General features: G+C 68.0%; 50 protein-coding genes and 3 tRNA genes (2 of these 53 only partly in view). 30 read left to right on the top strand and 23 right to left on the bottom strand.

The window, feature by feature from the left end; genetic code table 11:
• From AC6CHY_RS11245 to AC6CHY_RS11225, 5 genes are all read left to right on the top strand, one after another.
• A protein-coding gene (locus AC6CHY_RS11245; protein WP_217390681.1) for a phosphomannomutase/phosphoglucomutase crosses the window boundary here: on the top strand, positions 1-136 show its final stretch. Its footprint begins 1286 nt before the window's first position; 136 of the gene's 1422 nt are visible here — the last part of the coding sequence; its start codon lies beyond the left edge, outside the window; it ends in the stop codon at positions 134-136.
• Positions 133-615, top strand: a complete 483-nt coding sequence (locus AC6CHY_RS11240) for a hypothetical protein (RefSeq protein ID WP_217390680.1) — start codon at positions 133-135, stop codon at positions 613-615. Before AC6CHY_RS11245 ends, AC6CHY_RS11240 begins: the two co-directional genes overlap by 4 nt.
• A gap of 157 nt (positions 616-772) precedes the next feature.
• Complete coding sequence (locus AC6CHY_RS11235) at positions 773-1219, top strand: RrF2 family transcriptional regulator (RefSeq protein ID WP_254456374.1); 447 nt, start codon at positions 773-775, stop codon at positions 1217-1219.
• Positions 1220-1384: 165 nt separating this feature from the next.
• Positions 1385-2566, top strand: a complete 1182-nt coding sequence (locus tag AC6CHY_RS11230; protein WP_217390678.1) for a globin domain-containing protein — start codon at positions 1385-1387, stop codon at positions 2564-2566.
• Positions 2567-2725: 159 nt separating this feature from the next.
• Positions 2726-2995, top strand: a complete 270-nt coding sequence (locus tag AC6CHY_RS11225) for a hypothetical protein (protein WP_217390677.1) — start codon at positions 2726-2728, stop codon at positions 2993-2995.
• A 91-nt stretch (positions 2996-3086) separates the two neighbouring features.
• Here the strand turns inward: AC6CHY_RS11225 and AC6CHY_RS11220 are convergent, their stop codons facing one another.
• From AC6CHY_RS11220 to AC6CHY_RS11210, 3 genes are all read right to left on the bottom strand, one after another.
• Positions 3087-4361: an alpha/beta fold hydrolase gene (locus AC6CHY_RS11220; RefSeq protein WP_217390676.1), complete on the bottom strand. Its 1275-nt coding sequence runs from the start codon at positions 4359-4361 to the stop codon at positions 3087-3089.
• Positions 4358-4885 (bottom strand): PadR family transcriptional regulator, encoded by a 528-nt coding sequence (locus tag AC6CHY_RS11215; RefSeq protein WP_217390675.1) that lies wholly within the window; start codon positions 4883-4885, stop codon positions 4358-4360. The genes AC6CHY_RS11220 and AC6CHY_RS11215 overlap by 4 nt, the downstream gene beginning before the upstream one ends.
• A gap of 224 nt (positions 4886-5109) precedes the next feature.
• Positions 5110-6939 (bottom strand): phosphoenolpyruvate carboxykinase (GTP), encoded by a 1830-nt coding sequence (locus AC6CHY_RS11210; protein ID WP_217390674.1) that lies wholly within the window; start codon positions 6937-6939, stop codon positions 5110-5112.
• A gap of 309 nt (positions 6940-7248) precedes the next feature.
• On the opposite strand from AC6CHY_RS11210, the gene AC6CHY_RS11205 reads away from it, so the two are divergent.
• Positions 7249-7325: transfer RNA gene (locus AC6CHY_RS11205), tRNA-Arg, on the top strand.
• 595 nt (positions 7326-7920) lie between these two features.
• Positions 7921-7994 (top strand) — tRNA-Arg (locus tag AC6CHY_RS11200).
• Between the two features lie 65 nt (positions 7995-8059).
• On the opposite strand, the gene AC6CHY_RS11195 is transcribed toward AC6CHY_RS11200, so the two are convergent.
• Together AC6CHY_RS11195 and AC6CHY_RS11190 are read right to left on the bottom strand one after the other, a co-directional pair.
• Positions 8060-8797 (bottom strand): esterase/lipase family protein, encoded by a 738-nt coding sequence (locus AC6CHY_RS11195; protein ID WP_217390673.1) that lies wholly within the window; start codon positions 8795-8797, stop codon positions 8060-8062.
• A 149-nt stretch (positions 8798-8946) separates the two neighbouring features.
• Positions 8947-9972 (bottom strand): lactonase family protein, encoded by a 1026-nt coding sequence (locus AC6CHY_RS11190; protein ID WP_217390672.1) that lies wholly within the window; start codon positions 9970-9972, stop codon positions 8947-8949.
• A 153-nt stretch (positions 9973-10125) separates the two neighbouring features.
• Between AC6CHY_RS11190 and AC6CHY_RS11185 the strand changes: the two genes are divergently transcribed.
• The 3 genes from AC6CHY_RS11185 to AC6CHY_RS11175 are packed head-to-tail and all read left to right on the top strand — an operon-like array spanning position 10126 to position 13852.
• Positions 10126-10932, top strand: coding sequence for an ABC transporter ATP-binding protein (locus tag AC6CHY_RS11185; protein WP_217390671.1), 807 nt, complete (start codon positions 10126-10128; stop codon positions 10930-10932).
• On the top strand, positions 10929-13247 hold the full coding sequence (locus tag AC6CHY_RS11180; RefSeq protein ID WP_217390670.1) for a YhgE/Pip family protein: 2319 nt from the start codon (positions 10929-10931) through the stop codon (positions 13245-13247). Before AC6CHY_RS11185 ends, AC6CHY_RS11180 begins: the two co-directional genes overlap by 4 nt.
• Positions 13244-13852 (top strand): TetR/AcrR family transcriptional regulator, encoded by a 609-nt coding sequence (locus AC6CHY_RS11175; protein ID WP_217390669.1) that lies wholly within the window; start codon positions 13244-13246, stop codon positions 13850-13852. Before AC6CHY_RS11180 ends, AC6CHY_RS11175 begins: the two co-directional genes overlap by 4 nt.
• Before the next feature lie 19 nt (positions 13853-13871).
• Here the strand turns inward: AC6CHY_RS11175 and AC6CHY_RS11170 are convergent, their stop codons facing one another.
• The 5 genes from AC6CHY_RS11170 to AC6CHY_RS11150 all read right to left on the bottom strand — a co-directional run bounded on the left by AC6CHY_RS11170 (position 13872) and on the right by AC6CHY_RS11150 (position 19287).
• Entirely contained in the window at positions 13872-15587 is a 1716-nt protein-coding gene (locus AC6CHY_RS11170) for an ABC transporter transmembrane domain-containing protein (RefSeq protein ID WP_498226732.1), read from the bottom strand.
• Positions 15584-16747, bottom strand: a complete 1164-nt coding sequence (locus AC6CHY_RS11165) for a DUF1611 domain-containing protein (protein WP_498226731.1) — start codon at positions 16745-16747, stop codon at positions 15584-15586. The genes AC6CHY_RS11170 and AC6CHY_RS11165 overlap by 4 nt, the downstream gene beginning before the upstream one ends.
• 183 nt (positions 16748-16930) lie before the next feature.
• Positions 16931-17878, bottom strand: a complete 948-nt coding sequence (locus AC6CHY_RS11160) for an EamA family transporter (protein WP_217390666.1) — start codon at positions 17876-17878, stop codon at positions 16931-16933.
• A gap of 3 nt (positions 17879-17881) precedes the next feature.
• Entirely contained in the window at positions 17882-18403 is a 522-nt protein-coding gene (locus AC6CHY_RS11155) for a SixA phosphatase family protein (RefSeq protein WP_407611725.1), read from the bottom strand.
• Between the two features lie 86 nt (positions 18404-18489).
• Positions 18490-19287 (bottom strand): winged helix-turn-helix domain-containing protein, encoded by a 798-nt coding sequence (locus tag AC6CHY_RS11150; RefSeq protein WP_217390664.1) that lies wholly within the window; start codon positions 19285-19287, stop codon positions 18490-18492.
• A 587-nt stretch (positions 19288-19874) separates the two neighbouring features.
• Between AC6CHY_RS11150 and AC6CHY_RS11145 the strand changes: the two genes are divergently transcribed.
• Positions 19875-20615: a response regulator transcription factor gene (locus tag AC6CHY_RS11145; protein WP_217390663.1), complete on the top strand. Its 741-nt coding sequence runs from the start codon at positions 19875-19877 to the stop codon at positions 20613-20615.
• On the top strand, positions 20612-22246 hold the full coding sequence (locus tag AC6CHY_RS11140) for a sensor histidine kinase (protein WP_217390662.1): 1635 nt from the start codon (positions 20612-20614) through the stop codon (positions 22244-22246). The genes AC6CHY_RS11145 and AC6CHY_RS11140 overlap by 4 nt, the downstream gene beginning before the upstream one ends.
• Before the next feature lie 94 nt (positions 22247-22340).
• On the opposite strand, the gene upp is transcribed toward AC6CHY_RS11140, so the two are convergent.
• Complete coding sequence (gene upp, locus AC6CHY_RS11135; protein WP_217390661.1) at positions 22341-22979, bottom strand: uracil phosphoribosyltransferase; 639 nt, start codon at positions 22977-22979, stop codon at positions 22341-22343.
• A 151-nt stretch (positions 22980-23130) separates the two neighbouring features.
• On the opposite strand from upp, the gene AC6CHY_RS11130 reads away from it, so the two are divergent.
• Positions 23131-24540: an FAD-binding oxidoreductase gene (locus tag AC6CHY_RS11130; protein ID WP_498226730.1), complete on the top strand. Its 1410-nt coding sequence runs from the start codon at positions 23131-23133 to the stop codon at positions 24538-24540.
• Between the two features lie 79 nt (positions 24541-24619).
• Positions 24620-25108, top strand: a complete 489-nt coding sequence (gene tadA / locus AC6CHY_RS11125; RefSeq protein ID WP_498226729.1) for a tRNA adenosine(34) deaminase TadA — start codon at positions 24620-24622, stop codon at positions 25106-25108.
• A gap of 11 nt (positions 25109-25119) precedes the next feature.
• Here the strand turns inward: tadA and AC6CHY_RS11120 are convergent, their stop codons facing one another.
• Positions 25120-26358, bottom strand: a complete 1239-nt coding sequence (locus tag AC6CHY_RS11120) for a DNA glycosylase AlkZ-like family protein (protein ID WP_498226728.1) — start codon at positions 26356-26358, stop codon at positions 25120-25122.
• Between the two features lie 70 nt (positions 26359-26428).
• Between AC6CHY_RS11120 and AC6CHY_RS11115 the strand changes: the two genes are divergently transcribed.
• Positions 26429-26519, top strand: a tRNA-Ser gene (locus AC6CHY_RS11115).
• Between the two features lie 278 nt (positions 26520-26797).
• On the opposite strand, the gene AC6CHY_RS11110 is transcribed toward AC6CHY_RS11115, so the two are convergent.
• Positions 26798-27559, bottom strand: coding sequence for an NUDIX hydrolase (locus AC6CHY_RS11110; RefSeq protein WP_418888851.1), 762 nt, complete (start codon positions 27557-27559; stop codon positions 26798-26800).
• Between the two features lie 83 nt (positions 27560-27642).
• On the opposite strand from AC6CHY_RS11110, the gene AC6CHY_RS11105 reads away from it, so the two are divergent.
• Both AC6CHY_RS11105 and AC6CHY_RS11100 read left to right on the top strand, forming a co-directional pair.
• A complete protein-coding gene (locus AC6CHY_RS11105; protein WP_498226727.1) occupies positions 27643-28662 on the top strand; it encodes an SPFH domain-containing protein in 1020 nt (339 codons plus the stop codon).
• An 8-nt stretch (positions 28663-28670) separates the two neighbouring features.
• A complete protein-coding gene (locus tag AC6CHY_RS11100) occupies positions 28671-29570 on the top strand; it encodes a diacylglycerol kinase catalytic domain-containing protein (protein WP_498226726.1) in 900 nt (299 codons plus the stop codon).
• 16 nt (positions 29571-29586) lie between these two features.
• Here AC6CHY_RS11100 and AC6CHY_RS11095 read toward each other — a convergent pair whose 3' ends face one another.
• Both AC6CHY_RS11095 and AC6CHY_RS11090 read right to left on the bottom strand, forming a co-directional pair.
• Entirely contained in the window at positions 29587-30360 is a 774-nt protein-coding gene (locus tag AC6CHY_RS11095) for an SDR family oxidoreductase (RefSeq protein WP_498226725.1), read from the bottom strand.
• A gap of 70 nt (positions 30361-30430) precedes the next feature.
• Positions 30431-31135 carry a phosphatase PAP2 family protein gene (locus AC6CHY_RS11090; protein ID WP_498226724.1) on the bottom strand — a complete coding sequence of 235 codons (705 nt, stop codon included), beginning with the start codon at positions 31133-31135 and terminating at the stop codon, positions 30431-30433.
• A gap of 90 nt (positions 31136-31225) precedes the next feature.
• On the opposite strand from AC6CHY_RS11090, the gene AC6CHY_RS11085 reads away from it, so the two are divergent.
• From AC6CHY_RS11085 to AC6CHY_RS11065, 5 genes are all read left to right on the top strand, one after another.
• Positions 31226-31684: a 23S rRNA (pseudouridine(1915)-N(3))-methyltransferase RlmH gene (locus tag AC6CHY_RS11085; RefSeq protein ID WP_217390654.1), complete on the top strand. Its 459-nt coding sequence runs from the start codon at positions 31226-31228 to the stop codon at positions 31682-31684.
• A gap of 61 nt (positions 31685-31745) precedes the next feature.
• Positions 31746-36641: an ATP-dependent helicase gene (locus tag AC6CHY_RS11080; RefSeq protein ID WP_498226723.1), complete on the top strand. Its 4896-nt coding sequence runs from the start codon at positions 31746-31748 to the stop codon at positions 36639-36641.
• Positions 36642-36752: 111 nt separating this feature from the next.
• Positions 36753-37586, top strand: a complete 834-nt coding sequence (locus AC6CHY_RS11075) for a DNA-formamidopyrimidine glycosylase family protein (protein ID WP_217390652.1) — start codon at positions 36753-36755, stop codon at positions 37584-37586.
• Positions 37587-37652: 66 nt separating this feature from the next.
• Positions 37653-38765 carry a pseudouridine synthase gene (locus AC6CHY_RS11070; protein WP_254456372.1) on the top strand — a complete coding sequence of 371 codons (1113 nt, stop codon included), beginning with the start codon at positions 37653-37655 and terminating at the stop codon, positions 38763-38765.
• A gap of 124 nt (positions 38766-38889) precedes the next feature.
• Complete coding sequence (locus AC6CHY_RS11065; protein ID WP_217390650.1) at positions 38890-40836, top strand: TspO-related membrane protein; 1947 nt, start codon at positions 38890-38892, stop codon at positions 40834-40836.
• 17 nt (positions 40837-40853) lie between these two features.
• Here the strand turns inward: AC6CHY_RS11065 and AC6CHY_RS11060 are convergent, their stop codons facing one another.
• Positions 40854-41159, bottom strand: coding sequence for a hypothetical protein (locus AC6CHY_RS11060; protein WP_217390649.1), 306 nt, complete (start codon positions 41157-41159; stop codon positions 40854-40856).
• A gap of 99 nt (positions 41160-41258) precedes the next feature.
• Between AC6CHY_RS11060 and AC6CHY_RS11055 the strand changes: the two genes are divergently transcribed.
• Positions 41259-42035, top strand: coding sequence for a DUF1684 domain-containing protein (locus tag AC6CHY_RS11055; RefSeq protein ID WP_217390648.1), 777 nt, complete (start codon positions 41259-41261; stop codon positions 42033-42035).
• Between the two features lie 21 nt (positions 42036-42056).
• Here AC6CHY_RS11055 and AC6CHY_RS11050 read toward each other — a convergent pair whose 3' ends face one another.
• Entirely contained in the window at positions 42057-42836 is a 780-nt protein-coding gene (locus AC6CHY_RS11050) for an SDR family NAD(P)-dependent oxidoreductase (protein ID WP_217390647.1), read from the bottom strand.
• A 120-nt stretch (positions 42837-42956) separates the two neighbouring features.
• Between AC6CHY_RS11050 and AC6CHY_RS11045 the strand changes: the two genes are divergently transcribed.
• Positions 42957-43703 (top strand): glutamine amidotransferase, encoded by a 747-nt coding sequence (locus AC6CHY_RS11045; protein ID WP_217390646.1) that lies wholly within the window; start codon positions 42957-42959, stop codon positions 43701-43703.
• Here the strand turns inward: AC6CHY_RS11045 and AC6CHY_RS11040 are convergent.
• Positions 43700-44272 (bottom strand): YdeI/OmpD-associated family protein, encoded by a 573-nt coding sequence (locus tag AC6CHY_RS11040; RefSeq protein WP_498226722.1) that lies wholly within the window; start codon positions 44270-44272, stop codon positions 43700-43702. The genes AC6CHY_RS11045 and AC6CHY_RS11040 overlap by 4 nt on opposite strands.
• Before the next feature lie 81 nt (positions 44273-44353).
• On the opposite strand from AC6CHY_RS11040, the gene AC6CHY_RS11035 reads away from it, so the two are divergent.
• Genes AC6CHY_RS11035 through AC6CHY_RS11025 form a run of 3 tightly spaced genes read left to right on the top strand, consistent with a single transcriptional unit; the run spans position 44354 to position 46361 of the window.
• On the top strand, positions 44354-44512 hold the full coding sequence (locus AC6CHY_RS11035; protein WP_217390644.1) for a ribbon-helix-helix domain-containing protein: 159 nt from the start codon (positions 44354-44356) through the stop codon (positions 44510-44512).
• Positions 44512-45222: a hypothetical protein gene (locus tag AC6CHY_RS11030; RefSeq protein WP_498226721.1), complete on the top strand. Its 711-nt coding sequence runs from the start codon at positions 44512-44514 to the stop codon at positions 45220-45222. The genes AC6CHY_RS11035 and AC6CHY_RS11030 overlap by 1 nt, the downstream gene beginning before the upstream one ends.
• A gap of 29 nt (positions 45223-45251) precedes the next feature.
• A complete protein-coding gene (locus AC6CHY_RS11025; RefSeq protein ID WP_217390642.1) occupies positions 45252-46361 on the top strand; it encodes an oxidoreductase in 1110 nt (369 codons plus the stop codon).
• A gap of 103 nt (positions 46362-46464) precedes the next feature.
• Here the strand turns inward: AC6CHY_RS11025 and AC6CHY_RS11020 are convergent, their stop codons facing one another.
• Together AC6CHY_RS11020 and AC6CHY_RS11015 are read right to left on the bottom strand one after the other, a co-directional pair.
• Positions 46465-47817: an MFS transporter gene (locus AC6CHY_RS11020; protein WP_217390641.1), complete on the bottom strand. Its 1353-nt coding sequence runs from the start codon at positions 47815-47817 to the stop codon at positions 46465-46467.
• A gap of 42 nt (positions 47818-47859) precedes the next feature.
• A complete protein-coding gene (locus tag AC6CHY_RS11015; RefSeq protein ID WP_217390640.1) occupies positions 47860-49095 on the bottom strand; it encodes a M20 metallopeptidase family protein in 1236 nt (411 codons plus the stop codon).
• A gap of 161 nt (positions 49096-49256) precedes the next feature.
• On the opposite strand from AC6CHY_RS11015, the gene AC6CHY_RS11010 reads away from it, so the two are divergent.
• Positions 49257-50243: an Lrp/AsnC family transcriptional regulator gene (locus AC6CHY_RS11010; protein WP_217390639.1), complete on the top strand. Its 987-nt coding sequence runs from the start codon at positions 49257-49259 to the stop codon at positions 50241-50243.
• 99 nt (positions 50244-50342) lie between these two features.
• Here the strand turns inward: AC6CHY_RS11010 and AC6CHY_RS11005 are convergent, their stop codons facing one another.
• Positions 50343-51827, bottom strand: a complete 1485-nt coding sequence (locus tag AC6CHY_RS11005; RefSeq protein ID WP_217390638.1) for an MDR family MFS transporter — start codon at positions 51825-51827, stop codon at positions 50343-50345.
• A 116-nt stretch (positions 51828-51943) separates the two neighbouring features.
• Here AC6CHY_RS11005 and AC6CHY_RS11000 point away from each other — a divergent pair, with 116 nt between their 5' ends.
• Positions 51944-52483: an NUDIX hydrolase family protein gene (locus AC6CHY_RS11000; protein WP_217390637.1), complete on the top strand. Its 540-nt coding sequence runs from the start codon at positions 51944-51946 to the stop codon at positions 52481-52483.
• Between the two features lie 19 nt (positions 52484-52502).
• On the opposite strand, the gene AC6CHY_RS10995 is transcribed toward AC6CHY_RS11000, so the two are convergent.
• Complete coding sequence (locus AC6CHY_RS10995) at positions 52503-53573, bottom strand: FUSC family protein (protein WP_217390636.1); 1071 nt, start codon at positions 53571-53573, stop codon at positions 52503-52505.
• A gap of 172 nt (positions 53574-53745) precedes the next feature.
• On the opposite strand from AC6CHY_RS10995, the gene tgt reads away from it, so the two are divergent.
• Positions 53746-55047 carry a tRNA guanosine(34) transglycosylase Tgt gene (tgt, locus tag AC6CHY_RS10990; RefSeq protein ID WP_217390635.1) on the top strand — a complete coding sequence of 434 codons (1302 nt, stop codon included), beginning with the start codon at positions 53746-53748 and terminating at the stop codon, positions 55045-55047.
• Positions 55048-55063: 16 nt separating this feature from the next.
• Here the strand turns inward: tgt and AC6CHY_RS10985 are convergent, their stop codons facing one another.
• On the bottom strand, positions 55064-55514 hold the 3' portion of the coding sequence (locus AC6CHY_RS10985; protein WP_217390634.1) for a DUF4126 domain-containing protein. It continues 140 nt past the right edge of the window; the window shows 451 of its 591 coding nt (coding positions 141-591); its start codon lies beyond the right edge, outside the window; it ends in the stop codon at positions 55064-55066.

Genomic DNA, 55514 nt, shown 5'->3' with positions numbered 1-55514 from the left:
CGACGGGTCATACTGGTTTAACCTCCGCCCTTCCAACACCGAACCCTTCCTGCGCTACAACGGGGAAGCAAAAGACACCGCGACCATGGAATCCATCCGCAACCAGGTCCTCTCGATCGTCAGGAGCAACGCATGAGCACCCCAGAAAACAAGATCACCGAACTCGACGACGCTGCCCAGGCAGAGCTGAACAAGGTCCTGGGCACCGCCCTGGGCGTGGCCCGCGAGCAGCTGGAGGAGCAGGGCGTTTTCCTTCCCTTCGCCATCGCCGTTGAGCCCGCCACGGAAGAAAACGCCGAGCCCGAGCTGCGCCTGCTGGCCGTCCAGCCCACCGAGGACCTGGACGATCCGGAAGCCGACATCGACGCCGAAATCATGATGAAGGACCTGGTCCAGCTGCTGGCCGACCAGCGCGACTCCTTCAACGCCGTCGCCTTCGTCTCGGATGTCACCCTGCTGGACGACGGCATGGATGCCGTCCACGTGCTGGCCGAACACCGCGACGGCGCCTCGATCGCCATTGTGCAGCCGTACACCGCGCCGGACCCGGAAACCGGGATCTGGGAGTTCTCCGAGCCCAGCGCCGAGGGCGGCCAGATCCAGGTCTGGGCCTAGCCCCGGATTGCTTCCGGCCTGTGGCCCGGAACCCGGCACATCGGGTTCCGGGCCACAGGTCTTTGGGCACGCAGCCAGGGAACCTTGGTGTTCGGCCGGCGTTTCCCCCTGTGCACCTCGGCACAGTCCGCGGCGCCGTTGCCCGTGACCTGCGAGAATGGAACACGTGAGACTCAGCGCCTTCGCAGACGTGTGCCTGCGCACCTTGATGTTTCTCGGCTCCCGTCGCGACCAACAGGTCACCACAAAGGACATCGCCGAGCAAATTGGCGTGCCCTACAACCACGTCGCGAAGGCCATTGTGGAGCTTCGCAACCGCGGCGCCCTTGACGTGGCGCGCGGACGCTACGGCGGTTCTCAAATCACCGACCAGGGTTTGCGGCTTCGCGTGGGCACCCTGATGCGCGACCTCGACGGCCGCGAGGATGTGGTCGACTGTGTCTCCGAGGCCGGGGCACCCTGCCCGTTGCTCGCCGCATGCAGGCTGCGCGGCGCCCTGCGACGGGCCCGCGAGGCGTTCTATGCGGAGCTTGACCTCTTGAGCGTGAAGGACCTGGCCCCGGCTTCCGGCAGCTCGCCGCTGCCCTTCCCGGTTCTTCCGTAACACCTGCGACCTGCCGGGGACCGCGACCGTACGTCTCTCAAGGACACCGGCATCCGCGAACCCGGTCGGCGGATTTGCAACCAACTTCTACGCCATGTAGAACTGAATTATCAATCTTGCATATTCCATGCAAGATAACGTTCCCCCTTCGTCAGGAGCCACCCGATGCTTTCCGAGAAGTCCCGTCCGGTCATCGAAGCCACGCTGCCAATCATTGGCGAGCGCATCTCACACATCACCCCGAAGTTCTACGGCCGGCTCTTTGCCGCCCACCCGGAACTGCTCGACGGGATCTTCTCCCGCGCCAACCAGAAGAACGGCGCGCAGCAGCAGGCGCTGGCCGGCTCCATCGCGGCCTTCGCCACCCACCTGGTCAACAACCCGGGCACCCTGCCCGAGGCCGTCCTCTCCCGTATTGCCCACAAGCACACCTCGCTGGGCATCATTGAAGAGCAGTACCCGATCGTGTACGAACACCTCTTCGCCGCCATTGCGGAAGACCTGGGGGACGCGGTGACCGCCGAGGTCGCCGAGGCCTGGACCGAGGTCTACTGGCTCATGGCCGATGCGCTGATCAAGATCGAGAAGGGCCTCTACGCCAAGCAGGCCAACGACAAGGTCTGGACCGACTGGAAGCTTGTGTCCAAGACGGCCGCGGGCACAGATTCCATCACCTTCCGCTTCATCCCGGCCGACGACACCCCGGTGACCGTGGCCAAGGCGGGCCAGTTCGTCTCGGTCCGCGTCCCGCTGCTGGACGGATTGCGCCAGTGCCGCCAGTACACGCTCAGCGACTCCGTAGCTTCCACCACCGAACGCGTCATCACGACCAAGTTCGACGGCGGCGGCGAGGTCTCCCCGTTCATGCATGGACACCTGAAGGTCGGGGACGTCGTGGAGCTTTCCAACCCCTACGGCGACCTGGTCATCGACGTGACCGGTGCCCCGATCGTCCTGGCAACAGCCGGAATCGGCTGCACCCCGAGCGCCTCCGCGCTGGCCACCTTGGCCGCCGCGGGCTCCGACCGCCAGGTCCTGGTGCTCCACGCCGAGGCAACCGAGGACGCCTGGGCACTGAAGGAACAGATGCGCGAATCGGTTGGGGCGCTGCCCAACGCCGAGCTGAAGCTGTGGCTCGAGGACATCAGCGCCAAGAACGAGGACACCAAGGCGACCGAGGGCTACATGTCGCTGGCCGGCCTGGACCTGCCGAAGGACGCCCGCCTGTACCTGTGCGGCCCGCTGCCCTTCATGCGCGCGGTCCGCTCACAGGCCATCGACGCCGGAATCCCTGCCACGAACATCCACTACGAGGTCTTCGGACCCGATCTCTGGCTTGCCGCTTAACCGGACCGGCAGGACCCGGGATCGCGAACGGCGCGAGGCTCTCCACCGCCCGGCGGTGGAGAGCCTCGCGCTTCTTTCTGTCGGACCCGTCGTCAGCTAGCCTTGGAAACAACATGGCATTCCGGCACGGGTCGCCCCGTGGTGGGCCTGGAGGCATTCATGAACGAGAAAAAGCGCCTGTATCTGGTTCTGGGATTCGGTTGCCTGCTCACCTCGGTGGTCGCCGTCGTCGTCACGGCCATTTCCCTGTTCGCCAGATTCCGGGAGTTCGAGGACCTGGGCCACGTGCTGGACGGGGAAACCTTCAGCAGGATCGTCGGGATGACGGCGGCGGACACGTACATCGTGGTTTCGGGTGCCGCCCTCTTTGCAGCCGGAGTCGTGTTCATCATCGCCGGTTCGCTGCGCCGCAACGCGCCGACCGCGTGACCTGGAAAACAACGCCGCAGGCGCCTCGCGCAACCCTGTCCGAAGACAGGGAACTGCCCGTTGCGGGTCTCGAAAGACCCCTTTCCGGGAGTTACTGCCCGGGCTCCTGCAGCCTCGGGTGTGGGGTGCCCTTTTCGACCCAGGCCCGCACGGTGGCGTTGAAGAGGATCGGATCCTCGATGTTCCACTGGTGGTGCATGCCAACGGCGGTGCGGAACTGGGCCTGCGGCAACGCCCTGGCCAGTGCAGGGAAGGACTTGGCCACCAGTTTGGGCTCCTTGCTCCCGGCAATCACCAGGGCCGGGCCCTTGTAGTTGCCAAGCTTGGCCGGGACGCCGCCGGGGTCCACCTCGTCCATGATGGCGCGCATGTTGTCCGCGCGCAGGTGCGTGCCGTGTTCGGTGAAGAGTTCCTTCTCGTCGGCGACCATGCCGTAGGCGCCGGCCTGGAAGCGCCAGTACCATTCGCTGCCGAACAGGCGCAGCTGCATCCGGCTCATGGTGCGCATCGAGGTCGAGACGCCTGCGGCCGGGACGCCGGAGATCATCAGGGACTCCACGAGCTCGGGGTGCCTGGCCAGGACGCGCAGCGCAATGACGCCGCCCAGGGAAAGGCCCACCAGGTGGGCGCCGCCATTGGAGACCTCGTCGGCAATGACCGCCGCCACGTCGTCGGCGGCGCTGTCGAGCCCAGCCCAGTCCTCCTGGGCGCGGGCCCCGAATCCGGGAAGGTGCGGGGTGAGCACCTCGTAGTCGCCAAAGGAGCGCACCTGGGGGTCCCACGTCCAGTTCGCGACATTTCCCCCGTGCAGGAACACGATCGTCTGGGCCGGTTTGCCGTCCTTGCGCGGGCGCGTGGGCGCGTGGAATTCCGGGTAGCCTCCCGGATCCCTTGGCGCCGCGGCCAGGGATGGGGCCGGCTTCGTCCCGGCGGCCGGTGCCACCGGGCCATTGGGCTCGGCACGGGTGTGCGGGACAGCTGGCTTGGGATGTCTCGGCGCCTTGGCCGGACGACCCTGTTTCTCCGCGGCAGCGGTTCGGGGTGCTTCGCCGGGAGACGTCGACGGCGTGGTTTCGGCGTCCTTTTCGGCGGGCGCCTTCGATGCCGCGGCACCCTCAGGGGCAATTCCGGCTCCCGCGTCGGGCTTCGATCCATCCTTCGCGGCAGGATTGGCCTTGGAATGCGGCTCGGGGCGTGGCTTGCGGTCACGGGGTCCGCGCTTCGGGGGCGCGGGCGCTACCCGCTGTTCTTCCCTGGGGGCCTTGCCCGGCTTGCCTGCCGGGGTCGCATCGTCCGTCAGGGAGCGGTCGACGAATTCCTCGTCGGCTCCGGCGTCGCCGTCGGAGGGGTGCTGGTGCTGGCTCATGGCAGGTGCTCCGTCACTGCATCCAGCCATTCAAGTTCGGCTGCCGCATGGCGGATTCCATTGTCCAGGGTTGCAGCCATCAGGAAGCTGCGACGGTCCGCTGCTGCTCTCATATCAATGTCCTCACGCTGGGAGAGGTAGTCGTCCAACACCTCTTGCGTTGCTTCGCGCCGGGCCTGGATCAGCTCCAGCACCGAGTCGCGGTCGAGTTCCGCGGCAAAGAACACCCGGGCCAGGAATGGTTCGCGCGGGGTGTGGGCGGTGACGTCGCCACCCAGCCATTCGACGAGCTCCCGCCGGCCCAGTTCGGTGATGTGGTGTTCCTGGCGGTCGGGATAGTTCCGCTGGGCGATCGTGGTGACGGTGGCGTGCCCGTCCTTCACCAGTTGGGCCAGTGTGCGGTAGATCTGCGCCTTGTCGGCATTCCAGAAATGATTGATGGACGAGTCGAAGTGCTTCTTCAGTTCATACCCGGTCATGGGCGCCAAACTCAAGAGCCCGAGGATCAAACGCGCAAGAATCATGCTTTCATCCTGACACATCCCCTAGGGGATTGTTCCAGCAGCCACGCACTTGTTGGCCGATGCCGTCGACCAAAGGCCTGCCCCACCACTGGCGATGAGGCAGCGACCCGACCTCGGAGTCGGCCAACGGCAAGGGCCCCGCGCTCACCAGTCCGGCCTTCCCGGAATCGGGAGGCCAGCGATGAAAGCGGGGCCCTGCACAACCGTTGTCGGCGAAGTGAGGCCTAGGCCTCCAAACGCACCTTCAGGCTGTCAAGCTCGTTGCGCAGCGAGGCCGGAAGGGCCTCGCCGAACTTGGCGTACCATTCCTCGATGCTGGCCAGCTCGGTGGCCCACTCGCCCTTGTCCACGGCCACTGCGGCCTCGACATCGGCCGGGGTCATGTCCAGTCCGGTCAGGTCGACCGACTCGCCGGTCGGCACGAAGCCGATCGGGGTCTCGACGGCGTCGGCCTTGCCCTCGATGCGGTCGATGGCCCACTTCAGCACGCGGGAGTTGTCCCCGAATCCGGGCCAGGCAAAGCCGCCCTCGGCGTTGCGGCGGAACCAGTTGACCAGGAAGATCTTGGGCAGGCGCTCCGGGTTGGCCTTGGACTCGATGGAGTCCCAGTGGTTCAGGTAGTCGCCGGCGTTGTAGCCGATGAACGGGAGCATGGCCATCGGGTCGCGGCGCACCACGCCCACGGCGCCGGCGGCTGCGGCCGTGGTTTCCGAGGACAGGGTCGAGCCCATGAAGATGCCGTTGGTCCAGCTGCGGGCCTGGGTCACCAGCGGGATGGTGGTCTTGCGGCGGCCGCCGAAGAGGATCGCGTGGATTTCGACGCCGTCCGGGCTGTAGTACTCCTGGGCCAGCATGTCGACCTGCGAGATCGGCGTGCAGAAACGGGAGTTCGGGTGTGCGGCGGGACGGCCGGAGTCCGGGGTCCAGTCGTTGCCCAGCCAGTCGGTCAGGTGCGCCGGTGCCTCGTCGGTCATGCCCTCCCACCACACGCCGCCCTCATCGGTCAGTGCAACGTTGGTGAAGATGGAGTTGCCCTTGGTGATGGCGCGCATGGCGTTGGGGTTGGTGGACCAGCCGGTGCCCGGCGCGACGCCGAACAGGCCGTATTCCGGGTTGACGCCGCGAAGCTCGCCTTCCTTGCCGATGCGCATCCAGTTGATGTCATCGCCCAGGGTCTCTGCCTTCCAGCCGTCAATGGTCGGATCCAGCAGGGCCAGGTTGGTCTTGCCGCAGGCGGACGGGAAGGCTGCGGCCACGTTGTAGCTCTTGCCTTCCGGGTTGGTGAGCTTGAGGATGAGCATGTGCTCGGCCAGCCAACCCTCGTCGCGGGCCATCACCGAGGCGATGCGCAGCGCGTAGCACTTCTTGCCCAGCAGGGCGTTTCCGCCGTAGCCCGAGCCGTAGGACCAGATGGAACGCTCCTCGGGGAAGTGGACGATCCACTTGTCCTCGTTGCACGGCCAGGCCACGTCCTCCTGGCCGGGGGCCAGCGGGGCGCCGACCGAGTGCAGGGCGGGAACGAAGAAGGCGTCCTCGGCTTCCATCTTGCGCAGCACGTCGTTGCCGATGCGGGCCATGATGCGCATGGAGGCAACCACGTAGGCGGAGTCGGTAAGCTCCACGCCGTACTGCGGCTGCTCGGCATCCAGCGGGCCCATGACGAACGGGATCACGTACATGGTGCGACCGCGCATGGCGCCGTCGAAAAGCCCCTTGAGCATGGACTTCATCTTGACCGGGCTTTCCCAGTTGTTGGTGAAGCCTGCGTCCTTCTCGTTTTCCGAGCAGATGAAGGTGCGTTCCTCGACGCGGGCAACGTCCTTGGGATCCGAGAAGGCAGCGAAGGAATTCGGGAACGAAGGATCGGTGAGCTTCTGCAGCGTGCCGCCGGCAACCAGTTCAGCGGTCAGGCGATCGTTCTCCTCCTGCGTGCCATCCACCCAATAGACATGGTCAGGCTTCGTCAGTTCCGCGATTTCCTGCACCCAAGCGGCAAGCTTTGAATGCGTTGTCGGTGCTGCATCGATGACCTTCTGGTCCGAGCTCTCGCTCATGTCCATTCCCTCCATTGGGCTGAATTTGCAATAAGTCGATGCTATGGGGCCGCCCAGCCCGGCCCCCTGTGACGCATCTCGCCCCAAAGTGCCGTTCCCGGTTTAGTTTCACCGAAAAGCCCGGCATTTCGGGCTTCACCCATTTCACCCCAAACGGTTAAGGTGACGAAGGTCACGTAGACCGGTATACTTCACGAAAGCCAACGGTGCGACTGTTCACGATACTGACCCCGGGATTTTGCGCGAACGGCATTCGTCTGTATAGTTATTCGAGGTCGAACCGCGAGGTTGGTACCAAAAACAGAATATGCGCCCATAGCTCAGCTGGATAGAGCGTCTGTCTACGGAACAGAAGGTCAGGGGTTCGAATCCCTTTGGGCGCACCAACTAGAGAAGCCACGAGAAATCGTGGCTTCTCTTCTTTTTACTCCGTAGACCCGTCTTCGAAGGCGGCCGCACCATGGGTGAACGACGGGCAGCCTCACATGCTCCGCGGCAGAAACCATCCGAATGGTGCCCTCTTCGGGATCCTCTTGCCGCCTGCCCGGTCCGTTTTTCCTCCTTGATCAACTCAGCGGCTCTACCCGGGGCATGCTGCGCAGCATCCACGAGGTACGGGCCGTCCCGGGAAGCCGTATCGAACCATTGCCCGATGATGCGACCCCTCTCGGCGAATGCTTTCGACCGGCACGGCGGCTCAGCGCCTGCCAAGACGTACGCTGCGCCGACCATTCCGATTCCAATACAACGCATTGCGCCGCGCAGCCCCCGGATCGGGGAAACGACCCGGCTCCGATCCGGGCGCGATCCTCGACGGGGGCTTCCGCTGCGGCCGGGCGGCAAGTCGCCACCGGACGGGCAGTCGCAGTGCCGCCGGACGCGTGAGTTCGCGCACGATTCCATGACGTGAATCGACCAGCAAGCCAAAGGTATGTATAGTTATTCGAGGTCAAGCCGTGAGGCAGGATCGATGCAGAATATGCGCCCATAGCTCAGCTGGATAGAGCGTCTGTCTACGGAACAGAAGGTCAGGGGTTCGAATCCCTTTGGGCGCACTCACATGAAAAGAGCCGCAATCGAAAGATTGCGGCTCTTTTCGTTTCGGCGGCGGGCCCTTCCCTCAGTGATCGGGCGCCAGGAAGAGCACGGCTTCGTCGACGGCAGCCAGCACGACAGGTTCGCGCAGCGTACGGAAATGCCCGGCAACCTGAAGCCTCACGTTCGTTGCCCCGGCGAGCGCACTGCCGGCGGGAATGTGCGGGTCGAACTCCGGATAAATGGAAACAATCCTGTCGTTGACGGCCTGCTGCGCCTGCAGGGACAAAAGGACGGCGTCCGTTGGTGAAAAGTGGCGCAGCGTGCGTGGGAACAGGTACTTGGCATAGACCGACCCCGCAAATGGCGTTGCGATGGCCACCAGACCCAGGATTCGCGCCTCCCCGCAGGGATCAGCCTCCGTCCCAGGCTCCGTCGACAGCAACACATCCAGCATTGCGAGCTTCCCGGTCAACCCGCCCTTGCTGTGGGCCAGCAACAGGCACTGGTTTACCCCGTCCTGCTGGCGAAGCTCACTCAGGCGCTGCCGCACGATCTGGGCGGACTCGGGCAGCGGGTGCCTGTTCAAACCCAATCCCGGGACCGTGTAGACGCGGTACCCGGCATTGTTGAGCCGTTGCGCCGCCGAGTCAAGAAAGAACCAGGTCTCATAGACCCCGGGCAGCAAGACTATGGCCGGAAGTGATGGATCGCCCTGTCGGTACGACTCGGGACTTCGACGGCGGATAAACGACAGGACCTGCCGCTTCCCGGCATATGCGTAGTCCAGCAACCACCACCACGGGTGCGACCACCGGTTCATGCCGCCCCTTCCATGGCCGAGGACCTCGGCTCTTCGTAGATCCAACCCTGGGGGCACGCTACGACGTCCTTGCGCCCGCAACACACAATACCCATACCCGGTGGCGGGCTTGTGGGCCAACCGGTGGGTACCGGCCCGATGGCTCCGGACTATCTCGGTATTTGCGCGACGATGCAGGTGGGGCTCTCCAACGCCAGCGAGCTCAAGTGCTTGCTCGGCAGCCCGTCCTCGGCATCCAGTCCGAGGGCCTCGATGGTGTTCGACAGCTGGTTGGCAACCAAGAGCGAGTTACCGACCTGCACGTGGTGCCTCGGCCAATCCCCGGCGCACGGCGCGGCCCCCAGAAAGACGGGCCTTCCGCCCTTCAGGCCCAGCACGGCCATGGCCCGGGCTCCCCGCACCCCGACGTAAAGCCTGTTGGTATGCCGGTCCAGGGAAATCTCCGCCGGGAAATGTTCGCCGGCCAGGATGCCGTCGCCCAGGGATTCGCGGGAGACCTCCCGCCACTCCCCCGCGGCATCGGCTGCCAACGCAACCACCTGGGCGCTGTGTTCGGTGACCACGTAGACGAGTCCGGACGGATGCTCCACCAGGTGGCGCGGGCCGTCCCCCTTGCGCAGCGTGATTTGCCGTTCCTGCCGCAACCCGCCTGCCACCAACTCCCAGATCCGCAGGGAATCGTGGCCCAGGTCGGTGGTGATGATCCTCCCGGAACGCAGCACAGTGCTTTGGTGCGAACGCGAGGCGCGCGGGTGGTGTCCGGGCACGGCAAAGGGGTCGACCGAGGCCGGGGCCAGGGCGGGGTCGCCCAGCGAGCCGTCCTGATGGATCGGATAGGACAGCACCCGCCCGTCGCCGTAGCAGCTGGCAATCAATGTCGTTCCCGCCCCGGCGACGGCCAGGTGGCACACCAGCGCACCGGCCTCCACCGGGCCACCCAGGGGCTCAAGCCTGTTCACGTCCACGATGCGATAGACGGCGACCTCCCCGCGATGCTCGAGCGCCGCATACAGCACCGGAAGTCCCGGGTGGGTGGCCAGCCACGACGGCGAGTCGGCGACGTGGGCCAACCCGAGGTCGGTGAGCACTCCGTTGCCGATCTCGATGGCCCGGATGCCCAAACTTGTCCCGCCACCGTCCGGCGAATAGCCGCCAACCCAAAACTTCTTGCCCATGTGCCCATCCTCCCCCGGGGGCCCAGCCGGCGCGGAGACCCGAGGGGAAAAGATACTCGATCGTGTCATTTGACCGTGCCGGACGGACGCCAGTGGTGAACCAGACAGGCCCACTATTTGAACTGACCGGTCAGTTCGGTTTACGCTGTAGTCGTGCTCATTGCCGATAACCTGGCCATTGCCGGCCGCCACCTGCCCCTGCTGGAACCCACCAGTCTCGCCGTTGCGCGCGGCGAGCTGCTGCTGGTTGCTGCCGAACCCCAGCCCACCCGCACGGCCCTGTCGCTGGGATTGAGCGCCCGCATGCGCCCCACCGGGGGAACCGTGGGCTGGTCGGGAAACACCTCCTTGCGGTCGGTGCGGCGCATCAGCGCCCTGGTCGATTCCCCGGAAATCAACGAGCCCGAGGCTCACCTCAAGGTCCGCGACCTGGTGGCCGAGGACCTGGCGCTGCAGCCCGGGCCGATCTGGCGGCGCAGCGGCATCGACGCCTGGATGAAGAAGCACCACATGGACGAGCTGGCCAATGAATGGCTCGACGCCATCGACCCGCTCGCACGTCTCGCGCTGCTCACCCACCTCGCGCTCGAGGACCGCGGCGTCGAGGTGCTGGTCTTTGATTCCCCCGACCGCCACGGCATTCCCGAGGACGACTGGTTCCGCTACCTGGAGTCGGTGGCCACCGGACGCCGCGCCCCGGCCGTGGTGGCGGTCGCCCAGCGCATCCCGGCGAATTGGGGCGGGTCGACGGCTTGGGCCGGCCGGGTGCAGGAAAAGCTGGCGGTCGCTCCGGCACCCGCGGCGGACCCCGAGACGGAAGACCAGGCGACCGCCGCACCCCGGGAGAACCCCGGGGAACCGGTCGCCGAAGCATCCCCAGTGACTGCCCAGAGCATCGCCGATGACACCGATGCCGCGGCACCCACCACGCATTTGACCGCGCCGAAGGAAGAATCATGACCACGTTGCGCCTCGCCCTCTCCGAACTCAAGCGCATGACCTCCGGGCGCCTGCCGCGGATTGCCATCATTGCCATGTGCCTGGTCCCGCTGCTCTACGGCGCCCTGTACCTCTACGCCAACTGGGACCCGTACGCACACCTGCACAACGTCAAGGCGGCCATCGTCAACCTCGATGCCGGTTCCGCCAAGGACGGCAAGGAGCTGAAGGTCGGCGACGACGTCACCGCCGAACTGCTTGAGGACGGGACCTTCGGCTGGACGGTTGTAGCCTCCGAGGCCGAGGCAGATGCGGGGGTCGCGGCCGGCGACTACGCCTTCGCCATGACGATCCCCCAGGACTTCTCCGCCAACCTCGCCTCCCCGGGCGACTTCGACAAGGCCAAGCAGGGCATCCTGAAGATCACCACCAACGACGCCAACAACTACATGGTCGGCACGTTCGCCGACAAGCTCGCCGGACAGGTGCACAACACCGTGGCCAAGGAGGTCGGCACGCAGACCGCCGACGCCCTGCTGACCGGCTTCTCCGACATCCACACCTCCATGTCCAAGGCCGCCGACGGCGCCGGCGAACTGCACACCGGCACCGTGAAACTCTCCGACGGGGTCACCACCCTGGCCGGCGGCGTCACCACGCTGGGCGACGGGGCAACCAAGCTCAACACCGGGGCCGGAGACCTGGCGGACGGGGTGGACGCCCTGCGCGATGGCACCGGCTCCCTGGTGGCCGGGCAAAAGAAGCTGGCCGACGGCGCCGACAAGCTCGCAGGCGGCGCGGGAACCCTCGCGAAGGGCACCGGCGAACTCAACGCCGGACTGGGCGAGCTGAAGTCCAGGACGGCCGCGCTGCCGGCCAAGACCCGGCAATTGGACGAGGGCGCCCAGAAGGCCGCCGATGCCTCCGCACGGCTCTCCGCGGGCGCCGCCCAGGTCGCCGCCGGCAACAAGGCCCTGGATGACAAGGTCACCCAGGCGGCCGACACCCTCACCGCCCTGGAAAAGGACGCCGAAGGCCGCATCGATTCGGCCACGGACGCGCTGGACGCCCGGTTGGACGCCCTGGTCGAGGCGGGGGTCCTGGAACCCGGGCAGGCGGATGCCCTGCGCCAGGACGTCAAGGACGCGGCGGCCTCCACCGGCGTCGCGGACCAGGTCGCGGACACCAAGACGCAGCTGGCCACCGCCCGGTCGCAGATCTCGGCGCTTGCCGACGGGTCGGCGCAGGTTGCCGAAGGTGCCAAGGAGCTCTCCGGCGGCCTGTCCACGCTCGCCGACGGGACGCACCAGCTGGCAGGGGCCATGCCCGCACTGAAGTCCGGCATTTCCGATGCCTCTGCCGGTGCATCCAAGCTCAACGACGGTGCCCAAACCCTGGCCGACGGGGCCGACACCCTTGCCGGCGGACAGCACGACGCGCTGGCCGGGGCCAAAAAGCTGGAAGCGGGCGCCGGCACCCTGGCCAACGGCGCCGGCACCCTGCATGAGGGAACCGGTTCGCTCGTCGCGGGCGTGAAGGAACTGCGCAACGGCGTGGGCGAGCTGGGCGACGGAGCCACCGAACTGCGCGACGGCTCCGGGGAGCTGTCCACCAAGCTGGCCGACGGCACCGACGAGGTACCCAACCCGGATGCCGGTTCCCGGGAGCAGGTCTCCTCGGTCATCGGGGATCCGGTGGACATTGCCCGCACCGACCAGGCCAAGGCCGGGGTGTACGGAGAGGGCCTGGCCCCGTTCTTCATGACCCTGGCCATCTGGATCGGCGCGTTCATCCTGGTTCAGATCATGCGCCCCATCACCAAGCGCGCGCTGGCCTCCAACGCCGCGAACTGGAAGATCGCCGTCGGCGGCTGGTTGCCGTTCCTGGGTATCTCGATGCTCCAGGGCACCATCCTCTACGCCGTGGTGCTCTACGGGCTGGGCCTGGACACCGCCCATCCGTGGATGACCTGGGGGCTGTTCCTGCTGGCCTCCATGGCGTTCACCGCGATCATCCAGGGCATCTGCGCGCTGGCCGGGACCCCGGGAAAGATGGTGGTGCTGGTGCTCATGGTGCTGCAGTTGGTCTCCTCCGGCGGCACCTTCCCCTGGGAAACCACCCCCGAGGCGCTGCACGTGGCGCACCGCTGGCTGCCCATGGGGCACGTGGTCACGGGCCTGCGGCACCTGATGTACGGCGCGGACCTGTCGGTGCTCGGACCGATCGTCGCGGGCCTGGTTGGCTACACCGTGCTGGGCCTGGTGGCCAGCACCGTGGCGGTACGATTGCACAAGACCTGGTCCCTGAAAACCCTGCATCCGGAGCTAAGCGCATGAGCCAGACACCCACGACCCGCCCCCGGGTGCGGGCCACCGACTCCAAGCACCGGCTGTTCACCGCCTCCATGGAGTTGATCGGCACCCGCGGGCACCAGCAGGTGAGCGTGGACGAGATCGCCAAGGCCGCGGGTGTCTCCAAGGGCACCGTCTACTACAACTTCGGGTCCAAGAACGAACTCATTGGCGAGCTGCTGAACTACGGAATCGCCATCCTCTTCGAACGCCTCGGGCCCGGTGCCACACACACGGACCCGGAAGCGGGGTTGCGTCAGATGGTTGGCGAGGCCCTGGAATTCATTGCCGAATACCCGGCCTTTTCCCAGCTCTGGATTTCCGAGCAATGGCAATCCGACAGCCAATGGGCCGGGGCCCTGGCGCAGATGCGCAACGACGTCATCGGGATGGTCCGCGCCGCCTTGTCCCGCCTGGCCGAACAGGAGCCTGCCGCGGCCGGAAAGCCGGTGCCCGACCTGGACGCCCTGGCCACCGCGTTGTTCGGGGCCACGCTCATCCTGGGCCGGGACCGCCAGGTCTTCCACCCGGAGCGGAGCATCGAGGAATGCGTCGGGGCAGCGATGGCCTTCACCGCGCCCCTGCGCTGATTCCCCGGCCGGTCCTCGATCAGTCCTGCGGACCGTCCAGGTCCCACTGGCGGTATCCCGCGCACCACTCGGAGTCGGAGCACACGATCACCACGCCACGGTACCCGTCGAGCATTTGTTCGAGCTGCCCGCGGGCGGCTGCGTCCAGGTGGCCGTCGATCTCGTTGAGCAAGAGCAACGGCGGGGAGCCGAGCATGGCGCGGGCGACCATGAGTCCCGCGCGCTGCGTGGCATCAAGCGGCGCCCCGCCGCGGCGCAGGTGCGTGTCCTGGCCGTGCTCCAGCGATGCCGCGTCCAGTCCCAGGCGCGCAGCCAGCTCCTGTGCCTTGGCCGGATCGGCGTCGGGCCGGCGGTAGCGCAGGGCGCGCAACAACGTGCCGCGCTCGGGCACCATCGAGGCGAAGGCCGCGCCAATGAGCCGGCGCCGCTTCTTCTCATCCACCGAGCCGGGGATCACGCCCGCCACCACGTAGCCCCTCCCCCGGTGGGCGGCGTCGTGCCCCAGGTCCCCGAGGATCGGGCCGTCGTGCGTGCGCGCGGTGGCCAGGGCGGTGAACAGCTCCGCGCGCACCCGCGCGTCGGCACCGACCATCCGGATCCGCTCGCCGGGCTCGGCGCGCAGCTCCGGGACCGGCTTTCCGTCGATTTCCAGCCCGTGCAGCCACAACCCCTCGACCCGCGAGGCCTGGATCTGCGCCGCGGCCCGCTGGGCCTTTTGGCGCAAGGCCGGGCCCGCCGCCAGCTCGCTTTCCTCTGCCAACAAGGGGGCAATGATCCGGGAGGCCGCCCGGTAGTTCTGCCGGTATTCCACGATGCGCCCCCACTCGCCCACCGGGGCCGCGCACAGTCCCAGCAACGTCAGGGCGGTGGCGATGTGCCCGGCGTCCAGGGCGGCGCTGCGCGAGACCAGCACCACCACGGCGGTGGCCAGCAGCGGCATGCCCAGGGAACAGGCGCGCAGCACCGCGGCCAGCCGGGCGCGCGACACCGCGGCATCCACGACCTTCTGGCCGCTGGACGCGACCCGGGACAGTTCGCGGGACACGCCGCCGGCGGCGACCACAGCGGAGGACGCGGCGACGGTGTCGGCAATGCGCGCGGCCAGGTTGCCGCGGTGACGCCGCAGGGTTCGCGCCCGGTCGTAGGCGGGGGCCGCCAGCAGCAGCAGGGCGCCGGTGAGTACCAGCACCGGCACCCCCAGCGCCAGGGCGAGGGCCGGATGGATCGTCCAGAGCCCCGCCATCGAAATGAGCACCAGCGGGATGCCCGCCAGCAGCGGCGCAATGCCCTGGGCCACCCAGTTGCGCACCGAGGACAGGTCGTTGCTGGCCCGGGCCACGGTGATGCCCACCGAGGGCACCTTGGCGGCCAGCAGCGAGTGGGAGATCAGCGAAAGGCGCAGCTGGGCCACGTAGTGCTGCCCGAGCTTCTCGGCCAGCACCCGTTCCAGGTAGCGGCCGTAGCCCAGCACCAGGATCAACGCACCGATGCCCAATGACATCGGCAGCACGGCAGCCCCGGTCACGAGCGCGCCGACCAGCAGGGCGATGCCCACCCCGAGGCCGCCGCAGGCGGTGGCCAGGGCCAGCAGCGCCGCAAAGAGTCCGCGGCGTTTCCCGGTGACCAGTTTCGGCAGGCGCGGGGCCGGTTCCTTGCGCCCGGCGGCCGGAACGATGTCCAGCGGCGCCGTGGCCGGTGCCCCCTGTGCCTCCATCAGGGCCTCGAGCCCGCTCACAGCGCGGCGGCGCGCACCGGGATCAGGGCGGTGGCGACCTCGGGGTTGCACAGGGCGTAGGTGTCGATGACCGGGACGTCGAGCCGGGAGGCGGCCTCGGCGGTCGCCAGCGGGGAGGCGGTGAGGAGGCCGGAGACCGCGGCGACCGGCACCGCCGCGTCCTGCAGCACGTCCAGCCCGGCCCGGGCGCCGAGGGCGTCCTGGGCGGAGAACACCACGGTGTCCACGTAGGCGGCAAAGAGCGGGTCGCGCAGCAACCTGGAGGTCTCGCCCTGGTACAGGCCGTCGGCGATCTCGATGACCACCACGTCGGCGCCGGAGGCGGCCTGCTCGTCGATCATCGCGGCCAGCAGGTCGCGGACCTGCTCGTAGGCGAGCTTGAAGGTGGTGGGGTAGCCGAAGTCGGTGAAGTCGCAGACCGGGAACGCGCCGGCGTCGATGAACAGGTTCGGGTCGTTGCCCGCCCCGGTGCCGGTGGCCTTGCCCGCGGCCACGTTGAGCCCGGCGTTGGACAGTCCGTTGACCAGGCAGCCCAGGGTGGTGGACTTGCCGGAGTTCATCGAGGTGCCCAGCACCGCGATGACCGGCGGGCGCACGGTGCCCACGGCGCGCAGCGCTGCCAGCGACGGGGTGCCGACCTGCAGCGGGGCAAAGTCGCGCAGGTTGACCACGCCGTCCTTGGTGGCCAGCAGGCCGATCGGCTCGATGGCCGTGGCTGCATCGATCGAGGCGTGCATTTCGGTCACATACCCGGCCAGGCCGCCGCCGGCCACCAGGTGGCAGGGCTCCAGGGAGTCCGGCACGTGGGCCAGGAACTGGTCCGGGGCGTAGCGGTTGCCGTAGGCGACCATGATTTCCTGGCCCACGAACATCAGTTGGCGGCGGGAGACCGGGGACTCGAGGCGGGTGTGCTTGCCGATCTCGGCGACCCGGGCGATGACCACGTCCCCGGGCTGCGGGGTGACGTCCGCGCCGGCGACGAGGTGGAAGTCGCCGGGGTGCTTGGAGAACTCGGTGGCCACGAAACGAGTGGTGTAGGCGGCGCGGATCTTCAGAGCGCGCTGTGCATCGAGCTTCAGGTGGCGCAGTCGGCCTTCGGCCGCCGCAAGGGCTTCGTTGGCTTCGAAGGTTTCGGTTTCAAGGCTGGGGCTGATGCTCATCTGCGGGGTTCCTTTTCAAGGGGCTCGGTGGCTTGCGTTGCTCCTAGTCAAAGCGGCCCAAATGAGCAAAGGGTGAACGGTCGATGAGGGCGTTCTCATAATCGCCTCACGCGTTCTCATGTTCTGCGGTTCGGGGCCCGTGAACCCGGGGTTCCGGGCCCCGGAAAACTCTCATCCGTTTCCTCATGTGTGTTCCGCCACGGTGTCGTTTTCCGGGCTCTCCCGCGGCGCGGGTGCCGCTTCGGGCCTCGCCGTGCCAAACCGCAACGTCCCGACGGAAACCCCCAGCACCAGCACCGCGGCCCCGGCGATTTCCAGCGCATTGGGATACTCGTGGAGCACCAGGGCGGCGCTGCCCATCCCGATGGCGGGGATCAGCAAGGTATAGGGCACGACCTTGGCGGTGGGGTACTTGCCCAGCAGCGTATTCCAGATGCTGTACCCGACCAGCGAGGCCACCAATGCGGTGAAGGCGATACCCCACCACGTCTCTGGGCCCAAGGTGGCAAGCGCATCGCCCACGGCGGCGGGCCCGTCGAGCAGTAGCGAAAGGCCAAGCATCGGCAACGGGACCCAGAGCGCCGAGTGCACCACCAACCCCAACCCGGAGGCGCCGGAGGCCGAACGCGAGATGACATTTCCGACGCCCCAGGCGAAACCGGCGGCAATGCAGATCAGCAACGGCACCAGGACGCCGGCCAGTGCGGCGCCTTCGGGTAGCGAGGCAACCCGGCCAAAGCCCACCACCACCAGCCCGGCAATGCCCAGGATGGAGCCGAGGACCTGCTTTCGCGTGGGGTATTCCCGCAGGAAAAGGGCGCCGAGCCCGATGGTGAAGAACATCTGTGCCTGCAGCGCCACCGGCGCCAGCCCGGCCGGCAGTCCCAGGTGCATGGCGGTAAAGAGCAGCCCGAACTGCCCGGCGCTCATGGCCAGCCCGATGCCGGCGACAACCTTCCAGCCGACCTTGGGCCGGGGAACGAAGAACACCAGCGGGAAGGCGACGGCGGCGAAGCGCAGCGCCACAAACACCAGCGGAAGCGTGTCGCGCAGCCCCAGGTCGATGAACAGGAAGTTCAGGCCCCAGAGCAGGGCGACCAACAGGGCAAGGAGGGTATCGCGGGGTTTCACGGGTCAGCGCGGGACCACGAAGTTGGTCACCCGCATGTCGCGGCCGTCGATCTCCGCCCAGGGTTTCTCGGTCTGCAGCACCGTCAGCCCCAGCGTCGGGTAGTCCATGGCCAGCTCGTAGACCGCTTCCTCGTCCGAGTCCACCGAGGCCAGGCGCATGGCGAGCTCCTGCAGCACCGGCTGGTGGCCGATGACCATGAGCGTGGTGACGGTTTCGGGGGTCTCGTTGATGATGGCGCACAGCCTGGTGCTCGAGGCGCCGTAGATCCGCGAATCCAGGTAGGGCGTGGGCGCCTTCTCCCCCAGTTCGCTGATCACCCAGGCGCAGGTGGCGCGGGTCCGCTGGGCGTCGGAGAGCATGATGAAGTCGGGCACCACGTCGTTCTCGCGCAGCCAGGCCCCGGCGGCCGGCGCCTCGCGGTTTCCGCGGGCGGCCAGCGGCCGGTCGTGGTCGCTGACACCCAGCGGGTAGTCGCTTTTGGCGTGGCGCAGCAGTACGAGTCGCTTCAGGTGGTGTTCGCTCATGCCCCCAAGCTTATGCGCCGCCCGGGCTTAAGTGCTTGTGGGCCCCGCATCCACGGATGCGGGGCCCACAAGGGACAAGAATGGATCTAGATGGTGTATTCCGGGGCTGCCCAGACGACGACCTCGGGGTGCTCGTAGAAGCGGTAGCCCTGGCCGCGTACGGTGCGCACGGTATTGGCCAGGCGCCCCAGCTTGGAGCGCAGGCGACGGATGTGCACGTCGATGGTGCGCTCGTTGGGGACCTCTTCGGCGTTGCGCCACAGGTTGGTGAGCAGCTCGTCGCGGCCCACCGTGCGGGTGCCGTTTTCCACGAGGTAGTTCAGCAGCTCGAATTCCTTGAACGTGAGGTTCAGGGTCTCGCCATCCAGGTGCACCTCGCGGCGCGACAGGTCGATGAGCACGCCGGAGGGGCGCGGCGCCGCCGGACGGGAATCGACGCGCGGGCGGCGGTTGACCGTGGGGTCACCCAGGGCCTGGCGCACGACGTCGATGTTCTCGCCCTGCGCGCTGGACGGGGCCAGTGCGACGGCGGCATGGGTCTGGGCCTCGGGAGAGAGCGTGGCCAAGAAGGCGCGGACCTGCGTGGCCAGCTTGCCCAGCGAGGTTCCCTGCGCCTGGGCCACGGACTCGTCCAGACCGACGTAGAGCACAAACCCTCGGGCTGTGGTGTCGGTCGCCACCGGCTGCGGTCCCGGGGTGCTGCTCGGGGCAACCACCGGGGTTGGGGCTGTCATCGGTCGAGTCTCCTGCGCCGCGGGAACGGCATGAAGCTGGCGATAGCCGGCCGGGGCATATCCGCCGGGAGCAGTGTTGCGCTGCGCGGCGGCGGCGCGGGACTGGGCGTTGCGGATTGAGACATGGACGTATCCGGACGTTACCGACATGCTTCTTTACCTCTAACTCGTGTGAATGCCACGGAATGGCGCGAATGCTTAGGTGCTCCGTCTACCTCGCAGTTGCGAAGCGTGGGAGCGATGCGAGTGTCACTGAGCGCCGAAGGGTTCCGACGCTCAGCTGGGCATTCGACAACAACACTGGCGATGAGTCATCGCCACGCCTTCGGAAAGGCTCTGAGGTGCTGTTGCTGCGCTATTCACAAGCTCTAGTTTCCTCGTAATATTCGGAACCCGCAAGTAACAAACTTCGATAGCGTCCACAATGTGAGACGTGGAGCGCTTAACGTGTCCATCATCACATTGCGCAGATATCGGACATGAGGGCGGGCGACAATGCGGTATGCACTGTCATTTCCAAAAGTGCGGGCAATGTGATCAATCGACGGGCGCCCAGCGCCTGAATGCCCAGACCTACACCCGGACCGGGCATCAGGCAACGGCCCCGCCAGGCAGCGCTCCCGCCGGCGTCGGGCCCTTCGGCAACCGCAGGCCTTAAGCTGGAATTACCAGACCTCACAGCCCGCGCACAGCTGGGCCACAGGGCTGGCCTACACCTCGGATGGAAAGTTAAAGACATGCCAAGCTCCCGCTTTTCTCCCACCCAGTTGCCCCGCCTCACCCACCCGGACGGCACAGCCATCCGGGTGCTTGTCGTCGACGACGAGCCCTCGCTGGCCGAACTTGTCTCCATGGGCACCAGGATGCTGGGATGGGAAGCCACTGTCGCGCACGACGGTCCCTCCGCGGTGGAGGCCGCCCGCAAGGCAACCCCCGATGTGCTGGTGCTGGATTGGATGCTGCCGGGCTTCGAGGGGCCGGAGGTGCTGCGCAAGGTCCGCACGTTCCTGCCCGAGGTGCCAGTCCTTTTCCTGACCGCCAAGGACGCCGTCGAGGACAGGATCGAGGGCCTGGGCATCGGCGCCGACGACTACGTCGCCAAGCCCTTCAGCCTTGAGGAGGTGCTGCTGCGCCTGCACAAGCTCGTGGAACGCTCCGGCGCCACCGCCGCCGACAGCGCCGAGCTGGTCGTCGGGGACCTCGTGCTGAATTCGGATTCCCATGACGTCACCCGGGCGGGTGTTCCCATCAACCTCACGGCCACGGAGTTCGACCTACTCTCCTACCTGATGGTCAACGCCCGCCGGGTGGTCTCCAAGACCCAAATCCTCGACAACGTCTGGCACTACGACTTCGGCGGCCAGGCCAACATCGTCGAGCTCTACATTTCCTACCTGCGCAAGAAGATCGAGGTCGACGGCGCGCCCATGATCCACACCGTGCGCGGGGCCGGATACATGCTCAAGCCCGCATCATGACCCCCTCCGCACGCCCACCCCTCCCCTCCGGGGAACCGGAGCGCCATTCAGCCGGTGAGGCTTCGCCCCACTCCCCCGATGCCCCCGCGCCGGCCCCGGGCATCCCGGGCCAGGAAACCGAGCGGGCCCCGCTGCACGCAAGGCTGGGGCAGCGTCTGGGCCGGCTGCCCCTGCAGCGCAAGCTGCTGCTCGCCCTCATCGGCTCCCTCGCATTGATCTGCACCGTCATTGGCCTGCTGCTGAACGCCGGCATGCGCCAGTCCCTGGCGGCGCAGCTGCATGAACAGCTGGAGTTCGCCTCCGACCGCGCGGCAAGCTATTCGGCGCAAAACGGCCGCGAAACGTCCTCCGGCCCGCTCTTTGCCCCCGGGCAGGCCTCAGGGACGCTCAACGCCAGGATCGTCTCCGGCTACTTGTTTTCCGGTGCCGTGCTCGATTCGAAGACCGGCGAGCGCAAGGACATCACCGACGCGGACGTGCTGCCCCTGACCTCCGTGAAGGTCGATGCTCCCCCGGTGGTCCACCACCTGAGCATCGGGGACTACATGCTCTCCGCGCAGCAGGACCCGGGCTCCGGCGGCATCCTCATCACCGGCCTGCCCATGGCACCCACCGAGCGGACCCTGGCCTCCCTGGGCATCTTGACGATCACCATTTCCCTGGCCGGGCTGATCGCCATCGGGTTGGTGGGCTCGATGATCATCCGCCGGTCGCTGGCCCCGCTGCAGCGGGTCTCCGCGGTGGCCTCGTCCGTGGCCAACGCCGAGCTGGAATCCGGCACCGCCGCCCTGGAGGCCCGCGTGCCCCCGGAGGATTCGATCCCGGGCACCGAATCCGGGGAGGTGGGCCGTGCGCTCAATGCCCTGTTGGACAACGTGGGCGCCGCCTTCGCGGTACGCGAGGCCTCGGAGGCGCAGATGCGCCAATTCGTGGCCGACGCCTCCCACGAGCTGCGCACCCCGCTCTCGGCCATCCGCGGGTACACCGAGTTGATCAGCGCCACCGAGCATTTCTCCGACGACGGGCAACGCTCGCTGAACCGGGTGCTGGAACAAAGCACCCGGATGAGCTCCCTGGTGGAGAACCTGTTGCTGCTGGCCCGGCTCGATGAGAAGCACCAGATCAAGAAGGCCCCCGTGGATCTGGGGAAGCTGGCCACCGACATCACCGAGGACTTCGCCATCACCGCCCCCGCCCACCACTGGATCCCCAAGGTCCCCGACATCCCGCTGGTGGTCTCCGGCGATGCCGCGGCGTTGCGCCGGGTCATCACCAACCTGCTGGCCAATGCCCGCAAGCACACCTCCGAGGGCAACACCGTCACCGTGGGGGTCCACCGCGATGCGGCCAGTCACCAGGCGGTGCTGCGCGTTGCCGACACCGGCGAGGGCATTGCCCCGGACTTCCTCCCGCTGGTGTTCGAGCGCTTCACCCGGGCCGACGGGGCGCGCTCGGGCGCGGACGGCACCACCGGGCTGGGGTTGCCCATTGCCAAGGCCATCGTCGAGTCCCACGACGGGAGCATCACGGTGTCTTCCGTCCCGGGGAACACGGTCTTCGAGGTGCGCCTGCCGCTGCCGCTCGCGGTGCCGCCGAAGCCCTTGACCCCGCCCAAGGCCGCCAAGGCCTGAGCCTGGGGGCCGTCACCCAAGGCACAAAAAAGGCGTCCGGCCGGCACGGGAACCCCTGGTTCCCTGCCGGCCGGACGCCGTGGTGCTGCCGTGGCTAGTGGGCCACGCCGTAGAGGCGGTCGCCTGCATCGCCCAGGCCGGGAACGATGTATGACTGCTCGTCCAGCTTCTCATCCAGGGCGCCCAGGACCAGATGGACCTTCTCGTTGTCTCCGTAGGCCTCTTCAAGGCGGGCAAGGCCCTCGGGCGCGGCGATGAGGCAGATGCAGGTGACGTCGGCGGCGCCGCGGTCAAAGAGGAACTTGATCGATTCGATCAGCGTGCCGCCGGTGGCCAGCATCGGGTCCAGCACGAAGACCTGGCGTCCGGTCAAATCCGAGGGCAGGCGCTCGGCGTAGGTGATGATGTCGAGGGTTTCCTCGTTGCGGGCCATGCCCAGGAACCCGACCTCGGCGGTCGGAACCAGGCGCGTCATGCCCTCGAGCATGCCCAGGCCGGCGCGCAGGATCGGCACCACCAGCGGGGTCGGCTTGGCAAAGGCAATGCCGGTCGTCGTCGCGACCGGGGTCTCGACCTGGACCTTGACGGTCTTGACGTCGCGCGTGGCCTCGTAGGCCAGCAGGGTCACCAACTCGTCGGTCAGCTGCCGGAAGACCGGCGAAGGGGTGTTCTTGTCCCGGAGGACCGATACCTTGTGGGCCACCAACGGGTGGTCGATTACCTGTACGCGCATGCACCAAAATCTACCAGCCGAATGCTCCCGTTTACCGGTTTTCGCATTCCGGCTTCGGGTGATTCCCGCCATTGACCGGCCTTGGGGCCGGGAGGAGAATGGGCCACAGACCGGGCCGGCCTGTGGCCCGGACAAACACGAAGCCGGCACCATGGACATCACCCACCCGCTTCCGGCAACCGCACTGCGGTCGCTGTCGGCGTCACTGCACGGAATGCTCTTCACCGCCGCCGACCCCGAATACGCCGAGACCCGCGCCGTGTGGAACGCCATGATCGACAGGCACCCCCTGTTGGTGGTTCGTGCCGTCGACGTTGCCGACGTGTCCCTCGCGCTGGCCTTCGCCCGGGAGCATGGATTGCCGTTGGCGATCCGATCCGGCGGGCACAACGTGGCGGGGTTCGGCACCGTCGAGCACGGCTTGGTGCTGGACATGCGCGCCCTGAACACCGTGCACGTGGATGCCGCGGAGCAACGGGTGAGGGTCGGCGGAGGCGCGCTCCTGGGTGAACTTGACCGCGCGACCAGCGCCCACGGGCTGGCGGTCCCCGTCGGGGTCGTCTCGAAAACCGGCGTTGCCGGACTGTGTCTCGGCGGTGGCTTCGGCTGGCTCACCCGGCCCTTCGGACTGACCGTTGACAACCTCTTGGCGGCGGACCTTGTCACCCCGGAGGGTGAGGTGGTCCACGCAGACGCCACCACCAACCCCGATCTGCTCTGGGGTCTCACCGGTGGGGGCGGAAACTTCGGGGTCGTCACCGAGTTCACGTTCAAGGCCCACCCGTTGCCGAAAACCCTCTACGCCGGGAACCTGATCTACCGCCCCGAACAGTGGAAGCATGCCCTGCATGCGGTGCGTGACTGGTCCTCCAGGCTCCCGGACGAGATGACGGTCATCGTCACGGCCATGGTGCCGCCGCCCGAGTGGGAGCTGGGCACCGGCAGCGTGCTCCTCGTCGGATTCCTCTGGGCGGATCCGGACCATGCGGCCGGCGCCGCTTGCGTGGAGGAATTCCTCGCAACCGCGCCCACCGACGAACAGGACATCTCCCCCGTTTCATGGCCCGATTGGCAGTCCGTGGTGGACGAGATGTTCCCCAAGGGTGTGCGCGCCTACTGGAAGAACACAGCATTGGACGACCTCTCGGACGAGGCCATCAATGTGTTCACTGCCCGAGCGCGGCAACTCGACTGGCCGGGCATGGGCTTCGACATCCACGTCATGGGCGGTGCCATGGGACGGGTTCGCCCGGAAGCAACGGCATTCGAGGACCGCAGCTCCCCGTTCTGGTTGAACATCTACGGATTCTGGAACGGCAAGGAACTCGACGACCACCACATTGCCTTCATCCGCGGCTTCCACCATGAGATGCAACCCTTCACACACGGCGGGGAGTACGTGAATTTCTCCAGCAGCGATGAACACGTGCCCGGTGGCTTCGATCTACTGGGCCTCTACGGTGCCGAAAAGCTCGCCAAACTCACGGCGCTCAAACGCCGTTACGACCCGCACAACAGGCTTCGCCTGAACCACAACATCGTCCTGCCGAGCCCCGGCTAGCCGCACCAGCCGGCAGCCGGTTGCCGCATTCCGGTGCAGACGGCAGCGAGGTCCCTGCACCGGAACTAGACTTGGCCGGGTGATTCCCGAACAATCCAGCCACCGCGACCTCATGGACCTGGCCCTCGCCGAGGCCAAGGCGGCATTGGCCACCGGCGACGTTCCCATCGGCGCGGTCGTCATCGGCCCCGATTCGACGGTGTTGGCCACCGGCCGCAACGAGCGCGAGGCGCACGGGGATCCCACGGCCCATGCCGAGATCGTGGCCATCCGCGCCGCGGCCCAGGCCCTGCGCGATGCCGGGCGCGGGGATGGGTGGCGGCTGGAGGACTGCACCCTGGTGGTCACCCTCGAGCCCTGCGCCATGTGCGCCGGGGCCATCGTTCTTTCGCGCATCCCGAAGGTCGTCTTCGGTGCCTGGGACGAGAAGGCCGGCGCCGTCGGCTCGGTGTTCGACATCCTGCGCGAGCCGCGGCTCAACCACTGGGTCGAGGTCTACCCCGGGGTGCGGGAGTCCGAATGCGCAGCACTGCTCACGGACTTCTTCCGTGCCCGGCGCTTGGACTAAGCCAGGGCCCGTTATTTCTTTCGCAACGCATCGAGCCTGGCGATGTTCTTCGCCCGCGACTTCGGCGAGTCCAGGCTGAAGGACCTGAAGTCGCCCAAATCCTCGGTGATCCATGCCTCGACCTGCGCTACGCGCGAGCGCACGCCGGCGCTTGCGGGCGCGAACGTCCACCACGCAATCCGAGCATCTTCCGGATCGTACTGCCACAACCCGATGATCCGGCCGCGGTCCACGATCGGGTGGTCCGAGAGATCGGCGGCCAGTGCCGACCCGCTCATCCCCTGCACCGATTCGGTGCCTGCTTCGTCGAACAGGTCGGCCGCGTTCCGGCGCAGCAACACGAGCGAATCGGATCCCGACAGCAGCTGGATGTCTTCGGTCTGCGGCACCTCGAACCCGGCGAGCCCGTCCAGGTCTTCCGGCAGCATCCACAGCACGTCGCCGGTCGCGGTGGGAACTTCCACGGCCCCTGTTGCCTGCAGTGCCTTCTTGGCCTGGGCCACGGTGAAGGCGCTGAACCAGCGGATCTGTCCCAGCGTGGCCCCGCCCGTCCAGCCCAGGAACCGCTCGAGCATCCGCGCCCTGACTGCTTCGTCGGATTCCCCGCTCGCAGGCAGTTCCCAGGCCACATAGGAGTAGCGCTGCTGGTCCAGCCGCCCGTTCACCGGCACGCGCCGGATCCGCCCGTCAGCCTGCAGCAGCCCGAGCGCTGCGGGCAGCGTGGTGCTGGCGCCCTTTTTCTTGCCTTCCTCGCCCATGCTTCGGACCTTGTCGCCCAGGATCTCCTTCAGCCCGCGGGGATCCAGTGCTTCCTCGGCGGTGCCCCGAGCCCGGAGCAGGACCCGCAGCACATCGTCGGCCAGTTGCTCGATTTCTTCCCGCTCCACGCCCAGGCGCACCAACACCTTCACCGCGGCCTCCGCCGATGCATGCCCCATTTGCAGCCCCCAGGCATAGTCCTTGGCGGGCAGGACGTAGGTGCAGCCCCGTGCGGTGGGCAGTTCGTGGATGTCCTGCGCGGCGAGCGCGCCGTCGGCCTCGGGGCGGCGGATTCCGGCACGCGCGAAGAGCGTCAGGTAGGTGTTGGCGCCGCCGATCGACCGGGCCCAGCCCACGCGGTCCAGGACTGTTGCCGAATCACATCCCGCCAGCGAACCATCCAGTCCCTGGCGATGCCACGACCAGGCGCGCAGCACTTGCGGGGTCAGCTTCTCGTGAGGGATCTGCGGGGTTTCGCTCTTCGTCGTCATGGCTACATTCTGCCCCGAAAGATGGCTCGTTTTTGTTGTGGGCCATTTACCCGGTAGAGTGTTCTGGTCTGGTGACGTGTCCGAGCGGCCGAAGGTGCAACACTCGAAATGTTGTGTACGGTAACCCCGTACCGAGGGTTCAAATCCCTCCGTCACCGCCAGAAGAAGGCCCCGAATCCCCTCTAATCGAGGGATTCGGGGCCTTTTGCTTTGCCCGCGCAGAGGTCGGGCGGAGACCCCCGGAGAGGCAAATCCAATCGGCCCCGCCAGCGAATGGATTTCCATGGTTGGAGATCGCCGTGGTGCGCAATAGGCCACGAAAGCCTGATTCGCCCACCAACGCGGTTCACTCCTGTTCCCATGTCCCTTGGCATGGCGGAGTGGACGCCTTTCCACTTTCGAGGAACAGGTGCGTGGGCGTGCCTGTTTCGAGGCAGCGTCAGGAATATGGTCGCATGAGCGGCGGGTTGAGCACCGCCCGGACCGGTTCACCCGCTGCGGGGCGGGCCTCCGCCGCGAGCCGGAAGAGCGCCGCGGGGCGGCCGGCGTCGCCCACGGTCATCCGTCCCGTGTCCTCAAGGAAACCAGGGTTTCCCGTGGCCTTGCGGTGGAAGTTCCGGGGATCCAGGCGGGTCCCCCACACCGCCTCATACACGGCGCGGAGCTGCGCGATGGTGAATTCATCCCCGCAGAACGCCGCCCCCAGCGGCGAGTACTCGAGTTTTGACCGTGCCCGCTCCACGGCATCGACCAGGATGCGGGCATGGTCGAAGGCGAGTTCCGCATCCCCGTCCAGGACGTAACCGACCGGGTACCAGGCGGCGTGTTCAGCGTCGCTTCCGGCAGACAAGACGGGAAAATTGGGCGCCAGTAGCAGGTGGGCCACGGTGAGCACATCCCCGCGCGGGTCGCGTCCCCGGGGCCCATAGCTCTGCAGCTGCTCCAGGTGCCCCGGGACCTGCTCGACCCCGGTCTCCTCCGCCAGCTCGCGGATCGCGGCCTCCCCCAGGCCCTCTCCGGCAAGCACGAACCCTCCCGGCAGCGCGAGTCTGCCGCGGAACGGCTCGATGCGGCGCGTAATCAGCAGGACGTTCAGGGCATCGTCGCGGACGGTGAGGGCGACGATGTCCACGGTCACCGGGAAGCGCGTAAGCGCCTGAGGGAATTCGGCCATGCACCCATCATAAATACTTATCGTCATCTTGACAATAATTCCGGAAGCCCCCTATGCTGTTGTTATCGTCAAAGCGACGATAACTTGAGCAGTTTGAGGAGCACCCCACCATGGCCACCATCAAGCACTACCCCTGGATCAGCCACTTCCTGGGCAGCCCCACCGGCTACGTTGTCCACCTGCAAAAGGGTGCCGTCAGGCACCGGGGAGTGGGCCAGGCATTTTGGTTCCGGCCTGCGGCATCCGTGCTGAGCGAGGTTCCCGTCGACGACCAGGAACTGCCAACGCTCTTCCACGCCATCACCCGCGACCACCAGGACGTCAGCATCCAGGCCAACGTCACCTACCGCTTCGTGGACCCGGTGTCCGTGGCCAGCCGGCTCGACTTCGCCCTCCAGCAGGCGGGCCCGGCAACGTCCGGCGGCAAGGAACAGGTGGCCACCATCATCGGCCAGCTCTGCCAGAGCCACGCGATCGACCACATCGCCGCCACCACACTCGCCCAGTCGCTGGAACGCGGGGTCAGCGAGCTGCGCCAGCTGCTCACCGAGGCCCTCGGCACCGACACCCGTCTGTTGTCCACCGGCATCGAGATCCTCGGTGTGCAGGTCCTCGCCGTCCGGCCGGAGTCCGAGGTCGAACGGGCCCTCCAGACGCCGGTCCGCGAACAACTGCAGGCCGAGGCCGACCGGGCCGTGTACGAACGCAGGGCAGTCGCGGTCGAACGCGAACGGACGATCTCGGAGAACGAGATGGCCAGCCAGATCGAACTGGCCTCCCGGCGCGAGCGGCTCGTTGCCCAGGAAGGGGCCAACGCCAGGCGCGAGGCCGAGGAACAGGCCGCCGCCGGCCTGGTCCAAGCCAACGCGGAAGCCGAACGCCGGGGCATCGGCGCCACCGCCGAGGCCAACCGAATCCGTCTGGTGGGCGAGGCGGAAGCAGCACGGGAAGCCGCAACCATGGAGGTCTACCGGGGCATGGACCAGGCCACCCTGCTGGCCTTGGCATGCCGCGAGGCCGCCGGCTCGCTGCCGAACATCGGCAACCTGACCGTCACCCCGGACCTCCTCAGCGGGGCACTGGCCGGCTTGTTCCGGGAACCGGGCTCCGCAGCCGTCGGCGAGAAGTAGGCCCGGTCGTGGAAAAATCCCGCCTCGTCATCGTCCACCGGCGAACCGAGCTGGCCGAATTGCTGGACCGGCACGCCACCCTCGGCCAGGCCGAATTCTTTCTCAGGTCCCGGGGCCGCACCATGGCCGCGGTCCAGGAGCGCCACGAGCTGCTCGGAGCGGCCCTGGCAACGGTCCGCGCCGCGGTCCCGCCCGACTGGCGCCGCGCCGAGGTGGAACGGGAGGACCTGAACAGGTTCATGTTCACGCCCGAGGACATCATCGCCGTCGTGGGCCAGGACGGGCTCGTGGCCAACGTGGCCAAGTACCTCACCGGCCAGCCCGTCATCGGGATCGACCCGGAACCGGGAATGAATCCGGGCGTCTTGGTCCGGCACACCGCAGCTGACGCCGTACGGCTGCTGGGCAACCCCGCCCCGGGCGGCGGAAAACGGGTACCGCTGGCCTGCCGGGAACTGTCCATGGTGAGAGCACGGCTCGACGACGGACAGGAATTGTCGGGGCTCAACGAGATCTTCATTGGACATCGGACCCACCAGTCGGCCCGCTACCGGCTCACGACGCCGCAGGGCCTCAGCGAGCGGCAGTCGTCGTCCGGCCTCATCGTTTCCACCGGGACGGGCGCCACCGGATGGTGCGCCTCCATCGCCCTCGAGCGCGGGGGACGAACCCTGCCGGCCCCGACGGACCCGGCCCTGGCATGGTTTGTCCGCGAAGCGTGGCCCTCCCCCGCCACCGGCACGTCCCTGACGGAAGGTGCGCTGGAGGCGGGCGAGCCGCTGCGCCTCACCGTGGCGTCGGACCAACTGGTGGTGTTTGGCGACGGCATGGAGCAGGACCGCCTCACCGCCTCGTGGGGACAGGAAATCAGCGTCGAGCTCGGCGTTCGGCCCCTGCGGCTGGCGTAGCCGGGATGGGCGCTGCTCAGGCCTTCCGGCCGTTGGCCAGCCACTGCTCGAAGGTCGTGGGGTCCGTCAAGACGGAATTGGAGGGGAGCAGCCCGCCGTTCAACGCCTTCATGCCCGGCACCGGAACCCCGATGACGCGGGCGTGGGGGCCGCCGTTGTGCGAGACGGCGTTGTTCCTGGAAACCAGGCGCGCCAAGTGGGCCATGTTGCGGGGTTCGGGACCGGCGAGTTCGACCCCCGCCGGGGCGTCCTTCCCCGACTCGACCGTGGAGACAACCAATCGCGCCACCGCATCGGCCGCCACCGGCTGGCAATGCATGTGGGGCACCACCGCCACCGGCCCAATCTTCATTTGGCCAAGCAGGGTCTCGGCCAGCTCGAACCACTGGGTGGACCGCACAATCGTCGTGGGGATCTTCGAGTTTTGGTAGCGGGCCTCCTGCGCGGCCTTGCCCCGGTAGTAGCCCATGCGCCTGTTGATTTCCGGTTTGCGGGCATTGATGATCGAGACGCACACCAGGTGCTTGACGTGTTCCTGTTCCGCGGTGTGGATGATGTTCCTGGCCGTGGTGTCATGGAAGTCGATGCAGGCGCTCGCGTTGACGGACATCATGTTCAGGCAGTCCACCACGGCGTCGGCACCGCGCAGCGCCACCTCCAGGCCAAAGCCCGTGTAGGCGTCGACTCCCGAGCTCCGGCTCGCCACCACCACGTCGTGTCCGGCTTCATGCAGCCGGCCAACGACCCGCTTGCCCAGGTTTCCGCTGCCGCCGAGAACGATCACCCTCATGCAATTCAGCCTACGCCTGAAAACGGCCATGGTTCGAGGGAAGGTCGTGGATGATGACCCCGCGAGGGGCTCAGAGTTGCAGCCACCGCACCGTGCGCTGGTTCCGCAGCAGCACGAAGTGGTGCAGCAGGATGACCACCGCAGCCCAGCCGGCGCCAATGAGCAGTCCTCCCAGCACGTCCGTCAGCCAGTGATGTCCCAGGTAGATCCGGCTCCACCCCACGCCCAGTACAAAGCCGCCCAGGGCGCCCAACACCAGGATTCGGGCCCAGAGACGTCGCAGGACAAGGATCGAGAGGTATCCGATGGCACCCAGGATCGCGATGGAATTGAGTGTATGGCCGCTGGGGAAGGCAAAGGACGCGGGGATCGGCGCAAGCACGCTATCCAACGACGGACGCGCCCTGCCCAGCGTCGTCTTCAGGACGATGGTCAAGGCCACGGAACCTGCTGCCGTCACGACGATGAGCGCCCCGGGCCGGATGCTGCGGGTGTGCAGGCAGAAGAACACTGCGGCGCAAAATGCCAGGATGGTCATCGCCGGGGTGTCCCCCATGACGGTGAAGAACCAGGCGGCGTTTGTCGCTGCCGGAGTGCGGTTCGAGACCATCCATTCAAGGACCGGGATGTCCCAGGTGTTGGGCAGGTCCCCGACGCGCGCCGATACCCAGACGCGGCGTGCCACGGCAAAAAGTCCCAGCAGGATGGCAAGGGAAAAAGCCAGGATCGACCCGACATGTCGGCGGTTCTTCCCGGGACGGCGTGCTGGATTCATGTAAGCCAGCCTAGCCTTCGGGCCGCGGCCCGGGCAGCGGCGGAGGCTTCCGGTGCCGGAGCGGCCGAGTCCATGCGGGAAGATGGAGGCATGACAATCCGCGTGCTGGCCATCGGCAAGAAACACGAGTCCTGGGTGACCGAGGGCATCGAACGCTACGAAAAGCGCATGAAGAAGCCCTTCGACATCAAATGGCAGCTGCTCCCCCACTCGGCACGCGAGGGGGATGCGGCCCGCACCGAGGAATCCGAGCGGATCCTGGCCAAGGTCGACGCCCGGGACTTCCTCGTGCTGCTTGACGAGCGCGGAAAGAACATCGACTCCCCCGCGCTGGCCAAGACCCTGCAGCGCCCCTTCGACACCTCGCGGAACATCACCGTGGTGATCGGCGGCGCCTACGGCGTCGACGCGTCGGTTCACTCCCGCGCGGATTTCACCTGGAGCCTGTCAAAGCTGGTGTTCCCGCACCAGCTGGTGCGACTGATCCTCACCGAGCAGCTCTACCGCGCCCAGGAAATTTCCGGAGGCGGGAAGTACCACCACGTTTAGCCCGGTGCAGCAACGGTGCACCGGCCCCTAATTGACGCTCCGAGCGTTTAGGCTGGGGACGATGGCTAAGAATGTTGAGGCGGCGCACGTCCTTGAGCGGTTCACCCCCGCGACGCGGGCCTGGTTCGAGGGGGCATTTGCCGCGCCGACGCCCGCCCAGATCGGGGCATGGGATGCCATTTCCACCGGCCAGCATGCGCTGGTCGTTGCCCCCACCGGATCGGGCAAGACGCTGTCCGCTTTTTTGTGGGCCCTGGATTCCTTTGCCCGCACCGCCACCGAAATCCTGTCCCCCGCACTCCCCGGCCTGGAAACCGGGGCGAGCCCCGGGACCAACGCCAAGAAATCCGCAGCCGCATCCGGCGGCACCAAGGTGCTCTACATTTCACCGCTGAAGGCACTGGGCGTGGACGTCGAGCGCAACCTGCGCGCCCCGCTGGTGGGCATCAAGGCCACCGCGGCGCACCTGGGGCTCGCGGTTCCGCAGGTGTCGGTCGGGGTCCGCTCCGGGGACACCCCGGCGGGCGAACGCCGCAAGCTGGTGACCCACCCGCCGGACATCCTGATCACCACCCCCGAGTCGCTCTACCTGATGCTCACCTCCAGGGCCCGCGAGTCCCTGGCCGGCGTGCACACCGTGATCATCGACGAGGTGCATGCGGTGGCGGGGACCAAGCGCGGCGCCCACCTGGCGATTTCCCTGGAGCGCCTCGATGCCCTGCTTCCCTCCCCGGCCCAGCGCATCGGGCTCTCGGCCACGGTCGAGCCGCGCGACGAGGTGGCCCGCTTCCTGGGCGGAACCGCCCCGGTGAGCATCATCGCCCCGCCGATCACCAAGACCTGGGAACTGAGCGTGAGGGTGCCGGTCGAGGACATGACCGACCTGCCCGCCGCCGCGGCGGCCCACGACCTGGGGCCCGGCTCCGGGCTCGCCCCGCAGGCCAGCATCTGGCCGCACGTCGAGGAACAGATCGTCGATCTGATCGAGGCGAACCGCTCCACCATCGTCTTTGCCAATTCGCGCCGGCTCGCCGAGCGGCTCACCGGGCGGCTGAACGAGATCCACGAAACCCGCACCGCGGGAAGCGGCCCCGAGGCGGCGTTCGCCCCGAACGGCATCGGCTCCGCCGGCGCCGAGATGACGGCCGGGACGCCCGCGGTGCGGGTGCAGCCGGGCACTTCCATGCCCGCGGCCATCATGGCCCAGGCCGGAACCACCGCCACCAGCGTCCCGGCGGGCGAGGCGGGGGCGGTGGCGCCACTGGCCCGCGCGCACCACGGCTCGGTGTCCAAGGAGACCCGGGCCAACATCGAGGACGACCTGAAGACCGGGGTGCTGCATGCCGTGGTCGCGACCAGTTCGCTGGAGCTGGGCATCGACATGGGCCTGGTGGACCTGGTGATCCAGGTCGAGTCCCCGCCCTCGGTGGCCTCCGGCCTGCAGCGCGTGGGACGCGCCGGGCACCAGGTCGGGGAGACCTCCACCGGCACCTTCTTCCCCAAGCACCGGGCCGACCTGCTGGCCACCGCGCTGACGGTCTCGCGGATGCGCGAGGGCAGGATCGAGAAGCTTCACATCCCCGCGAATCCGCTGGACGTGCTCGCGCAGCAGACCCTGGCCGCCTGCGCCCTGGAGGACCTGGGGGTCGAGGCCTGGTTCGAGACGGTCCGCCGCTCCGCACCCTACGCCGCGCTGCCGCGCGCCGCGTTCACCGCGACCCTCGAAATGCTCGCGGGCAAGTACCCCTCGGACGAGTTCGCGCAGCTGCGCCCGCGCATTGTCTGGGACCGGGATGCCGGGGTGCTCACCGGACGGCCCGGCGCCCAGCGCCTGGCCGTGATCAGCGGCGGAACCATCCCTGACCGCGGGCTCTTCGGCGTGTACCTGATCGGCTCCGAGGACAACTCGGGGGCCAAGGGCGGGCGCCGGGTCGGCGAGCTCGACGAGGAAATGGTCTACGAGTCCCGGGTCGGGGACGTCTTTGCGCTGGGGGCCACCAGCTGGCGGATCGAGGACATCACCCACGACCGGGTGCTGGTCTCCCCCGCCTTCGGGCAGCCGGGAAAGCTGCCGTTCTGGAAGGGCGACACCCAGGGCCGGCCGGTGGAACTCGGCGAGGCGCTGGGCAAGTTCACTTCCGAGCTGGTCAACCTGCCCGCCGAAGCCTCGCGGGAGAAACTGGCCAGCATCGGGCTCGATGCCTTTGCCGCCGGGAATCTCTTGAACTACCTGGGAGCCCAGGCGGAAGCCACCACGGTGGTCCCCAGCGACAAGACGCTGGTGGTCGAGCGGTTCGTGGACGAGCTCGGTGACTGGCGGGTCATCCTGCATTCGCCCTTCGGGCTGCCCGTGCACTCTCCCTGGGCGCTGGCCGTCGGGGCGCGGCTGCACGAACGCTACGGGCTGGACGGCTCCGCGATGGCCGCCGACGACGGGATTGTGCTGCGCGTCCCGGCGATGGACGACGAACCGCCGGGTGCCGAACTCTTCTTCTTTGAGTCCGACGAAATCGAGGACGTGGTCACCGCGCAGGTGGGCAATTCGGCGCTCTTCGCCTCCCGCTTCCGCGAATGCGCCTCCCGCGCCTTGCTGTTGCCGCGCACCAGCCCCGGCAAGCGCACCCCGCTGTGGCAGCAGCGCCAGCGCAGCGCCCAGCTGCTGGACGTGGCGCGGAAGTACCCGGATTTCCCGATCATCCTGGAAACGGTGCGCGAATGCCTCAATGACGTCTACGACCTGCCAGCACTTAAGAACCTGCTTGCCGCGGTGGGTTCGCGCGGCATCGCGGTGCGCGAGGTGCAGACCCGCACCCCCTCCCCCTTCGCCCAGTCGCTGCTCTTTGGCTACGTGGCCCAATTCCTCTACGAGGGCGATTCGCCGCTGGCCGAGCGCCGCGCCGCGGCCCTGTCGCTGGACCCGGCGCTGCTGGGCGAGCTGCTGGGCCGCACCGAGCTGCGCGAGCTGCTCGACGCCAAGGTCATCTCCCGCACGCAGGACGAGCTGCAGCGTGTTGCCGAGAACCGCAAGCTGGCCGGGCTTGAGGGAACCGCCGATTTGCTGCGGATGCTCGGCCCGCTGGACGCCGCGGCGGTGGCGGCCAGACTGCGGCCCGCGGAGGACACCGCGGCGGGCACCGATCCGGTCCAGGCCGCTGCGGGGTACCTCGAGGAGCTGGTGCGCGCCAACCGCGCCCTAACGGTGCGCCTGGGCGGCAGGGAATTGTTCGCCGCAATCGAGGATGCCCCGCGGCTGCGCGACGGACTCGGGGTCCCGCTGCCCCATGGCGTGCCGCTGGCGTTCATCGAACCGGTGGCAGACCCGGTGGGCGACCTGGTCTCACGCTACGCCCGCACCCACGGGCCCTTCACGGCCGGGGACGTCGCGGCAGCCCTGGGCCTGGGCGTCGCGGTGGTCGCTTCCGTGCTGGAGCGGCTGGTTGCGGATTCCCGCGTCATGGTCGGGGCGTTCCGGCCCGCCGAAATGCTCCTTGACGCCCCGGCGGCCGGCGGCAGCGCCACCGAGTATTGCGATGCCGGGGTGCTGCGGATGATCCGCACCCGCTCGCTGGCCGCCCTGCGCGCGGAGGTCGAGCCCGTGGACCAGGAAACCTTCGCCAGGTTCCTGCCGGGCTGGCAGGGCATCGGCGCGGGACTGCGCGGCATCGACGGGGTGCTGGCGGTCATCGAGCAGCTGGCCGGGGTGCCGGTTCCGGCCTCCGCCCTGGAATCCCACGTGCTGCCCGCCCGCGTGCGGGACTACCAGCCATGGATGCTCGACGAGCTCATGAGCGCCGGGGAGGTGCTGGTTTCCGGTGCCGGGGCGCTGGCCGGGACCGACGGCTGGATCGCCCTGCACACGGCCGAAAACGCGCCGCTCAGCCTGCCGCTGCCCGACACCGCGGCCATGGGCCCGCTGGCCGCCCGGCTGCTGTCGGTGCTGGGCTCCTCCGGCGCCTACTTCGTGCCGCAGCTGGCCCGCGTGTTGGCCACCGCCCCCATGTCTGCGGACGGGCAGGGTGCGGCACCCGGCATCGAGCCGCCGGCCGCCGAGGTGCTCGGGGCGCTGTGGGAGCTGTTCTGGGCCTCGGCGGTCTCCCCCGACACCCTGGCCCCGATCCGCCAGCTGCTCTCCGGGGGCAAGGTTGCGCACCGGGTGCCGGCCCAGGCCCCGCGGGCGCGGACCGCCCGGCTGGGCCGCATGGCGATGCTGCGTGCCTCCCGCCCGGATTCCGGCATCGAGCTGTCCGGCCGCCGCCAGCTCCCGGATTCGGCCTCCGGCCGCTGGGCGGCGCTGCCCGCACCCGAAGCGGACCCGACCATCCGCGCCCACGCGGCGGCCGAGTTCCTGCTCGAACGCTACGGGGTGGTAACCCGCGGCTCGGTCGCCGCCGAATCGGTGCCCGGCGGCTTCGGCCAGCTCTACCGGGTGCTCGGCCGGCTCGAGGAGGCCGGGCACACCCGCCGCGGCTACTTCGTGGAGCGGCTCGGCGCCGCTCAGTTCTCCACCTCCGCAACCATCGACCGCCTGCGCGCCCTGGTGCGCGAGCCCGGGCACGGGGCATTGCCCGTCGCACTCGCCCTGGCCGCGACCGACCCGGCCAACCCCTACGGTGCTGCGCTGGGCTGGCCCGAGGCCACCGGCGGGCACCGCCCCGGGCGCAAGGCCGGTGCACTGGTCGTGCTGCTGGACGGCCGGCTTGCCCTGTACGTGGAACGCGGCGGAAAGACGGTGCTGGGCTTCGGAGACCTGTCCGGGGACCCGGGGTCCCCCGAAACCGATCCCGCGGTGCTCGATGCCATCGCCACCGAGCTGGTGGCGGTGCTGCGCCGCGCCGCGATCGCCAAACTGGGTATCGAGAAAATCAACGGAAAACCCATCACCGAGACGCCCGTGGGCGCGGCCCTGCGGCGCGCTGGTTTCTATTCCACGCCTAGTGGACTGCGCTTCCGAAACTAGGCAACAGGAAATTTTCCCCACACCGGAACCCACACCGGCTAGGCTAGGTGACCAGGGTCACCTGAATACTTGGGCAGGTGCACCCCTCTAGTTAGATAGGTGGTTTTGGCGATGCCCGAAGGGGACACAGTTTTTCGCACGGCCCGTCGATTGGAGGCCGCGCTGGGGGGCCGGACGTTGAGCCTCAGCGACTTCAGGGTGCCCGCGCACGCAACGCTGTCACTGGTGGACTGGATGGTCGAGTCCGTCGTTTCGCGCGGCAAGCACCTGCTGATCCGCACCCGCCCGCCGGCTAAGGTCTCCGCCCCGCCGCTGAGCATCCACTCGCACCTGCTCATGGAGGGCCACTGGGACGTCTACGCCACCGGCGAGCGCTGGCGCTCCCCCGCCTTCAAGGCGCGCGCGGTGCTGGGAAACCAGGCCTTCACGGCGGTTGGCTTCGAACTCGGGTTCCTGCACGTGCTGCGGACCACCGACGAGGTGGAGGTCATCGGCCACCTGGGCCCGGACCCGCTGGGGCATTCCTGGGATCGGGACGAGGCGGTGCGCCGCCTGCTGGGCGACCCGGCCAGGCCCATCGGCCTGGCGTTGCTTGACCAGCGGCTGATTTGCGGGCTGGGCAATGTGTATCGCTCCGAGCTGCTCTTTGTCACCCGCGTGCACCCGCGCACCCCGGTGGGCGAGGTCGCGGACCTGGGCCACCTGGTGGACATTGCCCACCGCCTGCTCCATGCCAACAAGGACCGCGCCCGGCGCGTGACCACGGGATCGGACGGGATGAACCCGTACTGGGTCTATGGCCGCGCCGGCCAGCCATGCCTGCGCTGCGGGGGAACCTTGCAAAAGGAGTCGCTGGCCGAATCGACGCGCAGCGCCGAACGCGACGTGTATTTCTGCGCCTCCTGCCAGGACTCCTACGTGGCCAGCGGCGGAGGCGCGCGCTAGCGTCCCGGACGGCACGGCAGCCGTCCGGGCGGGCCCGGCGCACATGACAGACTGGTGTGCATGGCCATGACTTCCCCCCTTCCCGTGCGCAACGGCGTCAATGCGACCCGTCTGCGCGTGCCCTCCACCGGCCAGTGGACCACGGTGTGCGAGTACATGCTGCACCGCTTCGGGCACGTCGACGCGGCCGGCATCACCCGCCGCTTCGAGCGCGGCGAGGTCGTCGGCCTCGACGGGAGCCCGCTGGATGAACACACGCCGCTGGGGACCCACGAATTCATTTGGTATTACCGGAACCTGCCGGCCGAGGAACCGATCCCGTTCACCGAGACGATCCTGCACCACGACGACAACCTGCTGGTCATCGACAAGCCGCATTTCCTGCCCACCACCCCCGGCGGGCGCTTCATCCAGGAGTCCGCGCTGGTGCGGCTGCGCAACCGCGTGGGAAACCCGGAGCTGATCCCCATGCACCGGCTGGACCGGGCAACGGCGGGCATCCTGCTCTTCTCCACCAACCCGGAGACCCGCGGCGCCTACCAGACGCTCTTCGAGCGCCGCGAGATCTCCAAGACCTACGAGGCCGTTTCAGCGCTCGTTCCGGTGGCCGGCCGCCCGGCCGGCGAGGTGTTGGGCACCGGCGGACTGGGCGGCAGCGCCGAGGAACGCAGCGGCAACGCCTTCGACGGATTGCCCGGACCCGGCAACCACCTGCTCACCGACGCCGAGCTGCGCGACCGCCTCGAGGCCCTGGGGCATCAACCGCTGGTTTACCGCAATCGGATGAGCAAGATCAAGGGGCAGCTGCGCTCGCTGGTCGAGGAGGGGGAACCGAACGCGGAATCCCTGATCGAGCTGCTGGGCACCGGCACCTCGGCCGGGCACTTTGCGGGGGTGCCGGTGGCCAAGTTCCGGCTGAGCCCGCACTCGGGCAAGACGCACCAGTTGCGCGTGCACCTAGCGGCCCTGGGCCTGGGGATCCTCAATGACCCGTTCTACCCGACGCTGCTGGATCTGGCGGCGGATGACTACGCCCGCCCGCTGCAGCTGCTGGCCCGCAGCATTTCCTTCATCGATCCGCTCTCCGGGAAACCGGTGGGCTATTCCTCGGGGCTGGAACTCTCCGAGTCCCCCGCCCGGGCAGCAATCGCACACGAACCGTCCGCCGCCATGGCGTAGCTCACCCTCGCAGGTCTTGCCTCGAGGCGTGGGAATCGGGCATCGCCTCCGGGTTGTTCGGTACGCTGGTAGCCATCCGATAAACCGGTGCGCCAAGTGCATCGCGGCGATGAAGGAGATGAAGATGAACAATTCCGATACCAGAACCTCCGCCGCGTCAAACAAATCGCAGGACCCGGCAACGTCCGCCAACAAGGACGAACCGGCAACGACCGAGAAGGCCAAGGCCCCCGCGCCGGCAACATCCCAGGCAGCCAAGGCCGATCGCGCGCAGGCACCCAAGACAGCTGAAACGGCCGAATCGTCGAAGGCGCCCGAGGCAGAAAAATCCGATCCGGAAACCACGAACCAGCCGCAGGGGAATGGCATTGCGGACAACGCCGCCTCCCCCTCTGCCCGCACCACCGACCTGGTCCTGGATCCCGGGGCAGCCGCGCCTGTCGAGGTCAAGGAACGGCTCTCTCAGCGCATAGCCCACCCCGTGCCGCACCACCCCGTCCCCGAAGCCCACAACGTGGACGAAGTGCTCAAGAGTCCCGAGGACACGCCATCGGGCAAATCCCCGCTGCGCCACCTGACGGACAAGAAAACCTCCGCGGCGCCGGATGCGACGGGCCCGGGCCCCAAGGCGGTGTCCGGCGGTTTCGCCGGACTCAACAACTGGCTTGATTCCCTGCCCGAGCCCAATCTGGAACGCCTGGGCGACAGGATCTACGCAGCCCCCTCAACCATCAAGAAACGTTGGCACCGGTTGCGCATCGAGCGCGCCAGGGCCGCCGAGCTCAAGGAACAGGAACGGTTGCTCGAGGTCGCCCGGGCCGAGGCAAAGGCGGAAGCCGCCAAGCGCGAAGCCGCACGCCTGGCCCACCAGGCCCAGCTGGATGCGGCCGCCCGGCAGGCGGAGGAAGCACGGTTGGCCGCGCAGGCGCAGGCCGATGCCCGTGCCGCGGCCGCCGAAGAGGCGAGGCTGCGTGCCCTGGCACCATCCCCGGCTGAAGCCCCGGTGGATGACGCACCCGAGTTGCACGCCGGGAACCTGCTTTCGGGTCCGGCGGACGACGTGGTGACGGCCGGCTACGACGCCCCCGGCGGGGATATCGTGGCTGCAGGCACCGGGACCCCGGTGGCCTCCTCCCCGGCCCCGCCGATGGATCCGGAGGAGTTGGCCGCACTGGTGGCAAGCGCCAAGGCCGCCATAGACCATCAACAGGCAGCGGCCGAGGAACCGGTCTACGAGGCCCCCTACGTCCTGCCCGAAACCGGCCCCAACCCCGCCGAGGAACCGGCCGACCTGCGCCGCCGGATACTCGGCAGCGGTGCCGCCCTGGCCGCGGCGGCCGTGTCCCTGGCCAGCCTGCAGACATTGTCGTCCGGCGCGGTCGAATCGCTCGGTTCCAACCATTCACTGCTGTCCCTTGCCCCCACCGCGCACCTGCTCTGGCCCGTCATCTTCATCTGGGCGTTGCTGGGAGCCGCCTACTCGTGGGCGCCCTCGCAACGCTCCGCGGTGCGCCAGCGCGCCGTCGGCCATCGGTTCGCGCTTGCCTGCACGGCCAATGTGCTGTGGATGCTCAGCGCCGTGAACGATTGGCTGTTCCCCGCGTTCGGCTTCGCCGCGGCCAGCTGCTGGTTCCTGTACACCGCCGTGCGCGCGTTGAACCTCAAGACCGCCCGCACCGCGCGTGAACGGATGCTGACCGACGCGCCGGTCAGCCTGATGACCGGCTTCAGCATGGTCGTGCTGGCTTCAACGTTCATGAACATGCTGGCGTCCTGGGGTGCCGGCGGGGCGGGCATTTGGATCGCCACGCTGCTGGTTCCGGCCCTGGGCTATGCCGCCGCAAGCCTGTCCATGACCGAACGCGGACGCATCATCATGGCCATCGGATTTGGCTGGGGCATGTTCTGGCTACTCGTGCCGCGGGTGCTGGGAACCAACAATTCCATTTGGATTGCCATCCTGGCGGGCATGGCCGCATTCGTGGTTTTGCTGGCCACCGAGAACCGTCGCTACCAGATCCACCACGCCGAGCACCGCGCCGCGCGGGGCAAGTCGACGGACTTCGCCTAGACCTGCCGGCCGCGTGTTCAGCGGCGCAGCGTGATCCAGCGTCCGCGGGTGCGGCGCAGCACCACCAGCTTTTCGGTCACCCCGACCTTTTCCACCGCCGCACGCATGGCCGCCGCCGAGGCTATGGCGCGCGCATCCGGGTTCCCGTCTTCCTCCACGGTGTAGCGCACCGTGATCCGCGGAACCCCCGCCACGACGTCGAGCTGGTTCGCATCCACGTGGTGGCCCGCGGCCAGCGCTGCCACGGCGGAGTCCATGACTGCCTCGGGGGCATGCCCGGGCCGAAGCCCCATGATATTCAACTGGGCTCGATAGGAAGGCATGGAAACAAGCCTAGTGCGTTCCCGTGCCCCCGGTACCGCCGCCTCGGCCATCATGGCGGCAGGAACCCGGCCGTGCACGAAAGTGGCACACTGTAATCCATGAGTGCACCCCAAGAATTCACGCAGTGGCGCCGCATGCGCGATGAAGGCCTGGCCGTCCCCTTTGGGTGGCTGTCGCTGAGCAGCTACCAGTGGCTTCCGGAGGAACCCGGGCCGCTGGACCTGGTTCCCGGCCGCTGGAGCGCCGATGGAACCACCGCGAAGGCAAGCTTTGAGGCGGCCGATTCGGTGACCACTCCGGATGGCGACCCGGTCGTCGGCACCCTGTCCAAGTCCCTTCACGAGGACGAATCGATGCACTTTGTCCGCCACGGCGACACCCTGGTTGAACTGGGCGTGCGCGGGGGCAGGTACATGATCCGCACCCGGGAACGCACCCATCCCCGGCTGAAGGCCTTCACCGGCGTCCCGCTCTTCGATTACGACCCGGCCTTCGTCGTTCCCGGGCACTTCACCGCGTTCCACGCCCCGAGGGTCGTCCCGGTCGACAGCTACCGCCCCGACACAAAGCTCAAGGCGGAACTGGTCGGCCAGGTCGACTTCGAGCTGGGCGGACGCCGCGCGACCCTGGGCGCCTCGCAGAATGCGGACGGTTCACTGACCATCGCGTTCCGGGACGCCACCAACGGGGTGCAGACCGCACCCTGGCGCTTTGTCACGGTCACTACGCCCGGCCCCGGCGCGGACGTCGTCATTGACTTCAACCGCACGCTGAACTACCCGATGGCGTTCTCACCCCATGCGGTATGTCCCGCCCCGGTGCCGGGCAACCGGCTCGAGGTGGCGGTGCGCGCCGGGGAGTTGGCGCCCCACTAGTCACATGGCCGCGCCGAGCGGCTACTTCGGCCCCATGCGGATGGCGCCGTCAAGGCGGATGGTCTCGCCATTGAGCATCTGGTTCGCCACGATGTGCTCCACCAGGGCGGCGTACTCGGCCGGCTTGCCCAGTCGCGCCGGGTGCGGGACCTGGGCACCCAGGGAGGCCTGCGCCTCGGCCGAGAGCGAGGCCATCATCGGGGTCTCGAAGATCCCCGGGGCGATGGTCATGACCCTGATGTAGTGGCGGGCAAGTTCGCGGGCCAGCGGCAGCGTCATGGCGGCCACCGCGCCCTTCGAGGCGGAGTAGGCCGGCTGGCCGATCTGCCCGTCAAAGGCCGCGACGGAAGCGGTGTTGATAATGACCCCGCGCTCGGAGGTTCCGGTGGCGGGGTCGATGACCGGGTCGGTTCCCGCCATGGCCTCGGCGGCCAGGCGGACCACGTTGAAGGTTCCGGTGAGGTTGACGGCGATGACCTTTTCAAACTGTGCCAGCGGCAGCACCCCCTCGCGCCCCAGCACCTTGCCCGGGGTGGCGACCCCGGCGCAGTTGACCACGATGCGCAGGGGGCCGAGGTCCGCTGCCACCGCGATGGCGGCCTTGACCTGGTCCTCGTCGGTGACGTCGGCCGCGGCGAACCTGGCCCGCTCCCCCAGCGCCGCGGCGGCCGCGTCCCCCTGAGCCGAGGGCAGGTCAACGAGCACCACGTGGGCGCCGGCGTTGTACAGGACCCGGGCGGTGGCGGCCCCGAGACCGGAGGCTCCCCCGGTGACCAGGGCGACTGAGTCGGTGATGAGCATGGTGCGCTTCCCTTCATTGGGTTAGTGGCCATTAACTCACTACAGACTAGACCGGGATGGCCCCGGACAGAAGGGGGTGCCGCATCTTGCGCGCGGGTCCGCTGGACGTAGACTGCAGCCATGGGCCGCTTCATCCTGGTTTCCACGCGGGAACACGACCTCGCGGCGTCCGACGAGGTGCGCGGTGTCCTGGACGCGAGCGGATTGGCACCCGATGCGCTGCGCGTCATCCGGCTGGACCGCGAGCCGTTGGGACCCCTTGGCGCCCTGGGCCTGGACGACTGCCCGGGCATCATCCTGGGAGGCAGCCCCTTCAACGCCTCGGACCATCCGTCCACGAAGTCAGCGACGCAGCAAAGGTGCGAGGCCGACTTGTCCAGGCTGCTCGACGTGCTGGTGGCCGAGGACTTTCCCTTCCTGGGTGCCTGCTACGGCGTGGGCACCCTCGGCATCCACCAGGGAGGGAGGATCGATACGCGCTTCGGCGAACCGGTGGGCACCTCGCGCATCAGGCTCACCGGCCAGGGTCGCCGAGATCCGCTGCTGGCCGGGCTCCCCGCTGAATTCGATGCCTTCGTGGGGCACAAGGAGGCCGTCTCCGAGCTGCCGGCAGCGGCGGTGTTGCTGGCCGATTCGGCTGCCTGTCCCGTGCAGATGTTCAGGGTCAAGACGAATCTCTATGCCACCCAGTTCCATCCCGAGCTGGACCCCGCCGGGCTGGCCCAGCGCATCATGATCTACCGCGATGCGGGCTATTTTCCCCCGCAGGACGCCCAGCGGCTGCACGACGAGGCGCTGGCCGCCCTCGTGGAGTGGCCGGCACTGATCCTGCGCAACTTCGTGCGGCGCTATGGGGCCGAAAGCTAGAAGATCCCTTGCCCGGCATCGAGCCGGGCCACGTAGTCGGCGATCTTCCTCCGTCGGGTCTCATCCCCCCTGACGGTGTGCAACCGGTAGTAGATGGCGAATCGCTCGCTGGCGCCGAGGGCTGCCAGCGTTTCTTGCGCCCGCGGAAATCCGGAAACCGCCTCGAGGAAATCGGCGGGAAGCTGCGCCGATGCCTGCCCCGCATAGGCTTCGTCCCACCTCCCGTCGGCCTTGGCCGCCTGAACCGCGGCGGCCCCCGCCGGCTGAATCAGGCCGACGGCCTCCAGCCGCTGGACGTGTTCCACGTTCCTGGCGGACCACTTGCTGCGCGCGGTGCGCGGGGTGAATCTGTTGGTGAAGCTGTGCTCGTCGCGGGCGTTGCGCTGGCCGTCGATCCAGCCAAAGCACAGGGCCTCGTCCAGCGCCTGCGCGTAGGTCAGGCTTGTGGTGGTTCCGCCTTTCTTGTGCAGCACCAGGTTCACGCCCGGATGGCTGGCGTGGTGCTCCTGCAGCCAGGCGCGCCACGCGGCGGCATCGGGCACCAACAGTTCCTCCAGGGGGATCGCCATGGACCCATCATTCCACCGGCCGCCGGGGGCTGCCAGCCGTGGCCTTGTGGCAGCGGCGGCTATATTGCTAGCATCCGTTGCATGGCAGCGAACAGAGACGAACACAGCGACAAGATCCAATTCAACGTCTACCTTCCGGCGCCGCTGGTGCGCCGCGTGAAGCACGCCGCCGTCGATGACGGCAGCAGCCTTTCCGCCTTCGTGGAAAAGGCCCTTGCCGAGTACCTGGAGCGACACTGATGTTGCGCGTGCGGCCCGTGGTGAAAACCGGGCACGCCGCTGCCTGGGCCGAGCTGTTGCTGGCCCTCGGACTTGCCGAATTGCCGCACGAGCCCTCCGGGGAACGGTGCTTTGCCGCTGGCTCCGGACGCGTTCTCCTCCGTACCGCGACCTCCTTCGCCATCGAGCTGGGTTTCGAGGTGCGCGACCTGGAAAGGTTCGCGCAGTGGACCCGCAGCGACGGCACCGGGGTATTGGTTCGCGATGCGGCACACGGGCCCGTCGGCCACCTCGCCGCGCCCGACGGGCTGGCGTTCACCGCCACCCCGGTGGACGCCCGGCTCACCGCCGGCTCGGGGCCCGCGGCCCCGGGCTCGTTCGGCGTGCTGGCGGTGTGGCACACCCCGGACGTGCCGGGCTCCGCGCAAACGCTGCGGAACATTGGCGCGATCCAATCCCCCGGCGGCTCCGGCGGGACCGGCGCGCATTTCCGGGCCAAGCACGGCGGGTTCGTGGATCTGCGTGCCGCGGATGCCGCCGGGGTCGGACTGGAACTTGGCATCGGGGGCGAGGCCGGGGAACTTGCCTCGAGGTTGGCGGCCGGCGGGCACCAGGCGCGTTTCGCCGCGAGGCCGCACGGCCGGATGCTGCTGGTGCGGCACCCCGATGGCCGGGACCTGGCGATTGCCGAACGCCGCCACCATGCGGACGGCAGGGCGCCGCGGGAATAGCCCGGGCGCGGCACCGGTTGCCACCGGGCATGAGCAAACTCTTCACGCCGGTCCGACTTGCCGCCCCCGAGGGCCCGGGCCTGACGCTCCGGAACCGCACCGTGCTGGCACCCATGTGCCAGTACTCCGTCACCAATCTCGACGGCGTCCCCCACGCCTGGCACCTGGCCCATCTGGGCGCCCGCGCCGCGGGAGGCTTCGGGCTGGTCTTCACCGAGGCGGCCGCCGTCACCGCCCAGGGCCGCATCAGCGACAGGGACGCAGGCATCTGGAACGACGCCCAGGCACAGGCGTGGGCACCGATCGTCGAGTTCATCCACTCCCAGGGCGCGGCGGCCGGCATCCAGCTGGCCCACGCCGGGGCCAAGGCCTCGACCCATGCCTGGCTGCCGGAGCCGACGGCCGCCGGACAGGTCGGCAGCCTCGGCGGGCCCGATGGCGGCTGGGAAACCATCGGCCCCTCGGAGACCGAGGTCTTTGGGCTCGACTCCCCGCTCGCCATGACCGACGGGCAGATCGCCGCCTCGATCGCGGACTGGGCCGATGCCGCACGTCGTGCCGACGCCGCGGGGTTTGACGTCATCCAGATCCACGCCGCCCACGGCTACCTGATCCACCAGTTCCTCTCCCCGCTGGCCAACGACCGCACGGATGGATACGGGGGAAGCTACGAGAACCGCACCCGGTATGCGCGCGAGGTGATCACCGCGGTGCGTGCGGCCTGGCCGGCACACAAGCCGCTGGCCATCCGCCTCTCCGGGGACGACTGGGTCGAGGGCGGGTGGAGGATCGCGGACACCGCACGCTTCGCCGCCGAGGCCTTCGCACTGGGCGTCACCGCCTTCGACCTCTCCAGTGCCGGGATCGGCAAGTACCACGGGCCGAGCGGACCGGGCTTCCAGGTGCCGCTGGCCACGGCCGTCAAGCAGGCCGTCCCGCAGGCCTTCGTGAGCGCGGTGGGCATGGTCAACGACCCCTCGCAGGCCGAGCAGGTGCTGGTCACCGGCGCCGCGGACGGGGTGTCGATCGGCCGTGCGGCGCTGAAGAACCCGAACTGGCCCGCGGTGGCCGCCGCCGAGCTGGGGGTGCCGCGCGAGCAGGTGCCCTTCGCGGCGCAGTACTGGCGCGCCCACTGGTAGACGCGCCCGCGCCGCCATGCAAAAGGTGCGGGCCGTCCGGGAGGGGATTCCCGGACGGCCCGCACCTTTCTTGCGGGGTTACGGCAGTGCGCTTGCTCGGTGGCTAGCCGCGCAGGTCCTTGCCCACGGACTCCGGCATTTTGTAGATGGTGAGCGCGCTGATCAGCAGCAGGACGATGGAGTAGACCGCAAACACCGTTCCGCCGGCGGGGATGCCGAACCAGGCGTTGAACCCGGCCTGCAGGAAGGCAGCGGTGCCACCGAAGGCCGCCACGGCGATTGCGTAGGGGATGGCCACGCCGATGGTGCGGATGGCGGTGGGGAACAGCTCGGCGTAGACGGCCGGAACGATCGAGGCGGAGGCGGCGATGAAGATGAGCATCACCGACATCGCGATGAACAGCTGCCAGGCCTCGCCGCGCACCAGGGATGACATCGGGAACTGCAGGGCCGCGGCACCCAGGGCCGAGATCAGCAGGACCGGACGACGGCCGATGCGGTCCGAAAGCTTGCCCCAGAACGGCAGGGCCGTCATGAACACCAGGTTGGCGGCGACGCCGGTCCACAGCGCGGTGGCCGGATCCATCTTCAGGTTGGCGATCGCGTAGGCAGGGGTCGACACGGACCAGATGTAGTAGACGACGGTCAACCCGACGGTCAGTCCGATGACCCGCAGGGCCTGGCGCCAGTTGGCCATGATCTGCGAGATGACCGAGGGGCCCTTGGTGGCGGCCGTGGCCTTGGCCGACTTCTGCTCCTCGAACTGCTCGGTTTCCTTCAACCGCGAGCGCATGACCAGGGTGTACAGGCCCATCAAGGCACCGACGGCGAAGGGGATGCGCCAGCCGAAGGCGCCCATCTGTTCCTTGGTCAGCGTAATGGTCAGGATCGCGCCGAGCAGGGTGCCCGCAACGATTCCGGCGGTTCCGGAGAAGTACATCAGCGTGGAGTAGAACCCGCGCTTCGGGGCCGGGGCCACCTCGGCGAGGTAGGTCTGCGCGCTGGGCATCTCGCCGCCGTGCGCCAGGCCCTGCAGCAGGCGGGCCACCAGCAGGATCAGCGAGGCGCCGGCTCCGATGCTTGAGTAGGTCGGGGTGATCGCGATGATCAGCGAGCCGACCGAGGCCAGGCCCACGGCCATGGTCATGGCCGCCTTGCGCCCGACCTTGTCGCCGATCAGGCCGAAGAAGGCGCCGCCGAAGGGGCGGGCCACGAAGCCGACGGCAAAGATCGCCATGGTGGCAAGGAACGCGGAGGTCGGGTCGGCCTTGGAGAAAAGCTGGCCGGAAATGAAGGAGGCGAAGGTGGCGTAGATGGCCCAGTCGAACCATTCCACGGCGTTGCCGGCGCCAATGCCCAGCAGGGTCTTGGCGGTTGACTGTCCGGGGGTCCCGTGCGGGACCTGTCCGGTGCCTTGGGTGTTGCCGGCCGGGGCCAGCTGTTCCTTGATGCTCATGGGAGTTGGATCCTAGATCTGTGTGGGAGTGGGGGGCGGGAGTTAGTGTGAAGCCAGGGAAGCGAGCTTGGCGGTGGCCAGCTGCGTGTAGAGCGCGGTACCGCGACCCAACACCGAATCGTCAAAACGTGCATACGGGGAGTGGTTGTAGGCGGCGGATGCACCATCCCCACCGGGAGCCAGCGCGGAGAGGAAGATGAAGGCGCCGGGAACCTCGTTCAGCACCCGGGAGAAGTCCTCCGAGCCGGCCAACGGACTGGCCATGGCGGCAAAGGAATCGGGCCCATAGAGTTCGCGCACCGCATCCGCCGCAAAATGCGTTTCCGCCTCGGTGTTGATCGTGGTGGGGTACTCGGTGCGGTATCCGACCTCAACCTCCAGCCCGTGGGCCCGGGCGATGCCCTGGAGCAGTGCGGGAACCGCGGCCTGGAGCTTCTCGTGGCTGGCGTTGCTGAAGGAACGGATGGTCGCCTCGAAGTAGGCGGTTTCCGGGATGATGTTGCGCACCGTTCCTGCCCGCAACACGCCAACGGAAATGACCACCGGGTCAAAGATGTCGAATTGGCGGGTGACCATGACCTGAAGGGCTGTCACCATTTCCGCGGCGGCAGTGACCGGGTCCTTGGCGGCGAAGGGTGCAGAGCCGTGCCCGCCGGCGCCGCGCACCGTCACGAACAATCCGTCGGACGCGCTCATCACCGCACCTGGCTTGGCGGTGAAGACGCCGGTGGATCCCATCGAGCTCATCACGTGCAGCCCGAAGGCCGCATCCACCTTCTTCCCGCTGGCCTCCAGCACGCCCTCGCGCACCATGTGGCCCGCCCCGTCCCAGCCTTCCTCGCCGGGCTGGAACATCAGCACCACGTCCCCTGCAAGGGAGTCGCGGCGTTCGGCCAACAGGGTTGCGGCTCCGGCCAACATCGCGGTGTGCATGTCATGCCCGCAGGCATGCATGGTGTCCCCGGTCTGCGAGGCGAATTCGACACCGGACTTTTCTGCCAGCGGCAGTCCGTCCATGTCACCGCGCAGCAGCACCGTCGGGCGCTCGCCGGCAGGCCCATTGGACGCTCCGCCGCGCAACACCGCCGTCACGGAGGTGAGGTCGGTTCCCAGGGAAATCTCATAGCCCAGGGGTTCAAGCCACTGCAACACACGCTCCTGGGTGCGCGGCAGCTGCAGCCCGATTTCGGGCTCGCGGTGCAGCGCATGGCGCAGGCGGGCGATCTCCGGAAGGAGTTCGCTTGCGTCCTGCAGGATTGCGGTGGTGGCGGTGCTCATGCCGTGTGGTCTCTTCCCAAGGGTCCAGCGCCCACCGATTGGTGCGCTGTATCACTATCGATCGTGGGGCACTGTCGGGATAATGGAGGAAGATTCACGGATAATTGCACAAGGTGGCCTTCAAACCACGATTTTGTGCGCACGCGAAAAAAGGGGTCCCGATGGAGCTGCCGGTCGAGGACCTGCAATTGGTGCATGCGCTGCAGATCGCGCCGCGGGCCAGCTGGGCCGAGCTGGGGTCGATCCTCGGGCGGCACCCCGCGACGATCTCCGCCCGCTGGACTCGGTTGCGCGAGGACCGCATGGCCTGGATCCTGGGGCACCTGGGCGGCCACCCCGAACAGCACTGCACCGCCTTCGTCGACGTCGTGGCTGATCCGGCACGGGTCGATGAGGCGCGCGTTGACCTCTGCGCGATCTCGGAGGTGCTCACGGTGGATGATGCGACCAGCAGTGCCGACTTCCGGCTCACCTGCCTGGCCGCCGACTGGCTCACCATGGCCCGGGAGGTGCTGCCGCGCATCCGCGGGGCCCGCGGCGTCCAACGCACCAAGGTCTCGCTGTGCACCAAGCTCTATGCCACCGGAAACGTATGGCGCCTGGATGTCCTGTCCCCCGCGCAGCAGGCCCAGCTGCAACGCCTCAACCAGCCACCGCTGGCGCAGCCGACTATCATCCCCGCCACGTTCTGGCCCATGCTCCGGGTGCTGATGCGCGATGGCCGGGCCACCGCCTCGGAGATCGCCCTGGCCACCGGCCAGCACCCCTCCACCACGGGCCGTGCGCTGAGAACCGCGTTGGAGACCGGCATGGTGACCATGCGTTGCGAACTGGCAAGCCACTACACCGGCTACCCCCTGACGGTGCAATGGTTCGCGAGGGTTCCAGCGGGCACTGCGGACACCGTTGCAGCCTTCCTGATGGAGCATCGGACGCTGCGCCTTTGCGCCTCAACCACGGGCGCGGCGAACATGACGTTCATGATGCAGCTGCGCACCCCGGCGGACATCGCCGACATCGAGGCCAGGCTCGCCGCCAAGGTCCCCGGTGTCGACATCATCGAGGCCTGCGTGGGCGTACATGCGTTCAAGCGCATGGGCTGGATGCTGGATCCGGAGGGGCGTCCCACCGGTGAGGTCGTCACCTGATCCGGGCCGGGAAGGGCCGCCTTAAGTGACGATTCCCCGGCCATCCCCCGAAACGGGGAATGGCCGGGGAATCGTTTCACGTCAACGAGGCGCCAGGTCCTAGTGCGCGTGCTCCGCTGCCGTGGCAGGGGCAGGCTCCTTGGCCTTGGTCAGGAAGAGCGCGATGACCACCATGCCCACGGCACAGACCGAAGCCACCAGGAAGCCGGCGGAGAACCCGTCGATCTGGGCCTGGATGGGATCCGTGCCGGCTGCGGCGCCTGCGCCGATCCGCGAGGCCAGGACTCCTACGAGCAATGCGGTGCCGGCCGCGCCGCCCAACTGCTGCAGGGTGGAAAGCACCGCGGAGCCGTGGGAGTGCAGCGAATGCGGCAGCGGGTTCAATGCCGTGGTGAACGCCGGGGTGAAGATCAGCGACAGGGCCAGGGACATGGTCAGGTGCAGGGCGATGATCACGCCGATGGCGGTCTCGGCGCCCAGCAGTTGCGAGTAGCCAAAGAGCACCAGGACCAGGATCACTGTCCCGGGAATCATCAGCGGGCGCGGGCCGACCCGGTCGAAGATCCGGCCCACGAACGGTGCCAGCAGGCCCATGAGCAGGCCGCCGGGCAGCAGCATCAGGCCGGTGGCAAGCGTGTCCAGGCCGCGCACGTTTTGCAGGTACATCGGCAGCAGGATGATCACGCCGAAGAGCGCCACCATGGCCAGCACCATCAGCGACAGCGACAGCGTGAACGGACGGTAGGTGAAGGTGCGCAGGTCAAGCAGCGCACGGTCCTTCTTTTGCAGGCGCAGCTGCAGCATCGTGAAGGCCACCAACGCGAGAACCGCGACCACCAGAATGCCCAGCGTCTGCGTATCCAGCCCGTTGGCCGAGAGGCGGCTGAGCCCGAAGACCAATCCGCCGAAGGCGGGGATGGAGAGGATCACCGAGGGAATCGACAGCGGCATGGTGGACGCCTCGGCAACCTTGTTCAACCGCGGTGCCCCGATAAACAGGGCGGCCAGGGCGATCGGCGCGACGATCAGGAACATGAAGCGCCAGTTCAGGAACTGCAGGATGAGTCCCGAAACCGTTGGGCCGATGGCCGGTGCCACGGAAATCACGATGGACACGTTGCCCATGATGACACCGCGCCGGTTGGCCGGCACCAGGTCAAGGACCGTGGTCATCAGCAGCGGCATCATGATCGCGGTGCCGGAGGCCTGGATGACGCGGGCGGCCAGCAACACGCCGAAGCCGGGGGCCGCGGCGGCCAGCAGCGTGCCCAGGGAGAACAGCCCCATGGCCAGCATGAACACCCCGCGGGTGCTGAAGCGCTGGAGCAGGAAGCCGGTGGCTGGGATGACCACTGCCATGGTGAGCATGAAGATTGTCGCAAGCCACTGGATGGCTTCCTCGCTGACCTGGAACTCGTGCATGAGCACCGGCAGCGCCACGTTCATGATCGTTTCGTTAAGGATCACCACGAACGCGGAAACGATCAGCACCGTGATGGTGGCCAGATCCTTGGGGTTGAGTTTGGTGCCGGTCACGGGTAGTGGCCTCTTCCATGAAAAGTGTGGATGGATGGTTCCGAACATTTCATTCTAGCTTCGGGGGCCCCCGGTTGATTCCCGGAAATGAAAAACATGCCATGAATTACACAACACGGTCCGCTACGTGGCCAGCCGACCCGCAGATGGGCCAAGATGGATGCATGAACGTTCGCACTCCGGATCCCAATCCCGGCTGGCTGTCCGACGAGGACCTCTATGAGGCCCGCGCCCGGCTGCCCATGCTCTACATCGAAGCCATCCCGGTGCGCCTGGATCCGCTCGGCTATGTCATGGAGATCGGCCTGCTGCTAACCGCCGATCCCGAGGGGCGGATGCTGCGCACCTTCGTCTCAGGCCGGGTGATGTACCGGGAGACCATCCGTGCGGCGCTGACCCGCCACATTGAAAAGGACCTGGGGCCCATGGCGATGCCGCAGCTGCCGCCGTGCCCGGCCCCCTTCACCGTGGCCGAGTACTTCCCGTCCCCCTCGGAGACCGGATTGACCGACGAACGGCAGCACGCGGTGGCCCTGGCCTACATCGTGCCGGTGCGCGGGGAATGCTCGCCGCGCCAGGACGCACTGGAACTGACCTGGCTCACGCCGGAGGAGGCGCTGAGCCCCAATATCCAGGAAGAGTTCGCCGGCGGTCGGGAAAACCTGGTCCGCCAGGCGCTCGCCCACGTCGGATACGTCCGCTGACAAGGTTCGGCGCCGCCTGCTAGCCGAGTTTGGGCAGCAGACGGCGCCGGAACCAGGCGCCGTAGACCGAACCGATCACCACCACCGCCATGCCGACCAGGGCGCCGATGATGGTCTCAAGCATCCGGTCGTAGAGCAGCGCAGTGTTCAGCCCCGTCCCGACGGAGACGCCCACCAGCGCCAGCGGGGTCACGAAGATCTGGGCCAGGAAATAGTTGCGGGCGATGAACATCTCGGCCGCGAACTGCAGCAGCCCGATCATGCCCAGCAGTACCCAAACGGGCGGCGCGAAGGCGATGACCGCCGCCATCAACACCAGACCGGTGACCGTGCCGAGGATGCGGTGGATGCCGCGGCGCACGCGGTGCCGGGTGGTGTGCCCCACCAGCGGCACGACCGCCGCCACCATGGCCCAGTAGCTATGCCCGGTGGACAGCGCGGGGGCCAGCAGGTTGGCAATGGAACCGGCCAGTCCCGCGGCGAGCAGGTACAGCAACGCCTCGTTCCAGATTGCAAGGCGCACCGTCCGAGACAGGGGTGCCGGGGCGGCGTGGGGCCCCCAGGAAGCACCCCTGGCAAAGAGCATCCCGGAAAAGCCGACAGCGACCGCGAACAGCACCGCCACCAGGGCGGCGGCCATGGATTCGGCCAACGGCGGCTGGTGCGGCATGGAGGCGATGGCCGCGAAGGCGAAGATGTGGAAGAGCGATCCGCCGGGGCGCAATTGCAGGAACCCGGTGACAACCGAACAGATGCCGGAAACCACGGTGGTCAGCCCCACGACCATCCAGGCACTCGACGCCGGGTCGTCGTGGTTGACCAGGTAGTGCGAGGACAGCGCGGCGGCGAGGATCACCGCGAGGAACAGGCCTCCGGCCTTGGCCTGGGCCACCAGACGGTTCGCGTAGCCGGGCACCCGGCCGTACACGCCGGTGAACGCGCCAAAGATCACGAACACCATCAGGTCCAGCCGGTCGATGGCCAACAGGCCAAAGAGCGGCACGAAGATGCCAATGGCCGTGCGCAACGCGATCCAGTGGTCGTTGTTTGACGGCCCCAGGGTCAGCAACCCCTCAATGTACTTGCCCATGCCCGTGGTTGATCGCCGCTCTCTTGGTCCCGCGCTGTCTGATGCCACCCTCCAACGCTACGCGGCGCATCGGCACGACGGCGGCTCTTGTGAGGGAACGAATAGTCCCTGGTGAGCCAAGGCACGCACCCCGTTTTGCCGCCCGGCCGGGGACATGCGGCACACTTGATAGGTGCCCAACGATTCTTTTGATGCCGCTGTACCCCATCCGCGCCAGTCCGACTTTTCCTTTGAGGTCGGCACCCGCCTGAGCAATGCCGACGGTTCGGCGTCAAACGGCCGCACCGGCGTTATCACGACCCCCCACGGGCAGATCAAGACCCCGGCGTTCATTGCCGTGGGCACCAAGGCCACGGTCAAGGCCGTCCTGCCCGAATCCGTGGCGCAGCTCGGCGCCCAGGCCGTGCTGGCCAACGCCTACCACCTCTACCTTCAGCCGGGCTCCGACATCCTCGATGCAGCCGGCGGACTGGGCAAGTTCATGAACTGGTCCGGACCCACCTTCACCGATTCGGGCGGATTCCAGGTCATGAGCCTGGGCTCGGGATTCAAGAAGGTCATCGACATGAAGTCCGTGGACCAGTCGGGCCCCGACGACGCGGTGGCCCCGGGCAAGGAACGCCTGGCCAACGTGGATGACGACGGCGTCTGGTTCAAGAGCCATATCGACGGCACCAAGCACCGTTTCTCCCCGGAGATCTCCATGAAGGTCCAGCACGAGATCGGCGCCGACATCATGTTCGCCTTCGACGAGCTGACCACCCTCCAGAATTCCCGCGGCTACCAGGTCGAGTCGCTCGAGCGCACCCGGCTGTGGGCGCAGCGCTGCGTGGCGGAGCACTTCAACCTCACGGATTCCCGTATAGGCAAGGACTACCAGGCGCTCTTCGGCGTGATCCAGGGCGCCCAGTACGAGGACCTGCGCCGTCAGGCCTGCCGGGACCTGGGGGCCATGGCCTTTGACGGCTTCGGCATCGGCGGGGCACTGGAGAAGGAGAACCTGGGCACCATCGTGGGCTGGTGCGCCGAGGAACTTCCCGAGAACAAGCCGCGGCACCTGCTGGGCATCTCCGAACCCGATGACATCTTCACCGCCATCGAGAACGGGGCGGACACCTTCGATTGCGTCTCCCCCACCCGGGTGGCCCGCAACTCGGCGTTCTACACCCCGCACGGCCGCTTCAACCTCTCGGGGCAGCGCTACAAGAGGGATTTCACGCCCTTGTCCGAGGAATGCGACTGCTACACCTGCCAGAACTACACCCGTGCCTACATCCACCACATGTTCAAGGCCAAGGAACTGATCAGCCACACGCTGATCTCCATCCACAACGAGCGTTTCGTGGTGAAGATGGTCGACGACGCCCGGCTGGCCATCGAGGACGGCACCTTCCACGAGCTCAAGGAACGGGTCATGTCCCGCTACTACGCCGGGGCCCCCGATCCCCAGGGGTTGGAGACCGTCGCGGTCTGATCGTGGCGGCGGGACCCTAGCCCGCCGTTTCGGGGCGCCTTGACCGCAGCCTGCGCACCCCGATGAACAGCAGCACGGCCAGGCCCGCCGCGGCCACGAGCACCAGCACGGGAAGGGCGATGGCCAGCAGGCTCAGTCCCAGCGAGGCCCCGTCCTCCGCGGTGCTCACCACCGGGGCCGCGACCCCGGCCGTTCCCATGTTCAGCAGCGGCCTCGACCCGGACTTGAGCAGGTGGAAGACCAACGCGATCACCGCGCCAATGAGAAGCGGCACCCACTGTGCCGAGCCGAAGGTGTTCCCGGGGTCGGACACGGCCACGGTTTCGGCGCCCACGCCGGAGGCGAAGACGAGTCCCCCGGAAGCCGGGCGCACCACCGTTTGCAGCGCGTCGTTGACCGAGTCGACCAGCGGGATCTTGTCGGCGACGACCTCGATGAGCAGCAGCACCGCAAGGATGCCCAGGGCC

The sequence above is a fragment of the Paeniglutamicibacter sp. GQ140 genome (genome assembly GCF_059759235.1).
The sequence above is the reverse complement of the archived record's forward strand: the minus strand, read 5'-3'. Positions and strand labels throughout refer to the sequence as shown.

What these genes read in the sequence shown, in the direction of transcription:
- AC6CHY_RS10995 (WP_217390636.1), bottom strand. Translation starts at nt 53,573, where the DNA reads ATGGGCAAGTACATTGAGGGGTTGCTGACCCTGGGGCCGTCAAACAAC.
- AC6CHY_RS11090 (WP_498226724.1), bottom strand. Translation starts at nt 31,135, where the DNA reads ATGAATCCAGCACGCCGTCCCGGGAAGAACCGCCGACATGTCGGGTCG.
- AC6CHY_RS11030 (WP_498226721.1), top strand. Translation starts at nt 44,512, where the DNA reads ATGTTGCGCGTGCGGCCCGTGGTGAAAACCGGGCACGCCGCTGCCTGG.
- AC6CHY_RS11015 (WP_217390640.1), bottom strand. Translation starts at nt 49,095, where the DNA reads ATGAGCACCGCCACCACCGCAATCCTGCAGGACGCAAGCGAACTCCTT.
- AC6CHY_RS11120 (WP_498226728.1), bottom strand. Translation starts at nt 26,358, where the DNA reads ATGACGACGAAGAGCGAAACCCCGCAGATCCCTCACGAGAAGCTGACC.
- AC6CHY_RS11145 (WP_217390663.1), top strand. Translation starts at nt 19,875, where the DNA reads ATGCCAAGCTCCCGCTTTTCTCCCACCCAGTTGCCCCGCCTCACCCAC.
- AC6CHY_RS11240 (WP_217390680.1), top strand. Translation starts at nt 133, where the DNA reads ATGAGCACCCCAGAAAACAAGATCACCGAACTCGACGACGCTGCCCAG.
- AC6CHY_RS11020 (WP_217390641.1), bottom strand. Translation starts at nt 47,817, where the DNA reads ATGAGCATCAAGGAACAGCTGGCCCCGGCCGGCAACACCCAAGGCACC.
- AC6CHY_RS11210 (WP_217390674.1), bottom strand. Translation starts at nt 6,939, where the DNA reads ATGAGCGAGAGCTCGGACCAGAAGGTCATCGATGCAGCACCGACAACG.
- AC6CHY_RS11055 (WP_217390648.1), top strand. Translation starts at nt 41,259, where the DNA reads ATGAGTGCACCCCAAGAATTCACGCAGTGGCGCCGCATGCGCGATGAA.
- AC6CHY_RS11010 (WP_217390639.1), top strand. Translation starts at nt 49,257, where the DNA reads ATGGAGCTGCCGGTCGAGGACCTGCAATTGGTGCATGCGCTGCAGATC.
- AC6CHY_RS11050 (WP_217390647.1), bottom strand. Translation starts at nt 42,836, where the DNA reads ATGCTCATCACCGACTCAGTCGCCCTGGTCACCGGGGGAGCCTCCGGT.
- AC6CHY_RS11175 (WP_217390669.1), top strand. Translation starts at nt 13,244, where the DNA reads ATGAGCCAGACACCCACGACCCGCCCCCGGGTGCGGGCCACCGACTCC.
- AC6CHY_RS11140 (WP_217390662.1), top strand. Translation starts at nt 20,612, where the DNA reads ATGACCCCCTCCGCACGCCCACCCCTCCCCTCCGGGGAACCGGAGCGC.
- AC6CHY_RS11000 (WP_217390637.1), top strand. Translation starts at nt 51,944, where the DNA reads ATGAACGTTCGCACTCCGGATCCCAATCCCGGCTGGCTGTCCGACGAG.
- AC6CHY_RS11165 (WP_498226731.1), bottom strand. Translation starts at nt 16,747, where the DNA reads ATGAGCATCAGCCCCAGCCTTGAAACCGAAACCTTCGAAGCCAACGAA.
- AC6CHY_RS11110 (WP_418888851.1), bottom strand. Translation starts at nt 27,559, where the DNA reads ATGACGATAAGTATTTATGATGGGTGCATGGCCGAATTCCCTCAGGCG.
- AC6CHY_RS11035 (WP_217390644.1), top strand. Translation starts at nt 44,354, where the DNA reads ATGGCAGCGAACAGAGACGAACACAGCGACAAGATCCAATTCAACGTC.
- AC6CHY_RS11095 (WP_498226725.1), bottom strand. Translation starts at nt 30,360, where the DNA reads ATGAGGGTGATCGTTCTCGGCGGCAGCGGAAACCTGGGCAAGCGGGTC.
- AC6CHY_RS11225 (WP_217390677.1), top strand. Translation starts at nt 2,726, where the DNA reads ATGAACGAGAAAAAGCGCCTGTATCTGGTTCTGGGATTCGGTTGCCTG.
- AC6CHY_RS11065 (WP_217390650.1), top strand. Translation starts at nt 38,890, where the DNA reads ATGAACAATTCCGATACCAGAACCTCCGCCGCGTCAAACAAATCGCAG.
- AC6CHY_RS11235 (WP_254456374.1), top strand. Translation starts at nt 773, where the DNA reads ATGGAACACGTGAGACTCAGCGCCTTCGCAGACGTGTGCCTGCGCACC.
- AC6CHY_RS11040 (WP_498226722.1), bottom strand. Translation starts at nt 44,272, where the DNA reads ATGGCGATCCCCCTGGAGGAACTGTTGGTGCCCGATGCCGCCGCGTGG.
- AC6CHY_RS11060 (WP_217390649.1), bottom strand. Translation starts at nt 41,159, where the DNA reads ATGCCTTCCTATCGAGCCCAGTTGAATATCATGGGGCTTCGGCCCGGG.
- AC6CHY_RS11080 (WP_498226723.1), top strand. Translation starts at nt 31,746, where the DNA reads ATGGCTAAGAATGTTGAGGCGGCGCACGTCCTTGAGCGGTTCACCCCC.
- AC6CHY_RS11105 (WP_498226727.1), top strand. Translation starts at nt 27,643, where the DNA reads ATGGCCACCATCAAGCACTACCCCTGGATCAGCCACTTCCTGGGCAGC.
- AC6CHY_RS11215 (WP_217390675.1), bottom strand. Translation starts at nt 4,885, where the DNA reads ATGATTCTTGCGCGTTTGATCCTCGGGCTCTTGAGTTTGGCGCCCATG.
- AC6CHY_RS11130 (WP_498226730.1), top strand. Translation starts at nt 23,131, where the DNA reads ATGGACATCACCCACCCGCTTCCGGCAACCGCACTGCGGTCGCTGTCG.
- AC6CHY_RS11085 (WP_217390654.1), top strand. Translation starts at nt 31,226, where the DNA reads ATGACAATCCGCGTGCTGGCCATCGGCAAGAAACACGAGTCCTGGGTG.
- AC6CHY_RS11155 (WP_407611725.1), bottom strand. Translation starts at nt 18,403, where the DNA reads ATGAGCGAACACCACCTGAAGCGACTCGTACTGCTGCGCCACGCCAAA.
- AC6CHY_RS11005 (WP_217390638.1), bottom strand. Translation starts at nt 51,827, where the DNA reads ATGTTCGGAACCATCCATCCACACTTTTCATGGAAGAGGCCACTACCC.
- AC6CHY_RS11025 (WP_217390642.1), top strand. Translation starts at nt 45,252, where the DNA reads ATGAGCAAACTCTTCACGCCGGTCCGACTTGCCGCCCCCGAGGGCCCG.
- AC6CHY_RS11070 (WP_254456372.1), top strand. Translation starts at nt 37,653, where the DNA reads ATGACTTCCCCCCTTCCCGTGCGCAACGGCGTCAATGCGACCCGTCTG.
- AC6CHY_RS11045 (WP_217390646.1), top strand. Translation starts at nt 42,957, where the DNA reads ATGGGCCGCTTCATCCTGGTTTCCACGCGGGAACACGACCTCGCGGCG.
- upp (WP_217390661.1), bottom strand. Translation starts at nt 22,979, where the DNA reads ATGCGCGTACAGGTAATCGACCACCCGTTGGTGGCCCACAAGGTATCG.
- AC6CHY_RS11150 (WP_217390664.1), bottom strand. Translation starts at nt 19,287, where the DNA reads ATGTCGGTAACGTCCGGATACGTCCATGTCTCAATCCGCAACGCCCAG.
- AC6CHY_RS11230 (WP_217390678.1), top strand. Translation starts at nt 1,385, where the DNA reads ATGCTTTCCGAGAAGTCCCGTCCGGTCATCGAAGCCACGCTGCCAATC.
- AC6CHY_RS11075 (WP_217390652.1), top strand. Translation starts at nt 36,753, where the DNA reads ATGCCCGAAGGGGACACAGTTTTTCGCACGGCCCGTCGATTGGAGGCC.
- AC6CHY_RS11220 (WP_217390676.1), bottom strand. Translation starts at nt 4,361, where the DNA reads ATGAGCCAGCACCAGCACCCCTCCGACGGCGACGCCGGAGCCGACGAG.
- AC6CHY_RS11180 (WP_217390670.1), top strand. Translation starts at nt 10,929, where the DNA reads ATGACCACGTTGCGCCTCGCCCTCTCCGAACTCAAGCGCATGACCTCC.
- AC6CHY_RS11190 (WP_217390672.1), bottom strand. Translation starts at nt 9,972, where the DNA reads ATGGGCAAGAAGTTTTGGGTTGGCGGCTATTCGCCGGACGGTGGCGGG.
- AC6CHY_RS11195 (WP_217390673.1), bottom strand. Translation starts at nt 8,797, where the DNA reads ATGAACCGGTGGTCGCACCCGTGGTGGTGGTTGCTGGACTACGCATAT.